This is a genomic window from Streptomyces gardneri (genome assembly GCF_006539185.1).
Lineage (GTDB): Bacteria > Actinomycetota > Actinomycetes > Streptomycetales > Streptomycetaceae > Streptomyces > Streptomyces gardneri.
Genome location: NZ_BJMN01000004.1, coordinates 1 through 57,671 on the forward strand (window position 1 = coordinate 1; position 57,671 = coordinate 57,671).

Below are 57,671 nucleotides of genomic sequence, written 5' to 3' on the forward strand. Positions count from 1 at the left end.
GGGCCGCCATGTCCTCGCCCTCTACCAGGACGAGGGCCTCCTCGCGGCCGCGCGACCCGGAACCCTGTTCATCGACTGCTCCACCATCGACGTCGCCGACGCGCGCGCCGCCCACGACGCTGTTGTGGCCGCCGGGCACCGGGCCTTGGACGCCCCCGTCTCGGGCGGCGTCATGGGCGCCGAGGCCGCCACTCTCACGTTCATGGCGGGAGGCGGAGAGGCGGAGTTCGCCGAGGCCGAACCGCTGCTCGCGGCCATGGGGAAGCGGGCCGTGCACTGCGGAGGAGCGGGCGCAGGCCAAGCCGCCAAGATCTGCAACAACATGATCCTCGGCATCTCGATGATCGCGGTCAGCGAGGCCTTCGTCCTCGGCGAGAGCCTCGGCCTGTCCCACCAGGCGCTGTACGACGTCGCCTCCACCGCGTCCGGCCAGTGCTGGGCGCTCACCACCAACTGCCCCGTCCCCGGCCCCGTTCCGACCAGCCCCGCCAACCGGGACTACCGCCCCGGATTCGCGGCGCCGCTCATGGCCAAGGACCTGGGACTCGCCGCCGCCGCGCTCCGCGCGGGCGGCATCGACACCGGACTCGGCCTGCGCGCAGCCGAGATGTTCGCCGCCTTCGCCGATGGAGCAGGCGCGGCGCAGGACTTCTCCGGCATCGTCCACGTCCTGCGCGACACCGCCGCGCCGGCACCGAAGGGAACGACCACCGCATGACCGCCACCGACTACCGGACGATCACCGTCGAGCGCACGGGCGACCGTACGGCTCTGCTCACACTGAACCGGCCGAAGGCGCTCAACGCCCTGAACCTCCAGGTCATGGACGAGGTCGTCAGCGCCACCGAGGCCCTCGACCGGGACCCGGACATCGGCTGCATCGTCCTCACCGGCTCCACCAAGGCCTTCGCCGCCGGAGCCGACATCAAGGAGATGCAACCGCAGGGGTACATGGACATGTACCTCACCGACTGGTTCACCGCCTGGGACCGGCTCGGCAACCTCCGCACCCCGACCGTCGCCGCCGTCTCCGGCTACGCCCTGGGGGGCGGCTGCGAACTCGCCATGCTCTGCGACATCCTGCTCGCCTCCGACACCGCGGTCTTCGGCCAGCCCGAGATCAAGCTGGGCGTGATCCCGGGCATCGGCGGCTCCCAGCGCCTCACCCGGGCCGTCGGCAAGGCCAAGGCCATGGACCTGTGCCTCACGGGCCGGACGATGGACGCCGTCGAAGCCGAACGAGCGGGCCTGGTCTCCCGTGTCGTCGCGGTCGACGACCTCCTCCCCGAGGCCCTCGCCGTCGCCGAGACCGTCGCGGGGATGTCGAAGCCGGTCGCGATGATGGCCAAGGAGGCCGTCAACCGCGCCTTCGAGACCACCCTCGCGGAAGGCGTCCGCTTCGAACGCCGCCTCTTCCACGCGGTGTTCGCCACAGCCGACCAGAAGGAGGGCATGTCGGCTTTCGCGGACAAGCGGGCCCCGGACTTCACCCACCGCTGACCGCACTCTGCGCTAGAGCGACGGTGCGCGCCGTCCTGCTCCGTACGGGAGCGACGGTGCGCGCCGTCCTGCTCCGTATGTGAGGCATCACTCATAGTCACCCCGGGCCGGAAGTGACAGAGTCGCAGCCGCAAGGCGACGACGGATCGAGGAAGCCGGTGTGAATCCGGCGCGGTCCCGCCACTGTGATCGGGGAGCGACTCCCGCATTGGCCACTGCCCCTGCCCGGGGCGGGAAGGCCGGGCGAAGCGTTGATCCGAGAGCCAGGAGACTCACGTCGTCGCCACCTCACGAACCGGGGCGGATTTCCCCGAGAGGGTGGTGACCCACCATGTCCGGAGTCCTGAGCAGCGTCGTATCACCGGTCGATGCGGACAGCGACGACGCGGCGAGACCTTCCGCCGCGACGAGCCCGATACCCGCCCGGTACCACCGCACTCTCCTCACCATCACGGCCACGTCCGGCGTGGTGACGGTGTGGGCGTCCTGCAGGTGGATGTCCCTCCACCTGCAGGCCGACCCGCTGCTCCACATTGTCGCGCTGTTCGCCCACCTGGCTTCCTTGATCCTGGGCTTCGGCGCCGTCCTGGCGATCGACTACTACGGTCTGCTCTGGCTGCTCGGCCGCCGTAGCCTGCCCGACACCCTCGAGCACGCGGCCCCCTTGCGCGTGCCCGTCTGGCTCGGCGTCGGGGGCCTCCTGCTGACCGGCATGCTGCTCCACCCCGACCCGAATGCGCCCCTGACACAGGTCAAGTTGGTCCTGGTCCTGGTGATCGCGCTGAACGGAGTTCACGCCACGGCACTGCACCATCGCCTGACCGACCTCGGCCACCGGGGCCCGACGACCGGGTTGCTGGTGCGCGGCGGTGCGAGCGCCGTCGTCTCCCAGATGAGCTGGTGGGGAGCGGTCATCATCGGCTTCCTCAACAGTCGGCACTGACGATGCTGTGCCGCCGGGCCGCTGAGAACTCCTCATCGGCGTGCTTCAGTCGCTCTCCGATGCAGTGTCCTGTGTCGCGTCCGAGCCTGCCCGCTTCGCCCGCAGCGCGGCCTTCGCGGCAGCGGCCTCCTGTGTCACCTGCTCCGTCAGCAGACGTATCCGAGCGGCTCGCTCCGCACTGTTCAAGCCGGTGAGGCCCAGCCTGAAGTCACGCTCCTCCTGGGACATGGCGCCCCCTCCTCTCCTTGAACCCGAAGCCGGACTCGACTCACCCGCGCCAGAGGTTGGCGAAGGCCGAGTTCTCGATGGTCCTTCTCTGTCGTACGGCCTCCAGTTCCATCACCGCGTCGTGGACCGCTGCCACCACGGTCGTCACCGCTTCGTCATCGAAACCGGGCTCCTCCTCGGATCGTCCGCCGCCGACGCCCGCCGCCGAGGCGAGGGCGACCAGGACGGGTTCCTTCTCCTCCCAGCGGGCAGCCGCCTCGCGGCGACCGGGCGTGTCGACCGGCTCCACGACGTTCGAGCCGAAGGACAGCAGGCCGCTGCGCTTCCGCGTCAGCGCACCGTCCTCCAGCAGCGCGGTCTGGTAGGCCGCGGAAAGGTCTCGGCCCCGGCGCCACAGCCAGTCCTCGATCCGCTCGTGGGGCGGTTGCCGAATGAGTTGTGCCGCGGCCTCGTCGAGCAGTCGATCGTCGAGCGTCGGTGCTCCGCCCGGCACGATGTGATCGCCGTCCACGGTGACAGCTTCCGCACTGATGAGATCGATCAGCTCGGCTCCCGCGAGTGCGAGCGACAGGTCACCCTGTCCCACGGCTTGTTCGGGCCGCGGGTGGCCCAGGGCGATGATGAACAGGTCTTTCGCCGTGGTCATGAACGGCTCCCTTCGGAGGCATCGACAGAGGTTCATCCTCATCGGCCCGGTCCATACCTGGAGTTGGTGCGGCGGCGGGGCGACTTCCAGGAGCAGTATCGCCTCCGCCCGGGCGGCCCGAAGCCCTGCAGCAGGATCAGAATTCCTGCGGACGACGTCAGCGCGGAGCGCACCTGTGGATCGGACTGAGCAGGCCTCCTCGTAATCAGGAGGCAATCCGGGAGGGGGATGGGGAACACTTCGCCGGGTGATCGTGATGCAGCCCGTCCTGGAGATCTACACCCCTGGCGGCTTCGACCTCTGGCCTGTCGCCGAGATCGAGCCGTTCGGCTTCCTGCCCCTCAGCGGCGAACTCTCACCCGCTGAGGTCGGCACGGCGGTGATGCGCATCGCCGACTGCAACGACATCGACCCCGACGGCGACCGCCCGCCCCGTCCGTCCGACGCGCATGCCTCGTTCCTCCACGGACTGCTGACCTTCGACACACTCTTCGCGGCCGGCGGTCTGCGAGTCACCGACACCTCCACAGGCGTCACCTTCCTGCCGAGCTGCTGCGACGGACTGGAGGACTGGCGCGACTGGCACGCGTTCGTCCACGGCGAGCACCTGATCGGATTCGGCCACGACCCCGTGTCGCCGGTCGCGGAGCGGTCCGGTGACAGCATCCGGCTCACCGTCAACGCCGAGCAGAGCGACAGTCCGGTGATCGAGCTGCCCGCCACCGAACTGGGTCACCTGCTCACCGGAGTCGAGCAGGACCTGACCGACTTCCTCGCCCTGGCGGTCGACTGGGCCTCCCGGCAGCTGCCCGACCACTGCGCACCCGTCGCGGCCGCCCTCGCTCGCGTACTCGACCTTCCCCGGCCGACGGAGTCGTAGGGCGGCGGTACGACGTCGCCGGAGTGCAACGTGGTCGAGCTCGTCAATCCTTCGGGGGCTGATCAAGCCCTCGAAGCGCGCCCCGACGAGCAGGCGCGCGGCTGGACGGCTGTGGTCGTGGCCGGCCATGCCCCGCGGCCCAACAGATCGAGGACGAGTGCGGCGATGTTCCACGCGTCGTCCTCTCCGCGGTGATGGCGTCCTTCGAGCGGCAGTCCGGCCATCTGCAGAGCGTGGCTCATACCGGGTTTCCTGCGCAGCCCGTAAGCCGCGGTGAACACGGCCTTGGCGTTGGTGTGGGTGCGCTCGGTCGGATAGCCGAACGGATAGGCCACCCCGTCAGCCTGACTCTGCCGAGCGAATTGCCGACGGTCGTACTCGCCCCAGCTCGTCCAGGGGCGCTCCCCGGCCTCGTACTCCTCGACGAGGATCCGGCATGCCTCGGCGAAGGAGACGCCCCGTTCCACCTCGGCTTGCGTCAGTCCGGTCAGTTCGGTGCAGAAGTCGCTCACCGCCGACCGGACAGGGCGGACCAGGACACGATGCCGGGACACACGGCGCCCTGCCGACACGTCCACGACGGTGAGACCGATCTCGATGATCTCGTTCACAGAGCCGGGCGGCGGCTGCCCGTCCCAGCAGGTGGCTTCCACATCAATGACGTTCAGCAGGGCGGATTCGTGGCGCATGGGGCCGAGGGTAGGGATGCTCGCCCGGTGCCGGCACCTCAATTTCTTCCGGCGCCGACCCCTAAGCGCAGATGTGTTTGAAGGAGGTGGCGCCCGGGCGGGCACGGAACTTCACCTCGTGCCCGGCATCGTCGGTGAAGACGGCCTCCGTCGGGGACTTCAAGGTCATCCTGCCGCGCTGGTAGGGGTTGTCCCATCCGTCGGGCGGGTTGCCCGAGCCGTCGGAGAGCGGCGTCTCCGCTTCGAAGTACGTCGAGTCGATACGGGCCTCGCTGATTCCGCAGTGCGTATAGAGCTCGAACGGAATCGTCCGGGCCGACGGAGTCGCCGGGTCCGCTGGTTGCGTCCGGGCGGACGGAGTCGCCGGGACCGAGGGTTTCGCCCGGACGGGCTCTGCGCCCTCGTCGGCCTTTGCGCAGCCCGTGAGCACACCGGCGACCAGCGCGAGGGTGATGATCATTTGTCCAGCTCTCTCAGCCATGGCCTTTCGACGTTCGGACAAGGCCGGCGGTTCCGATGTCCGCCATCCGCCGGAGGAACTGACGCCTCGTCGAGAAACGCGCCACGGGGCACCGGCGGAGCCGTACACGCTGCCGCACGCGGGCCCGGCCCGTCGGCCTGACCGGGTGAATCCTGGGAGGCGCCGGCGCCGCCAGGGAAGTCACTCCCTGCGGGCCCCGGCCACGGGGCCATGGGGGACGCGTGCGTCCGCGGGCCGACCCCGGGCGCCGGCTGTGAGGAGCTCCGCTTGATCAAGCCCACCGCACTGACCGGCGGCACGGCGGGTCACGAGGGACCGGGCACCCCGGACTCCGCGACGTCCGGCCGGTTCTCGCTGCCCCAGGGCGGGGGCGCGCTGCGGAGCACGAGCGAGAAGTTCGCCGCCAATCCGGTGACCGGCACCGGCACCTTCGCCGTGCCGCTTCCCGTCAGCCCCGGACGGTCCGGATTCGGACCCGAGCTCTCCCTCACGTACGACTCCTCCAACGGCAACGGCCCCTTCGGCTTCGGCTGGAGCCTCGCCCTCCCGGCGATCACGCGGAAGACCGACCGGGGCCTGCCCCGCTACCTCGACTCCGGCACGCCCACAGACCCCCCGGACGTCTTCCTCATGTCCGGCGCCGAGGACCTGGTCCCCGTCCTGACCCTCCGAGGTCGCCGCTGGGAGCACCTCCCGCTCCCGCGCACCGTGCGCGGCACCGACTACCTCGTCCACGCCTACCGCCCCCGCACCGAGGGGCTGTTCGCCCGGATCGAGCGCTGGGTGCGCACCGCCGACGGCGACACCCACTGGCGCTGTGTCACGGCCGACAACGTCACCACGATCTACGGCGGCGACCCGGACGCCCGGATCTCCGCCCCGCACGACCCCGTCCGCGCCCCCGCCGGACGCGTCTTCAGCTGGCTGATCTCCGAGAGCCACGACGACCGCGGCAACTGGATCCGGTACGGCTACAAGCCCGAGGACGCGACGGGGGTCGACCCGGCCCGGCCGCACGAGTCCGGCCGCACGGTGGCCGACCGCTCCGCCCAGAGGTACCTGAAGACGATCCGCTACGGGAACCGGGCGCCGCGCCCCGACGACGGCGACGACCGGCTCGCCGACTGGATGTTCGAAGTGGTCCTCGACTACGGGGAGCACGATCCGGATGGGCCGCGCCCGGCCGACAGCGGGCCCTGGACATCGCGCCCCGACCCGTTCTCCTCCCGTCGCCCCGGCTTCGAGCTCCGCACCCACCGGCTCTGCCGCCGGGTGCTGATGTTCCACCACTTCCCCGACGAGGCGGGGATCGGCCGCGACTGCCTGGTCCGCTCGATGGACTTCCGGTACGAGGACCGGGACCGGCCGGAGGCGGACGGCCGCCCCGGGCGCCGTCTGCCGTCCTTCCTCGCCGCAGCCACCGAGTGCGGCTACCGGCGCCGCGCCGGGGGATACCTGCGTCGCACGATGCCGCCCGTGGAGTTCGAGTACAGCCGGGCACGGGTCGACGGCCGGGTGCGCGAACCGGACGCGGAGGCCTTGGCGAACCTGCCGGAAGGACTCACCGGCCCGTACCGGCTGGTGGACCTGGACGGCGAGGGCCTGGCCGGCATCCTCACCGAAGAGGGCGGGGGCTCCTTCTACCGGCGCAACCTCGGTGACGGCCGGTTCGGGCCCCTCCGCGAGCTGACGCGCATCCCGTCGGGCGCCGACCCGGGCGGGGGAGCGGTGCCCCTGATCGACCTCGCGGGGGACGGCAGCCTGGACCTCGTCCGGTTCGCGGGTCCCGCTCCCGGCTTCCACGAGCGGGTCACGACACGGTCGGCTACAGGCGTGGGCCAGGGCGCGGGAGCAGGCCCCCTGTCTGGTACGGCGGCGGGCACGAGGTTCGGGCCGGCCTCGGAGGAGGGGGACTGGGACCGCTTCACCGGCTTCCGCTCCCTGCCCGTCATCGACTGGTCGGCGCCCGGCCCCGTCTTCGCCGACCTCAGCGGCGACGGCCATCCCGACGTGCTCGTCCCGGGCGACGACCATGTCGTCTGGTACCCCTCGCTCGGCGAGGACGGGTTCGGGCCGGGGCGGCGCGTCCCCCTGCCGGCGCCCGACGGCGACGGCGGCCCCCGGCTGCTCGACGCGGACCCCCGGCACGCCGTCTTCTTCGCGGACATGACCGGCGACGGCCTGGCCGACCTCGTACGGGTCACCGACGGCGAGGTCCGCTACTGGCCGAGCCTCGGTCACGGCCGCTTCGGCGCCGCCGTGACCATGGACGACGCACCGCGCTTTGCGCAGGCCGGCCACTTCGACCACCAGCGCCTCAGGCTCGCCGACATCGACGGCTCCGGCACCTGCGACCTCGTCTACTTCGGCGGAGATTCCGTCGCGCTCTACTTCAACGAATCCGGCAACGGCTGGAGTCCGCCCCACCTCCTGCCGGGCTTCCCGCGCACCGACACCGCCGTCGCCGTCGACGCCCTTGACCTCCTCGGCAACGGCACCGCCTGCCTGGTGTGGTCGTCCCCGCTGCCCGGCGACTCACGGCGCCCCCTCGCGTACGTGGACCTGATGGGCGGCACCAAACCGCACCTGCTGACCGGGATCCGCACCAACCTCGGTGCCGAGACCCACGTACGGTACGTCCCCTCCACCCGCTGCTACCGCGACAGCGAGCGCGAGGGCAGGCCCTGGGCCACCCGTATCCCGTTCCCCGTCCATGTCGTGGAGCGCGTCGAGGCCCACGACCGCGTCACGGGCCACAGCTTCGTGTCCCGGTATCGCTACCACCACGGCCACTACGACGGCGTGGAGCGCGAGTTCTGCGGTTTCGGCATGGTCGAGCGGTTCGACACCGAGGAACACGGCCCCGCCGGGGAGGCGGAACCCGCCCCCGCGGCACCGGTGGCCGGAGAGCCCCAGCCGGACCCCGCCCCCCACCCGGACCCGGCCACGCTCGCACCTCCGGTGCTCACCCGCACCTGGTTCCACACCGGCGAGTGGAGCGAAGGAAACCGCCTCAGCGCCCGGTACGCGCACGAGTACTACCGCGAGGACCCCGCCGGGGACTCCGACTTGCTCTTGGAGGACACCCGGCTGCCCGACACCGTCCGCCTCCCGGACACGGACACGGACACGGACGCGCCGGACGACGTGCCCGGACCTCCGCCGGCGACCGCCCACCGCGTCCCCTGGTCCCTGACGCCGACGGAGATCCGCGACGCCTGCCGCGCCCTGCGCGGGATGCCGCTGCGGACGGAGACGTACGCCCTGGACGGCCCGGCCCGCGACCTGAGCGACCTCGACGACCCGAACGGTCCCGCCGCGCGTCCGTACCAGGTCAGCGAGCACAGCTACACCGTGGAACTGCTCCAGCCCGCCGGACCCCACCCGCACGCCGTCGTGCTCACGGCCCCCCGGGAGACCCTCACCTGCCAGTACGAGCGCGCCCTGTTCGGACCGCCGGGGGAACGACGCCCCGACCCCCGGGTGACCCACACCGCGGTCCTCGACACCGACTCCTTCGGCCGCGCCGTGCGCGAGGTCACCATCGGCTACGGCCGTCGACTCGACGACCCCGACCCCCTGCTCACCGACGAGGACCGGGCCCGGCAACGACTGACGGTGGTCACGTACGGGGAGAACCGCTGGACCCGCCCCCTCGACGCCGCCACCCACCCGGACGCCCACAGGCTGCCGCTGCCCTGCGAGAGCCACACCTACGAACTGGTCGGCGTCGTCCCCGACGCGAGCCCGCTCGATGCCCACGACCGGCCGCGCACCCCCCTGTTCCGCTTCGACGAGCTGCGTGCGAAGCTCGACGCCGCCGCGGACGGCGGTCACGACCTGCCGTTCGAGGACGTCGAGCACGCCGGCACGAGGGACGAAGGCCCCCACCGCAGGCTCCTTGCCCGCCTCAGGGCCCGCTACCGGGCCGACGACCTGAGCCGACTGCTGCCCCACGGCCGGCACGAGCCGCTGGCCCTGCCCGGAGAGACGCTCGTCCTCGCCCTCACTCCCGGCCTCGTCGACCGGGCGCTCCGCCGCGGCCAGGAGCCGCTGCTCCCCTCCGGGGAGGCCGGCCGAAGCCTCCTTGCCGAGGCGGGATACGTCCAGGCGGAAACGGCGGAAACGGCGGAGGCGGACGAGCCGGGCGAGCCGGGGGAACCCGGTGAGCCCGGTGCGCGTGGCGGCGGGTGGTGGATCCCCTCCGGGCGCGTGTACTACCACCCGCTGCCGTCGGCCACACCCACGGAAGAACTGGCCTTCGCCCGCGAGAACTTCTTCCTCCCGCACCGCTTCACCGACGCCTTCGAGCGCCCCGGCGAGGACGGCCGCCCCGCGCCCGGTCCGCAGCGGGCGACCGTCGTCGGTTACGACCGGATCCACCGGCTGTTCGCGATCGAGAGCCAGGATGCTCTGGGCAGCATCGAGCGGGCCGCATACGACTACGTGGTGCTGCAACCGCACACCGTCACCGACGCCAACGGGAACCGTACGGGGGTCGCGTTCGACGCCCTGGGGCAGGTGACCGCGACCGCCGTGCTCGGCAAGGACGGCGCGGACGGCGGCAGCGAGGGCGACTCCCTCGCCGGCTTCCGCACCGCCGCCGACACCGGCGCGCCGTTCGACGCGCCGACGGCGGACACCCTCACCGACCCGGACACCGCCACCCTTCAGGCCTTCACCGCCGACCCCGTCGGCCAGGCGCCCGCCCTGTTGGCCGGCGCGACCACCCGCACCCTCTACGACCTGCACCGGTTCGCCCGCTGCGGGCAGGCGCCGTACGTCGCGACACTGGTCCGCGAAACCCACGTGGTCGACACCGAGCCCGGCGCGGAGCCCGGCATCCAGCTGGCGTTCTCGTACTCCGACGGTCTCGGCCGGCAACTCCAGACCAAGACCCGGGCGGCCCCCGGCGAGGCGGCCCTGCGCGCCGCCGTCACCACTACCCCCTCCGGGGACGTGCGCCTCGGCCCCCTCATCCTGACCGATGCCGATGCCGATGCCGATGCCGACCCGGACGGCGGCGATGACGCCGACGGCACCGACGGCACCGGCCGCCCGCGCCTGGGGCCGGCGGACCCGCGCTGGATGGGCACCGGCCGGACCGTGTACGACAACAAGGGCCGGCCCGTCCGCCAGTACGAACCCTTCTTCTCCTCCACCCACCTGTGCGAGGAGGAGAAGGAGATGACCGACACCGGAGTGTCGGGAGTGACCTTCTACGACCCTCTCGGCCGCCCCGTCGCAGCGCTCCACCCCGACCACACCTACGTCAAGACGGTCTTCGACCCCTGGCGGCAGCACTCCTGGGACGCCAACGACACGGTCGCCCTCGACCCGCGCACCGACCCCGACGTCGCCGCCCACACACGGGCCCACTTCGCCACCGAACCGCCGACCTGGCGGACCTGGCACGCCCTCCGCGCCGACGGAGACTTCCCCGGCCCCCTGGGGCTCCCCGAGGCCGAGCGGGACGCGGCGACGAAGGCCCTCGCGCACGCCGGCACCCCGACACTGAGCGTGGTCGACTCCCTCGGCCGCGTCTTCCTCACCGCGGCCGACAACGGCGACGGCGAACACCACACGAGCCGCGCGGTGATCGACGTCCAGGGCAACCAGCGCAGCGCGCGGGACGCACGCGGACGCACCGTGATGACCGCCGAGTACGACCTCCTCGGCCGGCACCTGCACACCGGCTGCGCGGACGCCGGCGATCGATGGACACTCCCGGACGTGACCGGCAGACCCGTCCGCACCTGGAACGGGCGCGGCTTCACCCACCGCGTCACCTACGACGCACTGCGCCGCCCCGTCGAGGTGTTCGTCCGTGACCCCGGAGACCAGGCGACCGAACGCCTTGTCGAACGCACGGTCTACGGCGAGGAACGCGGCACCGCCCAGAACCACCGGGGGCGCGTCGCCGAGGTGTACGACGAGGCGGGCCGGCTCACCCATGACGCCTTCGACTTCAAGGGCAACCTGCTGCGCAGCACCCGCAGGCTCCTCAGCGCACACCGCGCCCCCGTCGACTGGCCCCAGGAGCTCGGCGCGGCGGCCGACGCCCTGCTCGCCGACGAGTCCTTCACCGCCGGCACCACGTACGACGCGCTCAACCGCATCGTGCAGAGCAGCTCGGCCCACAGCGATCGCGACGGCGCGACCGTCGACGTGACCCGGCCGCGCCACGACGTCGGCGGACGGCTGACAGGCATCGACGTCTGGCTGCAACGCCCCGGCGAACCCGCCGGACCCCTGCCGCCGGAAACCGCCGACCTGCACGTCGTCACCGGCATCACCTACAACGCACGCGGCGAGCGCACCGCCGTCCGTCACGGCAACGGGACCGAGACCACCTTCACCCGTCATCCGCGCACCTTCCGCCTGATCCGGCAGGAGACGACACGCGGCAACGAGGCCGTCCAGCGCCTGGAGTACACGTACGACCCCGTCGGCAACCTCACGAGCGTGCGGGACACCGCCAACGACCGGGTCTTCCACGACCAGGAATGCGTCGACCCGTCGTCCGGCTACCTCTACGACCCCACCTACCGGCTTGTCGCGGCCTCCGGACGGGAACACCGCGGCGGCGACGCTCAGGTGGACCACGACCGGACACCTCGCACCGTGACCGCGCTGCCGACGGACTGCCAGGCCCTCCGCGGATACGTGGAGACCTACCGCTACGACGAGACCGGCAACCTGCTCGCCGTACGGCACCACCGCGGCGCCGACGTGACCCGCCCGGGCGAGATCGTGTGGCACCGCCGCTACCAGTACGCCACCGCCGGCAACCGGCTCCTCGCCACCAGCCTGCCTGCCGACCCGACCGGATTGCCCGACCACACCGACGCCCCCGGCTACAGCGCCCGCTACTCCTACGACGAGCACGGCAACACGACGGCCATGCCCCACCTGCCCGACCTCGGCTGGGACCACCAGGACCGGCTGCGCGAGGCCGGACTCGGCGGCGGCGGACGGGTGTTCTTCGCCTACGACGGCGCAGGCCGGCGGCTCCGCAAGGTCCGCGAGAAGGGCGCCGGGGTCATCGAGGAACGGATCAGCTTCGGCGGCAGCGAGATCTTCCGCCGCATCGAGGGCGGCCGGGTCACCCTGGAGCGCGAGACGCTGCACATCGAGGACGGCGACCGGCGTGTCGCCCTGATCGAGACCCGTACGCGGCAGCGCGGCGGCCGCGACCGGGCCCCGCGCAGACTCGTCCGCCACCAGTACGGCGACCACATCGGATCCACCGCCCTGGAACTGGACGAGGACGCCCGCGTCATCACGTACGAGGAGTTCCACCCGTACGGCAGCACGGCCTACCAGGCCGCCCGCAGCCGCACCGAGACCCCCAAGCGGTACGGGTACGCAGCCCGCGAACGCGACGAGGAAACCGGGCTGTCCGTCCACGGACTGCGCTACTACGCCACCTGGCTCGGCCGATGGGCCAGCTGCGACCCGGCCGGCCTGATCGACGGGGCGAACCTCTACCGGTACGCGGGCGGCAACCCCGTGGGCCGCGTCGACATCACCGGCACGGAGTGGCAGACCACCCCCATCCTCTCGCCCAACGGCGCGCCCACCAGCCAGGTCTGGGTCGGCGAGGCCGAACCGGAAGCCCCCAAGGACGGCATCCCCCAAGCCAGTCTCACGGGTCCCAGCAAGGTCACGAGCCGGGCCGCCCGCGACGCGGCGGCCGCCCCGTCGGCCGCGCCCCCACCGGTCAAACGCAAACCGGCCCACGCCACCCCGAAACCCGCGCCCCCCGTGATGTCCGACGCCGAGAGCATGCAGAACCTCAAAGCGATGGCCGAACGCTTCCAGCCCACCCTCACCTACGACCCGATGGTCACCCGCTTCATGGGCGTGGTCCAGCTGATCGGCGGCGCCCTGGAGGTCGCCGGAGGTCTCGCGGCCGAGGCGGACAGCGCCGGAGTGTCGACCCTCGTCGTCCTGAACGGGCTCGACACCAGCCAGTCCGCCGCGCGGATGATCGCGACGGGCAAGCCGGCGAACTCGATGAAGTACGAGCTGTCCAGGTCCGCGGCCTCCCGTCTGGGCGCGGACGACCGGCTGGCCAACGCCTTCGGGGTGCTGGGCGACACGTTCGGCAACGCGGCCGGAGCCGGGGCGTCCATGCACATGGCGGGCAAGCCGGCCGGAGCCCCACCGGTACGGGGCTCCATGACGGGTCCGGGGATGGCGGCGGGGGCGCGTCGCAGGCTCTCGCCCGGTACACGGGCCCGGTTGAGGAGGGCGATCAACACCGAGGCCCGGAGGTACTTCACCGACGCGGAGCTCGGAGGCCCCCCGGAAGGCGGCCCCTGGCCGCCGCCGCGTGAGGCCTTCTACGAGCAAGGCGGGCAATTCGGCGGCAACACGGAGGTGAGTGGCGTCTGGATCGAGGGGAACATCCTCGACCGCTGGCCCGATTCTCCTGCGTTCTCCGCCTTCAACCGGGCGCCCCTGCGCACCAGGGTGCGGGCGATCCTCGCCCACGAGTGGATCGAACGCAACGTCGGCAGCCATGAGCTGGCCGTCCAGATCGGCAGGAACCCCGCCGACCCCCGCTACTGGCAGTACCTCCAGCGATTCCCTCAGGACGCCAGGGACCTCCTGATGACCATGCCCTAGCCCGAGAACCCAGGCCGACCGCGGCAGCCGTGCCCACCCCCGGAGAAACCCCCGTGCAGCAGATCCTTCCGCCCGTCACCCCCGCGAGCACCGCCTACGCGGTGCGCAACCTCCAGGACGTCCTCCTGTTCCTCCTCGACCGCGGCGCGTTCGAGATGGGGCCCGAGCAGCAGCGCGGCGTCGTCGCCGGGCTGAGGGCCGAGCACGCGGTGCCGGAGTACGGAGTGACCACCCTGGGCCTCGTACGGCACTTCCAGGAGAAGGGTGAGCTGCAGTCCGTGACCGGTGAGGTCGACACCGTCACGGCCCTGGCGATGAACCAGCAGCTGATCCGGCTCGGAGGTATCACCCCGCAGGGAGTCACTCCCCGGGGCGACACCCCGCAGGGCGTCACTCCTCAGGGCGACACCCCTCAAGGCGCCCCCCAAGGAGTCGCTCCCCAAGGCGTCACCCCCCAGGCCGGCGCCCCCCAAGGAGTCACTCCCCAAGGCGTCGCCCCCCAGGCCGGCGTCCCCCAAGGCGTCGCCGCCCCTCCGACCGTCGTGGCCGCGGTCGGCGAAGCGCCCTGGATCGTCCGGGGTCAGGTGGTCGGACCGGACGGCCCGATCGACCAAGTGTTCGTCAGTGCGTTCGATCGTGACCTGTTCTTCGGACGCGAGGGGGACGAGGACAGCGGACAGCGGCTCGGCAGCACCTTCACCCGCCCCGACACGGAAACCGGCGAGAGCGGCTGGTTCGAGATCCGCTACACGCCCGCACAGTTCGGCGGCGCCACCGCTGCCGGCCAGGACGGGGAGGCCGCACCCGACCTCGTCTTCCTCGTGAACCGCGACGAGGTCGACCAGCACGTCCCCTTCCGCGTCCTGCGCCTGCCCGACGGTGAGCTCTTCTCCGAAGAGCACCCGGTCAGCGAGGACGAGCTGCTCCTCGGCATCACGGCCCGCCGCGTGGAGACCGTGCGCCTGCTCATCGACGGCGCGACCCCGGCCGCCTCGGGACCGTCGGAGTACGAGAACGCCTGGCGCGCGCTGGCGACGCTGATGCCCCACCGCCTGCCGGCCGACGGGGACGACACCGCCCGCGAGGAGGCGGTGTGCACCGCTGCCGCCGGACTCGACCAGGACGGGCACCGCGACGTCACGTTCGCCGCCGGCGAGACCGGCCTCGACGACGGCCTCGTCGAACAGTTCGTCGTCGCCTGCCGCCTGGCCCGGCAACTGCCCGAGCAGCCCGTGCCGACCCCCGTCCTCTACGCCCTGGTGCGAGCCGGTGGCTTCACCGACATGCGCGGCCTCGCCGTGGCGGAGGCCACTTCCCTCACCGCCGCCGTGGACCGGGCGATCGCCCTGGGCTGGATCCCGCGCCTCGAACCGGCCCTGGTGACCTCCTCCGTCGCCACCGTGCAGCGGCTCGCCCCGGTCCAGGTCCTCGAAGAGGCGCCCGCGGGCCGGGCCTCGCTGAGGGAGGTGTTGTCCCTCACGGTCGACGACGAGGACCGTCGTACCGAACTCATGGGCTTCGCGGCCAACTTCACCGGAACGCACACGGACTTCGCCGACGCCCTGCGCACCCATGAGGAGTTCGGCGAGCACCACGAAAGCATCGCCTTCGTCACTCAGCTGGCCTCCCTGACCGGCGACAACATGCCCATGATCAAGGCGTTGTCCGAGGTCCCCGGCGCCACGTCGATGCGCTCCCTCGCCCTCGGCCTCGACTCCGCCACCGTGCGCACCCTCGCCGCCCGGCCCGAGGTCCAGGTGCCCGACGACCTGCCCGCCGAGGACGAGGCGGCCCGCCGCAAGCTCTACGCCGACGGCGTGCTGAGCCTCCTCCGCAACGCCTTCCCCACGGCCGCCGTGGCCCGCAGGGCCGCCGAACTCGCCGACGAGGGCGAGGAGTCCGTGATGTCCCCCCGGACCGCCGCCTTCCTGAAGAAGGCGGTACTGACCCGCGACGACTTCGACCTGGCCACCTCCCCGGTGGCCGAGTTCGCCTCCCTCGCCGCCGGAGACGAGACCGAACGCGCCTCCGTCCTCACCGAAGCCGCCCGTCTCCAGCGTCTCTTCCGCATCAGCACCGGCGAAGCCGCCGTGACGAACCTCCTGCGGAGCGACTTCCGGTCCGCGTACGACATCACCAGCAAACTCACCCTCCGTGGCTTCGTCCGCGCCCATCAGGAGGACCTGGGCGGCAAGTCCGAGGCCGCCCTCACCTACCGGCGGGCCGAGATGGTCACCGCCGCCAACATGCTGCTGGCCCTGAACGCCCACCAACTCGGCACCGACGCCACCCCGCTCGCCGTCCCGGCCGCGATCAAGGAAGTCCCCACCTGGGCGCAGATGTTCCCCGGCTCCGGCGGCTGCGCGTGCGGCCACTGCCGCTCCTGGCTCAGCCCGGCCGCCTACTTCGTGGACCTGCTGCTCTTCCTCGACCGACGCAACGCACTGGACCAGGCCAAGACTCCGCTGGACGTGCTCCTGGGCCGCCGTCCCGACCTCGCACACATCAAACTGTCCTGCGAGAACACCGAGACCACACTGCCCTATCTCGACCTCGTCAACGAGATCCTGGAGAGCGCCACGGTCGAGGACGGCCGGCCCGCCGCCTCCGCCGCACACGACGTGACCGACGAGACCAGCGAGGAGCTGCGCGCCACACCCCGTCATGTACGGAAGGAGGCCTACGACCGACTGGCCAAGGCGGCGTTCCCGCCGTCCCTGCCCTACGACCGCGCGCTCGACACGACCCGCACCTACCTCGGCCACCTGGGCGTCCACCGGGCCGAACTGCTCGAGACCTTCCCGCCGGACGAGCCCGACGCCACCCCTGGGGCAGGCGACACCGACGCCACCCCCGGGGCCGACGGCACCCGCGAATCCGCCCGCCGCGCCCGCCACCGCGAAGCCCTCGCCGAACGGCTCGGCATCTCCGCCCGCGAACACGAGATCATCACGGGCCACGACTTCTCCGGCAAAGCCCGCTTCGTCGAACTGACCGAGCTGTACGGCCCCGCCGACGGCGACGCCGCGGTCGCCATGGAAGTCCCCGCCTTCCTGAACCGCACCGCCCTGAACTTCACCGAACTGATCGCCCTGCTCGGCTGCCGCTTCATCAGCCCCGCGCAACCCCTCTACGACAGGCTCGCCGCGCTCTACGCCGACTTCGGCATCACCAGCTCCGACCTCAGACAGTTCCTGGCCGCCGACCGGGTCGCCGGCCCCGAGCTCACCGCGAAGCTCACGGCGGCCGGAGACCGCACGGCGGAGGAGCTCGCGGCCCGACTCGACGCCGACTTCCCGCCCGAGCGGATCGCCCAGCTGATCGTGGTCCACTCCGACCGCGGCCAGGACTGCGACGTCGACAGCCTGCGCCTCCAGCATCTCGACGGCACCTCGCTGACCGGGGACGAACTGCGCCGCATCGCCGTCTTCGTACGGCTGTGGAGGAAGCTGGGCTGGACGACCGCCGAACTCGACACCGTACTCCTCGCCTTCGGTACCGACCGCGGCGAAGTCACGCCCGAGATGCTCGCGGAGATCGGCCGGATGCTCCGCCTGCGCGCGGAACACGACACCGACGTGACCGCACTGCTGAGCCTGTGGCGTCCGCTGGACACCCAGGGGCCGACCGCGCCCTACCTCCGGCTGTTCCAGAACCCCGCCGTACGGAACCCCCTCGACCCCGACTTCCGACTGCGCCCCGGCGGCGACGAGCTCGCAGCCATGGACGAGCCGGAAGAGACCAGGCTCCGCCTCCAGGAGAAGGTGCCGGCGATCCTCGCCGCCCTGCGGATCACCGAGACCGAGCTCGCCGCCGTCACCGCGGAGGCGGCCAGGCAAGGCGCACTCGACCCGGATCCGGAACGCCGCTGGCTGTCCCTGGCCAACCTGTCCGTCCTGCACCGCCACGTCCTGCTGGCCCGGCTCCTCGACCTGCGCGTCACCGACCTCACCGTCCTGCTGCGGCTCTCCGGCGCGGACCCCTTCGCAGCGCCACAGGCCGCGCTCGACTTCGCGGTGCTCGCCGAGAACTGCGCCAGCTCCGGAGCCACGATCCCGCAACTGGACTACCTCTACGGCGAGCCGCCCCCGGGTCCCGACGCCCTCGCCCCCACGGCGGCGGAGCTCGACGCGCTGGCGGCCGCGCTCGGCGCCGCCTGGACGGAGATCACCAGGGAACACGCCCTGCCCGCCGAGCCGACCGCCGACTGGCTGCGCACCAAGGTCACGCTCCTCGCGGGAGCGGAGGCGGCCACGGCCGCGCTCGATCTCGTCGAGGGCCGTTGCGGTCGCCCGCAGACCGCGGCTCCCGACTCGGGCTCCGGCCCGTACCCGACGGGGCAGTACGCGCAGGGCCAGTACTCACCCGGGCAGTACTCGCCCGCGCAGGAACCCCCGACCTCCGCGGCGCAGAAGCCCGAGCGGTATCCGGCCCAGGGCAAGGGGCAGGGCCCGGACCAGGAGCAGGTCCAGCAGCTGCGTGACGCCCTCGTCGCCGCCCACCCCGACGAACCAGACCTCGCCCGCGCCGCGGCCGCCGCCGTCTTCCCCGATCCCACGCCACTCGGCGACTCCCCGTGGGACGAGGAGGCGAAGGCATATCGTCGGCTCGCGGCCGCCGAAGCGCTGCTGCCGCTCCTGCACCGGAGACTCGCCCGCACCCGCGTGCACCAGACGCTCGGCCAGTCCCTCGGCACGCCCGCGGACGTCCTGCGCACGTTCCTCGACGAGCCGGCCGTGCTGGAGTCCCTCGACCGGCCGGGAGAGAGCGCGATCGGCGACTTCCTGCGCCGCATGACCCCGGCGGCCGCTGCGCCCGATGAACAACCGGGCAAACTCTCCGCCGCCCAGCAGAGCACGGCCCAACAGCCCGTCGAAGAACCTCCGGGCCTCGACATCGTCTACATCCGGCTGCACCGGCTGGCACTGGTCACGCGCACCCTCTCCCTCACCCCCGACGAACTGCGCCGACTGAGCGCCCAGGGCGACGGAAGCGCCGGATTCGACCCCGCCTCCCTCGTGACCGCCCCCAACCCCGAAGGGCTCGCCGCCCACCTGCGGCTGGCGGAGTACGCCGGCCTGCGCGACCGGCTGACACCGGGCCCCGTACACCTGGCCGATGTGTTCGCCGCGCCCCCCGAGGAGCGCGTCAGAGCCCTCGTCGAAGCGTGCGCATGGGACGAGGCGACGGTGACGGAAGCGCTCACCGCCTGCGGACGGACACCCGCGGACCTGACCACGACAGCGCCCCTCCTCGATCTGGAGAAGGCCATCGGGCTCGCCCGCCGGACCGGAGTGCCTCCGACCGTGCTCAAGGCCTGGGTGCGCCCCGACGCCACCAGCGGGGAGCTGCTCCCGCAGGGAGCCGTAGACGCGGTCAAGGCCAAGTACGACCACGAGGCCTGGCTGGAGGTGGCGCGCACCCTCAACAACCCCCTGCGCGAACGGCAGCGCGACGCGCTCGTGGCCCATGTGTCGGCGACTCTCGGCACCCGATCGCCCGGCGAGCTCTTCGAGCACCTCCTGATCGACGTCGAGATGAGCGCCTGCATGCTCACCTCGCGTCTCAAGCAGGCGATCTCCTCCGTCCAGCTCTTCGTCCAGCGCTGTCTGCTCAACCTGGACCCGGACGTCAGGCCCGGGGACATCGACGCGCAGGAGTGGGAGTGGCGCCGGATGTACCGGCTGTGGGAGGCCAACCGGCGGATCTTCCTCTTCCCCGAGAACTGGATCGAACCCGAACTCCGCGACGACAAGAGCCCGTTCTTCAAGGACCTGGAGGCGGAACTCCTCCAGACGGACGTCAGCCCGGACACCGTCCGGCGCGGTCTCCTGGGCTATCTGCGCAAGGCCGAGAGCGTGGCCAACCTGGAGGTGTGCGGATTCCACTCGCACACCCAGGACGAAAAGGCCGTCCTGCACGTCTTCGGGCGCACCCGCACCGGCGTACCCCGCACCTACTACTACCGCCGGCAGATCGACGGCACCGAGTGGACACCTTGGGAACCCGTGCCCGTCGACATCGAAGGCGTGGAGAAGGAGGACGCCGCCGGACTGAGCGGCGTGCACCTGTTGCCCGTCGTGTGGCGGGGCAAACTCTTCCTCTTCTGGCCCCAGTTCGTGAAGAAGACCCGCAAGAGCAAGCTCATCGGCACCACCGTCACGTCCGACAAGATGGAGCTGGCCGAGCCCCTGGTCTACTGGGAGGTCAAGGTCGCCTGGAGCTGCTACGAGAACGGCAATTGGTCACCCAAGCAGGTCACCACGGACCTGATCGAATGGCCCGCGCCCCCGGCGAGACGGGTCAAGCGGATCGGAAGGATCGGGGGGAGGAGCTCCGGCCCGCCACGTCAGCCCACCGTGGACGATGTCGCCGGGCTGCCGATGAACATGCGGCTGCGGTCCCGGATCGACGGCGACGTCCTCAACGTCGAAATGGTCATGCGCGGTAACGACACCGCGAGCTATCCCTTCGACGCACACGGCTTCGACCTCGTCTTCAACGACCCCAGCGCGGCACCCCTCTTCGTCTTCCGCGCATCCACTGCCCGCCGCCCCCTGAACGTCGGCACCGGAAGATTCCAGCGGCAGCACTCGGCCGGGTCGCTGAACGTGGGATCGACCGAACGCAAGCTGATGCCCTTCGTCCGCATCCTCAACCAGGCCCCCTGGTTCAGCGTGACCCCCGCCGCCCAGCACGACCTGCCCCCGCTCGACACGGTGCTCTTCTACCAGGACGACCGGCACGGCTACCTGGTCCACCTGCGAGAGCGGACCGACTCCTCGCTGCTGCGCGTCCCGCCGGTGCGGCTCGACCCCGGCGGAGGCCTGCCCCTCGGCGACCTGCTCCGCCGCCGGGCCAACCGCCCCCGCCCCGTCCTGCCCCGCCCGCCGGCCCTCGTGATCGACTCCTCCCCGTGGCGGACCGCCGACCGTCTGCTGCTCCCCGGCACGGTGCGCAGAGCCGTGTCCGGGCTGGAGCCGGTCGAATCGATCACCACGGTGGCCGCCGTCCGCCCCTTGATGGCCCTCACCGCCCTGCCGGTCGTGGGGGAGGGACTCCTCGCCTCGCTCGCAGACGCGCCGCCCGCCGAGGAAACCTTTCTTTCTGTCGTGGCAACCTTCATGGAAAGCCTGCGCCCCGAAACGCGCGGAGCGCTCGCCGCCGCGGCCATCGGCGACCTGCAGGTGCCGAAGACGGTGGACACCCGCTTCGTCACCTTCTTCCACCCTCACCTGAGCACCTTCGTCGAGCGGCTCGAACGCCTCGGCCCGGCAGGCCTGTTCACCCTCGACACCCAGTCCCTGACCAAGCCCGCGTTCGCCGAGACCTTCCTGCCGGTGGCCGAGCGGGTGCTCGAACCGCACCCCGGTCACGGCGTCGACTTCGACCCGGGAGGCGCCTACTCCGGCTACAACTGGGAACTCTTCCTCCACGTACCGCTGCTGCTCGCCACCCGGCTCAGCCGGCATCAGCGCTTCGCCGAGGCACAGCGCTGGTTCCACTACGTCTTCGACCCCACGGACAACTCGCCCGAGGGAGGGTCCCGCCGCTTCTGGCGCGTCAAGCCACTGCGTGAGACCGGACCCGAATCCCTCGAGGACCTGTTCTCCCGCATCACCCCGGGGGAGCAGAACACCCCCGAGGAGCAGCGAGTCGTCGACCAGCTGCGGGCACTGGCCGAGCACCCCTTCCAGCCCCACCGCGTCGCGCGGCTGCGCCCCACCGCGTACCAGAAGTACGTGGTGATGAAGTATCTGGACAACCTGATCGCCTGGGGCGACCAGCTCTTCACACGCGACACCATCGAGTCGATCAACGAAGCCACCCAGCTGTACGTCCTGGCCGCCCGGCTCCTCGGCAAGCGACCCGAATCCGTCAACCGGACCGCCCGCAGCGCCGCACAGAGCTTCGCGGAGCTGCGGCCCCACCTGGACGAAGCGGGCAACGCCCTCGCCGACCTCGAGAACCGCCTGCCCTTCGCCTCCCTCATCCCCCCACTGCCGGGAACCGCATCGACCGGAGTGTCGGTCCTCCTCGGCATGGGCCGGGCGCTGTACTTCTGCATCCCGCAGAACGAGAGAGTGCTCGGCTACTGGGACGTCGTCGAGGATCGGCTCTTCAAGATCCGCAACTGCATGAACATCAGCGGCGTCGTGCGCCAGCTCCCTCTGTTCGAACCCCCCATCGACCCGGCCCTGCTGGTCCGGGCCGCCGCGGCCGGCGTCGAGATCGCCGACGTCGTCGCCGATCTCGCCGCCCCGGCACCCCGGCACCGATTCCGCGTGCTGCTGCGCAGAGCCATCGAGATGTGCTCCGAGGTCCAGAGCTTCGGCGCGGCGATGCTGGCCGCCCAGGAGAAGAAGGACGGCGAGGCCCTCGCCGTGGTGCGTGCCCGGCACGAACGCTCCGTCGTCGAAGCCATGACGCTGGTGAAGGACTGGCAGGTCGCCGAGGCGGACGCAGCCGTCGGGGCGCTCCGGGCCGCCAGGGACACCGCGATCCACCAGCTCTTCCACTACAGCCGCCTGCTGGGCGAACAGCCCCCGACGGTCGCGGAGGAACCCCCGGCACCCGACACCCCGAAGACCCGCCCGTCCGTCGGCGGAACACCGCTCTACACGCCGACCGGCAGGTTCGAGCTCTCGGACGGCGGCAAGATCTCCGTCGCGGGCGAAGCGGTCGGGGCCGCCGCGGGCCAGCTGGTCGCCGGACCGCTCGGAGCGGCCGTCGGCGCGGCGCTCGGCGCCGCCGCCGGGTCCATCGACGTGGTCTCGCTGCAGAGCGGTGCGAAGATGCTCACCTACGAACAGGACGAGCTGTTCCAGGCCTTCCTCGCTACCACACACGCCATGGCGGGCGCCGTGGCCGAGGGCATCGCGCCCCTGCTGAACCTCATCCCTCAGTTCGAGATCGCCGTCAAGCCGGTCGGCGTGGGCGGCGGCGCCGTGCTCGGCGGTATGGCCCTCGCCGCCGGCGCCACGTCGGTGGCCAAGGTCCTCGACGCCGTCGGGCGCTGGCACGCCTTCAAGTCATCGCTGGCGCAGAAGCTGGCCGGAGTCGTCTGGCGCGAGCAGGACCACGCCTTCCAGCGGAACGCGGCCGTGCACCAGATCGCCCAGACCGACCGGGAGATGATCGCCGCACAGATCCGCAAGGCACTCGGCGAGGCCGACCGCGATGTCCACACCAAGCAGGTCGAGCAGGCCGCCGAAGCCGAGCGCGTCCTGAAGGACAAGTACACCGACGAAGAGCTCTACGGCTGGATGGAACGCGAAAGCGCGGCCCTGTACCTGCGCGCCTTCCAACTCGCCCAGGACCTCGCCAAGCAGGCCGAACGCAGCTACCGCTTCGAGCTGGGCATCACCGACGCCACGGGGCCCCAGTCGCCTCCGTCGCCCATCGCCGAGGCGGGCAGCTGGGACAGCCTGCGCAAGGGCCTCCTCGCCGGAGAACGGCTGCACCTCGCGCTGCGCCGGCTGGAGCGCGCGTACGAGGAGCAGGGCACCCGGGAGCTGGAGCTGACCCGGCACATCTCCCTGCTCCAGCTCGACCCCGAGGCACTACTGCGGCTGCGGGCCACCGGCGCCTGCGAGTTCGAGGTACCGGAAACCCTCTTCGACCTGGACTTCCCCGGCCACTACTTCCGCCGGATCAAGACCGTCTCGATCAGCGTCCCCTGCGTCGTGGGCCCCTACATGGGAGTCTCCGGGACTCTCACCCTGCTGGGAAACCGCGTCCGGACCACGACCACGGGCGGGAGCGCGTACCCCGAGCGCACGGACGAGAACGACGCCCGCTTCGTCCGCGACCTCGTGCCCATCCAGTCGATCGCCACGAGCGGTGGCCAGAACGACAGCGGCATGTTCGAGCTCGACTTCCGCGACGACCGGTACCTCCCCTTCGAGGGAGCCGGTGCGGTCTCCCGTTGGCGCTTCGAACTCCCGCAGGAATTCCGTCAGTTCGACTACGAGAGCGTCTCCGACCTGATCCTGCACCTGCGCTACACCGCCCGTGACGGCGGAGCCCCGCTACGCGCCAAGGCCGTCGACTCGCTGCGTGCGACCTTCTCGGGACAGAGTGCGGAGCCGGGCGCCCCCGCCCCCCTCACCCGCATGATCAGCGTGCGCCACGAGTTCCCGGACGCCTGGCACCGCTTCCTGAACACCCCCACCGGAGCGGACCGCGTCCTGGCCCTGCCCATCTCGAAACGACGTTTCCCCTACTTCGCCTCCCGAGGCGAGGTGCACGTGACCCGCCTCGCCGTCTTCTCCGTCGGCTCCGACACCGCCCTGTCGGAACTACGGCTCTCCGTCAAGGACCCCACGGCCGACGACGGACCGGCCCGGACCACCACCCTCACGCCGAGCGGGGGCCCGACCGCGCCGGGCCTGACCGTCTACCGCCACCAAGGAGACCTGGACGAGGCTGTCACCGACAACGAGGCCACCGTCTGGGAGATCGCCGTACGAGCACCCGCCGACCCCTTCACCCCACCTCAGGACCTGGTACTGCTCTGCGACTACACCTTCACGCTGGCTCCGTAGGCAGCCCGACGAAACGTGCTGAGCTGACACCGTGAGGCCGAAGAGCAGTACCGCACAGAGGACCCGGAAGCCCATGGGCCACCATCCTGTACCTCGGGATTTCAGACTGACCGACCCCGCCCCGTCGCCGCCTACTCGTCGCGGACGAGCCCGAGCGGGAACCGAACTGATCCTTCCCCGGTCAGTGTGAGTGCAGTACTTCGGTCGCTGCGGGGGAGGCAGGCCGGGCCGCTTGCTCGGTCGCTCTGCGGTGCGGTCTTCAGGGGAGGGGCAGGGATGCACGTGTCGAGGGCGGAAGGCGGGGAGTCCGCTGTTGTCGTGGGGATCGGCTGGTATTTGCTGGCTCCCGCCTTGGCCGCCTTCGGCGCGTACGGCGGCACGGTGTGGACCGTTCGGTCGTGGGCGAGTTGTCCCCTCGGGAACGACGCCAGTGGCAACGTAGGGCTGCTGATGACGCTGCCCGTCGTGTGGCTCTGCATGACCCTGTTGCTGCTTCTGATCCAACTCGCTATGCGGAGGTGGCCCCTTCGGGGCGGGCGGGCAGCCGTGTGGCTGGCACCGCTTGCGGCAGCCGTCGCACTGACGCTGCTGTACCGGCTCGGGATGGATTGGCCGTACGACCCGCCCGGTGGCGCATGTATGGAGGGCTATCCGCTCTTCCCGTTCACGGGCAAGACGGGCCCGCACTCCGCCGAGTAGCCGCCTGCGGGTTGACGCTCCTGGTGAAGGTGCAGGTCGGTGCCCGGGCGGCGGTCCGTCTCCGGGCCTAGGACCTGCGCCCCATGCGCACCGTGAACCGGCTGGCTAACGTCGGCGCACATGCAAGCTACGGAGATCATTCGCCGCAACACGGCCGAGCGCAGGCGGGACACCCTGGAACGGCTCGGCTCGGAGCGTGACATATGGGTGTCGACGGCCCACCCCGAACACGGCCCGCATCAGGTGCCACTGTGGTTTCTGTGGGACGGTCGGGCGATGTGGATGTGTACCAGCGCGGACTCCGCGACCGTGCGCAACGTCCGCAAGGAACCCCGTGTACGGCTGGCGCTGCCGGATACCGTTGACGTGGTGCTGCTGCAAGGGGAGGTGAAGTGGTATCCCGCGCGGGAGGTGCCAGAGGATGCCGCAGATGCGTTCGCGGACAAGTTCGGCTGGGACCCGCGGAGGGAAGAGACCCCCTTCGTCTACCTGTGCGTGGAGCCGCGGACAGTGCGCGCCTGGCGCGGAGTCCCGGAACTCGGTGGCAGGGTCGTGATGGGAGTTCGAGGAGAAGCTTCGGACCGGATGGGTGGCGACCACCCTCCCGGAAGGCGCTGAGGCATCCGCGCACGATCTGGCGCACTGGAAGTTCAGCGAGCCGCGGAGTTGGCTCACTCCTGAACTGCTGGTCGCCGAAGTCCGCGACACCATCGACCAGCTGAACAAGCGGCCCGACTCGACCGGCCGTTGCCTGGCCGCCGTCGATGTCTTCCTCGCGGATCGGACAGAGGACAACAGGGCTGCGGCACACACCGCGTTCCTGGCCATCCCGTCCTCACAGCGCCGCTACGCGCTGGGCGACATGGACAGCAAGGACTGGCCGCTGCGGGTTCTGGTGGCAGGGCCCGGAGGCCGGACCTACCTGCCGAGCGACCCGCCGGTCTCGCAGAAGAACTACGACAGGGCCCTCGCGTACTTCGAGGAGCGCGCCCGCTGGAGCGCGGAGCGCGAAAAGCGCGTCCCCGCAGACGGACCGGCGGCCCCGTACGCCCCGGCGGTCCAGCTCTACCACTCGTTTCCGAACAAGCAGGTGGCCGATCCCGGCCGCCTCGGACTGCGCAACGACTACCCCGCCCCGATCACCGTCGGCAAGGTCGTCTACCCCTCCGTCGCCCATGCCTACTGGGCCCTGTCGGTCGCTCAGCCGGAGGCCCGCAGCGAGATCACGGCAGCGGACACCGCTGCCGCAGCACGCAAGCTCGCGGCCGCGACAGCTCGCCGTGAGAGCTGGGAGCACGTCCGCGCCGCCGTCATGACCAGCCTGCTCCGCGCCAAGTACGACCAGCATCCCGAGCTGGCCGAGATCCTGCTGGCGACGGACGACGCCACCGTGATCTACGACGACATGGACTCGGCCTTCTGGGGTGACAACGCCGGCCGCGGCCGCAACTGGACCGGTCGTCTCCTCGAACTTGTCCGCTCCGAACTGCACCTGAGGCGAAACGGCATCCCCGGGCTGTGACCGGGCCGAGCGTGCCACTGTCCCGCCGGCCGGGCCGCCGTCCTCTCGGCGGGCAGTGCCCTCCCCGGGAGCTCGGCCGCGGCTCCGGCGTGACGGGCCGGCGGCTAATTGCCACACGGAACGAGGTCGGCGTCTGGGGCTGACACAACATCGGGCTGCTGTACCAACGACAAGGCCGCTACGACGAGGCCGGGCGCCATCGCCAGCGGGCCGTGGAGCGCAGCCGCTAAGCGGCCGTGACCGGGAGGCTTCATTCGTTCGTGCGGTAGGTCATGAACCAGTGGGTGTCGAAGTAGCGGGCCATCGTGAAGGGATGGTCCTTCTCAAGGAGGATGCGGCAGACGAACTCCGCGGTGGAACAGGCGAAGGGGACGTTCTCGCCGTCGACTGTCTGCATGGTGACGGGCCAGTGGTCAGGGTCTCCGTCGTCGATCTGCCAGCAGTACAGATTCTCGTGCTCGGTGCCTGCCCAGATGAGCAGGCCGTCCTTCTTCAAGTCGGTCCACGGTTCCTGGTTCAGATGGAGGTAGGCGTCGAAGGCGCCCTCCCCGAACGTCTCCACCATGCGCTTGTAGTCGCGGGGAAGACGCGTGCCCATGCGCGCCTCGATCTGCGCCCAGTCGACGTCCGGTCGCTGGGGCGGCAGGACCCAGCCGGTGATGCCGATGAGCCGCTCGACCCAGTCCTCGTCCTGCCCGGCGATCCCCGCGGGCAGCACTTGTACCCGCTGCGGGGTGACCACCAGCATCGGCACGATGTCGCCCTGCGTATCCAGTGCAGTCCCCGCGCCGAGCCACTGCCCTGCATGGGCCCAGGCCACTACCGTCTCGGCACGGCCTTCGAGGAGGTCGAGGAGATCTGCGCCATGAACCTCGCCCACGTCCGGGTCGGTGATGCCGTCCAGGACCAGGGTCCGTGGTTCCCCGTGGCGGGAAGCCAGGTTCTCGACCAGCGCGTGAGGGTCGATGTCCTGCGAGAGGTACAGAACCCCGCTCGGCCGAGGTATCCGGTCCAGCAGGTTGTCGAGCATCGAGTGAGTGAACTCCATGGAGGACAGGAAAGCGCACTCCACTGACAAGAGCCCGAGATCCAGCTTCGATGACCATCGGTCCAAGTAAGCGGTGTCACCGTGCCGTCGAGCTCAGGGGGTGAGCCCTCCGTTCACGGCGCGGAGGTGGAGCCGTTGGTGCCACTCGTCGGCGTCCGGTCCGGGGGCGATGGCCCCGACGCCTTGCCCGCGAGGTCACCGCTTCGCTGGGGCCTGGGTCAGCGCGTGCGTACGCCGTCGATGGCGATCGCGAGCAGGAGCTCGGCCTCGGCCGCGCCGTCGGGGTCCTGTTCGGTGGCCAGTGCGATGGCGCCGACGAGTTTCAGCAGCCGGGTGATGGTGACCTCGGGGCGCACGGCGTCCGCCGCTCGGGCGCGGATGAGGAGGGCGTCTCCGGCGCTGGTGATCATGTCGTGGCAGGTCTCGCCCAGGGACGGGTCCGCGTCACGCATCAGGGACGTCCCCAGCCCCCGGTTGGCCACGGCGTGTGCGCCGACGGCGCGGAGCCAGGTGGACAAGGCCTGGCCCGGATCGGGTTCGGCGAGCAGATCGCCGGCCCTCGCGCACAGAGCCTCCACCCGGTCCTTGAAGACCGCCTCCAGAAGCGCCTGCCGGGAGGGGAAGTGGCGGTGCAGGGTGGCCGACCCGACTCCGGCGCGGCGGGCGACCTCCTCCAGGGAGGCGTCGGCGCCGTGCTCGGCGATCAGCTCTCCCGCGGCGGCCACGATCCTTTCGAGGTTGCGGCGGGCGTCGGCGCGCATAGGCCGGCGCGGCGGGGTGGCGGCGTCCTTGGGCACGGGCACTCCTGACGGCTTGAAAAGTGGGGTGGTCCTCCATATCGTAGCGAAAGAGAAACGGGGGGCCACCCCGCTTATGGGTCACCCCTCTTCCGTACGGACGTGATGGAGAAGTACGACATGAAGCTGACGCGGAAGACCGTCGTCGTTGTCGGAGCGACCGGCTTGCAGGGCAGGGCCGTGACGCGGCATCTGCTCCGCGACGGTTGGCAGGTGCGCGCCTTGACGCGAGATCCGGACGGGACTCAGGCCATCGCGCTGGCGCAGGCCGGGGCGGAGGTCGTGCGGGCGCGGATGGAGGACGTCGACTCCCTGACCGCCGCGGCCGAGGGCGCCTGGGGCCTGTTCAGCGTCCAGCCCACCGTCGGCTCGCCCGGCACCGCGCCGGAGTTCACCGCCGAGGACGAGGTGCGCTGGGGCGTCAACGTCGCCGAGGCCGCGCACGCCGCCGGCATCGGACACCTCGTCTTCACCTCGGTCGCCGAAGCGGACCGGCACCTGGAGGAGAGGCTTCCGGTGAACCTGGTCAGCAAGTGGCGGATCGAGCAGCACATCGCCGCGCTCGGTCTGCCCGCGACGATCCTGCGGCCGGTGTCGTTCATGGAGAACTTCACCGGCGGATACGCGCTGCGGAACGGGACCCTGTCCACAGGGCTCGCGCCGGAGATCCCGCAGCAGATCATGGCCGTCGACGACGTCGGCGCCGTGGCCGCGCTGGCGTTCTCCCGGCCGGAGGAGTGGATCGGCCGGGAGGTCTCCCTGGCGGGGGACGAAATCGCGCCGGTGCGGATCGCCGCGGCCATCGGGAAGGCCCTCGGCATACCGCTGCCCTACGTCCAGGTCCCCATCGAAGCGATCCGTGCCCTGAGCGAGGACTTCGCCTACGCGAACGAGTGGCTCAACACCCGCGGTTACCGCGCCGACATTCCCGCCACCCGCCGGATCCACCCCGGCACGATGGACTTCGACACCTGGCTGGAGCGAACCGGCGCGTCGCAGATCGCAGCGTTCCTGGATTCCGCGCGCACCACGGGGCAGGACGCGTGAGCGCCCGCAGCCGTGACCTCGGACGCGTCGGGATCTGGGCGGGGGACTTCGACCGTCTCTCCGCACCCGAGGTCCGTAAGGCCGCTGCCGTGATCGAGAACCTCGGCTACGGCACCCTGTGGTTCCCGGAGCTCACGGGACGGGAGGCCATGGCGCAGGCCGCGATCCTCCTGTCGGCCACCCGGCACATGACCGTCGCCGCCGGCATGACCGACATCTACGCCCGAGACCCGGTCACGGCCGCCGCCGCGCAGCGCACCCTGGAGGAGGCCTTCCCCGGACGGTTCCTGCTCGGCCTGTGGGACAGCCACCCCAGCCTGGCCGAGGACATCCGAGGCCATCGCTTCGGCCCGCCACTGGCCACCATGCGCTCCTACCTCGACGCGCTGGACACCGCTCCGTTCGGGCCACCCGATACTCCTGCCTCACCGCACCGCGTACTCGCCGCCCTGGGTCCCGACATGCTGGCCCTCGCCGCCGAACGCGCCCGGGGCGCAACGGTGCTGGGCATGCCCGTCGCGTACACCCGTACCGCCAGAGCGATCCTCGGAGACGACGGCCTGCTGGCCATCACCCAGATGTGCGTGCTCGGCCACGACCGCGCGGATACCGCCGACCTGGCCCGCACCACAGCCGCAGCAGCCCTGCCCAACCGCCGCGAACTGCTGCGGGGACTGGGACACGAGAACCCGGAGGCGCTCGACGACCGGCTCGTCGACGCGCTGGTGGCCCACGGCGGTGCTGCAGACATCGCTCACCGTGTCAAGGAGCACTTCGACGCCGGAGCCGACCACGTCAGCCTCCACCTCATGACCTCCACGCCCGACGCGCCGCCCGTGCGGCAGTGGGAGGAACTCGCCTTGCACCTCCCCGTCTGACCGGGTGGCAGCCTCCCACACCACAGGGGTGACAATGACGCCGTGCAGTCAACCGATCAGATCATCGTCGCTCTGGATTTCGACAACCGCCGTGCCGCTGAGGAGTTGGTGGACCGGCTCGGCGAGGAGTGTCGCTTCTACAAGGTCGGGCTGGAGCTGCTCACGGCGGCCGGGCCGGACCTGATCGAACACCTCGTGGCCAAGGGCAAGGAGGTCTTCCTGGACCTGAAGCTCTTCGAGATCCCGAACTCCGTGGCCGGCGCGGTCCGCGCCGCAGGCGCCCTGGGTGTCTCCATGGTGACCGTCCACAGCATGGGCGGCACCGGCATCATGGCCGCCGCTGTCGCCGCGGCCCGCGACTTCCCGCGCCTTCGCGTGCTGGCACTGACCGTCGTCACCAGCATGACGAGTTCCGATCTCGCGGACGTCGGCGTCACCGGCGCTTCGTCGACCGAGGAGCAGGTGATGCGGCTGGCCCGGCTGGCGGAAGGCGCCGGTTGCCATGGCGTGATCGCAGCGCCGCAGGAAGCCGGTCCCCTGCGTGGGCTGCTGGAGGCGAGCGCCCTCATCGTCACGCCGGGAGTCTCGCTTCCCGGCGAGTCCGCGGGTGAGCACGCGCGTTCCGGCACGCCGGGTGGTGCTGTCGCCGCCGGTGCGTCACATGTCGTCGTGGGCCGGACGGTCACCCGTGCCGCAGACCCGGTGGCCGCGTTCCGGATGGTCCGCGCCGACCTGGAGCTGTCAGGCTCCCGGCAGACCTGACCGCGGCCGGGTCACCGGCACAGGGGCGAAGGTTCAGGGAGCGGACGGTTCTCCCATGACGTCCGTGCGTGGTCGACGTCCTGCTCGAAGGCGTCGTCGCAGGAGGCCCGGTTCCGGGCCCGGCGGACGGCGGTGGTGATGCGATCGACGTCGCCGCGTTCCGCGGGGGGCAGGGGAATGCCGACCGCCCTGCGCTCCGCCTCGGCCGTACGGAGCAGCCGGGCGGCTTCCTCGTGGTCACCGGCGAGGGCGTGAGCACCGGCCAGCCCTTCGAAGGCGCGCGCCAGCGCCCGTCGGTCACCGGCGCGCCGGGCGTGGTCCAGCCCTTCCTGATGCAACGTCAACGCCGCGTCGGCGTCGCCCCGCTGCTCGGCGATGAAGCCCAGCTCGGCCAGGATGAACGCCAGTCCGAGGTCGCCTTCCCACCGGCGGCACCAGTCGAGCCATGCGCGCAGATGGCTCTCGGCGTCGTCCAGCCTGCCCTGCCGCCGCGCCACCAGGGCCAGGCCGACCTCGGCGAATTCCTCGCCACGCTGGTAGGAATGCGCGGCCGCGAGCCGCTGGGCGCGCCTGTGGAGCTCCTCGGCGTGATCGAGGTCGCCGGTGAGCAGCGCGGTACGACCCAGACGCGCCAGCATCTTGGACGCCTCGGGCCACAGCTTGAGCTCTTCGGCGAGCCGGAGCCCCTCTCGGCGCAGCCTTCCCGCGACGTCGTAGTCGCCGGTGATCTCGGCCAGGTCGCCGAGCGTGACGGTCGTCTGCAACTCACCCCAGCTGTCGCCGAGTTCCCGGAACAGAGCTCCGGCCCGCTCCGCGTCGGCGCGCGCTCCGAGCGGCTTCCCCCGGTAGAGGGCGACCTCGGCGCGCACGCTGAGTGCGGCGGCCGTTCCCCAGCGGTCTCCCAGGGTCCGGAACTCGGAATGGGCCCGGTCGGCGAGGTCGAACGTCGCCTCCGGGTCGCCGTACCCTGCCTTGCCCAACGCGAGGAACCACCGGGCCCGCGCCCGACCGGCGGGATCGTCCCCCTTGTCGTAGAGCTTGAGTGCGGGTGGGCTCTCGACGTCGGGAGCGTCGAGGAGCAGCAGCGACATGCCGGCCCGCCACGCGCGGGCCGACGTCCTCAGCCTGGGGTCGCCGCCGGTCGACAGCGCGAGGTCGAAGGAGCGTCGGGCCTCGGCGAAGCGGCCGCGCAGGAACCAGAACCAGGCGGTCGCGTTCGCCAGCCGGAGCGCCGTGTCCGCGTGGCCCCTGCGAACGGCGTACGCGAGGGCGGCGCGCAGATTGCCGGCCTCGGCGTCCATGCGCTGGAGCCAGAGCCGCTGCCGGTGGCCCCGCAGCAGGGGATCGGCGTGCTCGGCGAGGCCGAGGTAGCAGGTGAGGTGGCGGTCGCGCACGCTCTGCTCGTCCCCGGACTCGACGAGCCGTTCCAGGCAGTAGGCCGCGACCGACTCGAGCAGTCGGTACCGGCCGTCCCGGTGGACGACCAGGGAACGGTCGACCAGTCGTCCGAGCAGGCCGAGGACGTCCTCGGTCCGCACGGTCTCGCCCGCGCACACCGTCTCGGCCGCCGCCAGAGTGCAGCCGCCCGCGGGCACGGCCAGGCGGCGCAGCGCCACCTGCTCGGTGTCGGTGAGCAGTCCCCAGCTCCAGTCGATCATCGCGCGCAGTGTGCGCTGCCGTGCAGGCACTCCGCGAAGGTCCGCCGCGAGGACCCGGAACCGGTCGTCGAGGCGGTCGGCGAGGTCTCCCACGCGCATGACGCGTACCCGGGCGGCGGCCATCTCCAGGGCGAGCGGGATTCCGTCCAGGCGGCGGCAGATCGCCGTCACGGCTTCCGTGTTGCCGGGGTCCAGGGCGAAGCCGGGGGCGGCGGCCGCGGCGCGGGCCACGAAAAGCCGTACGGCGTCCGACTCTTCCGGCCGATCATCGCCCGGTTCGGGCAGGTCCAGCGGAGGAATGGGCCAGGTGTGTTCACCGGTGACCGTCAGCGGTTCCTGGCTGGTGGCCAGGACGCGCAGGTCAGGTGCGGCGCGCAGTAGCCGCGCGGCCAGTTCGGCGACCGGTTCCACGACGTGCTCGCAGTTGTCGAGGACGAGCAGCATGTGCCGGCCCGCGACGGCGTCGGTGAGCCGGTCGGCCAGCGACCGGGCCGGGGCATGGACGTCGTCCCGTAGCTCCAGTACCGCAGCGACGGCCTCCTGTACGTCGATGCCCGTACGCGCGGCGGAGAGCTCCACCAGCCAGGCGCCCTCCGGGAGGTCCTCGGCCCGGCGCGCGGCCACCTCCAGTGCCAGCCGGGTCTTGCCGACGCCACCGGAGCCGGTCAGGGTCACCAGCCGCTCGGATGCGAGCAGTTCACCGATCCGCCGTACTTCCTCGGTACGGCCGATCAGGTCCGTGAGCGGCGCGGGAAGGTTGCCGCGCGGCCGCCGTGCCGGAGCCCTGCCGGGGGACAGGGCGGCGTCCTGCCGCACGATCGCCTGGTGCAGCTCGGCCAGCTCACGGCCGGGGTCGAGGCCGAGGTCGTCGCGGAGCCGGTCGCGCAGCTCACCGAGGCTCGCCAGCGCCGCATCCTGCCGGCCCGACCGGTACAGGGCGCGGACATGAACGGACCGCAGGCCCTCGTGCAGCGGATGTGCCGCGACCAGTTCGCCCAACTCTCCTGCGAGCGGACCGTGCTCACCCAGCTCGAGGCGCGCCTCGGCAAGCTCTTCGAGGGCGACCAGTCGCTGTTCTTCGAGCCGCCGGGCCTCGGCACGGACGAACGGCTCGTCCGCGAAGTCGGCGAAGGCGGAAGGCCCCCGCCACAGTGCCAGCGCCTCGGTGAGCAGCCCGGCCTTCGCACGCGGGTCGGCGGTGAGCATCCGAGCCCGCGTCAGAAGCCCTTCGAAACGCCCGGCGTCGACCGCGTCGTCGTCCACGCGGAGCAGGTATCCCGGAGGTCTGGACACCACCAGGTCCCGGCCGCCCGGCTCGGCGTCCTCCAGGGTCCGCCGCAACAGCGACACCTTCGACCGCAACGTGCGGACGTCGCCGGCCGGAGGTGCGTCGCCCCACAGGTCGTCGATCAGCCGGTCCACCGAGACGACCTGCCCACGCCGAACCAGCAGAGCGGTGAGCAGCGTACGGATCCTGGATTCGCGCACCCGCACGAGCCGGCCGTCCGCCGTCCACACCTCCAGCGGACCCAGCACCCCTAAACGCATGCGGTCACGGTACCCGCAGCCCGGCCGCAACCTTTCCGGAGACCGACCGGAACCTCCCTCGCGCACAGTCGTCCCATGAACAACGCACCTGCCACCAACACCGCACCTGTCACCAAGAACGCACCCGCTGCCAACACCGCACCTGTCACCGACGACGCACCCGTCACCGTCACCGTCATCGGACTGGGCCTGATGGGCCAGGCCCTCGCCACCGCATTCCTCAAGGCGGGCCACCCGACGACCGTCTGGAACCGCACACCCGCCAAGGCGGAGGACCTGGCGGCCCGAGGAGCCGCCGTCGCTCCCACCGTCGGCGAGGCCGTCCTGGCGAGCTCACTGATCGTGGTCTGCCTCAGCGACTCCGCCGCCGTCCACGACACGGTCGGCCCGCACCGGGCCGAACTGGCCGGCCGCACCCTGGTCAACCTGACCTCCGGCACCTCCGACGAAGCCCGCGAGACCGCCGCGTGGGCGACCGACTTCGCCTACCTGGACGGCGCGATCATGGCCATCCCCGAGGTGATCAGCCGCCCCGAGGCGTTCCTGCTGTTCAGCGGAGCGCCCGAGGCGTTCGAGCGCCACGAGGAGACCCTCAAGACGCTCGGCAACGCGGTCTTCTTCGGGGAGGACCCCGGCCTGGCCTCTCTGTACGACGTGGCACTGCTCGGCGTCATGTGGGGGACGCTGAACGCGTTCCTGCACGGGGCCGCCCTGCTGGGCGCCGCCAAGGTCGACGCGTCCGCCTTCGCGCCGTTCGCCAACCAATGGCTCTCCAGCGTGACCGGGTTCGTCAGCGCCTACGCCGAACAGATCGACCGGGGCGCCTACCCGGCCGAGGACGCCGCCCTCGAAACCCACCTGGCCACGATGAAATACCTGGTACGCGAGAGCGCTGCCGCGGGCATCGACACCGACTGGCCCGCCCGCATCCAGGCCCTGGCCGAGCGCGCCATCGAAGCGGGCCACACCGGCGCCGGTTACGCCGGTCTCATCGAGGTCTTCCGAGGCCAGGCGTAACCACCACTGCCGACGGCCGGCTCGCCGAGGTCAGAGGGCCGGCGTCGCCACGCGTCCCTCGCTCAGAGGGCCGGGCGGCCGTTCCACGGGCGTACCGCCTCGATGGCCGTGGCCACGCGGAACACGGCGGCATCGTCGTAGGTGCGTCCGACGACCTGGACTCCCGTCGGCACGCCGGTCGAGGCGAACCCGGACGGCACGCTCAGGACCGGGCAGCGACTGGCGATGTTGAAGACCGTGGTCATCGCGGCCTCCAGATAGGAGTCCAGCTCGACGCCGCCGATCACGACCTTGGTCGAGAGGTAGTCGTCGTCCGCCCTCAGCGCCGGGATGGCGGTCGTCGGGCAGAGCAGGACGTCGTAGCGGTCGAGCAGTCTGCCGAGCGTCGTCTGCACCGCGGCCTCCAGTTCCAGACCGCGCATGATGCTGCCGGGCTCGCGGACGGCCTCGGCGGTCCGCTCGGCGAAGTCGAGCGCGTACGCGGTGAGGAGGTCGCCGTGCTCCGCGGCGACCGACGTGACGTACGGGCCGAAGACGGAGCCGAAGTGGATCATCGCCGCCTCCATCACGTGCGCCCGCGTGATCGGGACGTCCACTTCCTCGACGACGGCTCCGGCCGCGCGCAGGGCTTCCGCGACGGCGCGGGTGTTGGCCTCGACCTCGGGATCGACCGGCCAGTCCCCGAGGGTGACCGACAGCGCCACCCGCACGCCTTCGACGCCCTCGAAGCGTTCGGGCAGCGTGAACTTGGGTCGCAGGGAGACCGCGTCGAGCGGGTGGGGTCCCGCGATGACGTTCTGCAGGAGGGCGGTGTCACCGACGGTCCGCGCCATCGGACCGTCGTGGCAGTACGTGTCGAGGTTGAACGGTGCCATCGCCGGCACGCGACCGTACGGCGGCTTGTATCCGACCGTGCCCGTGAACGAGGCGGGAATGCGGATGGAGCCGCCGATGTCGGAGCCGGTCGCGAGCGTCGTCTCCCCGGCCGCGAGCGCGGCGCCGGCGCCGCCCGACGAACCGCCCGGGCTGAACTCCAGGTTCCACGGGTTGCGCGTCACACCCCACAGCCGCGACTGCGTGAAGGCCGCGCAGCTGAACTCCGGCGTGGTGGTCCGCGCGTGCACGATGCCGCCCGCGGCCTGGACCCGCTCGACGACCGGGTGCGTCTCGTCGGCGATCTCGTCCCGGAAGGCCAGCGAACCGTCCGTGCTGCGGCGGCCCTTGAGGGGCTGCTCCTCTTTCGTCGCGACCGGGAGCCCCTCCAGCGCACGGGGCGTCGCCCCCTTGCCCCCGTACCGTGCCTCGGCCTCGCGCGCGGCGGCGAGCGCCTGCTCGAAGGTCCGCTCGGCGAGGGCGTTGACCTTGGACTCGACGGCTTCGGCGCGGGCGATGACAGCGGTCATCAGCTCGACCGGTGACAGCGAGCGGTCCCGGAAGCGGCGCAGGGCTTCGGTGGCCGGCAGATAGGCGAGGTCGGTGGGGCTGGTGGGGCCGGTGGGGCCGGTGGGGTCGGTGCGATCGGTGAGGTCGGTCATGGGCGGGGCCCTTCCTGAGGCGACGGAGGCGACGGAGGCGACGGAGGCGACAGAGGCGTCGGGTGGACGGGCGGACGACCGCCTCGATGGCAGCATCGAACCGTCGCCCGCTTTCCGGGTCAACGGTGTTGACGTAAGCGCGGAACGGGGTCCGCCTCCGTCCAGGCGGACGCCAGGGGGCGTGGCGTGCGCTCGCGTCGCCGACACCGCGTCGAGCACGTTTCGCCTCTGATCCCCTTACGCGCAGGAGGGTTTGCCCATAGCCTCTCCACAGCTCGCAAGTTACCCGCCGGTCAATGAAGCGTTGACGGGTGTCCTGGGCCCGGAGGTCGACATGAGTTCCGCGCAGTACCTTCTCGAAAGCCGCCCGCACTCAGTGGCGCACCTCTTCCTCTCACGGGTCGAGGCCACGCCCGACCGGGAGGCCTACCGCCATCCGGTGGCGGCCGACCACAGTGCTCCCGGCGCCGAGGAGTGGCGCTCCCTGACATGGGCCCAGACCGCGGAGCGCGTGAAGGCGATCGCGGCCGGCCTGCTCTCCCTCGGGCTGCGGCCCGAGGAGCGGGTGGCCATCTCCTCCTCGACCCGGATCGAGTGGATCCTCGCCGATCTGGGGGTGATGTGCGCGGGCACCGCCGCGACCGCCGTCTACCCGAGCACCAACGCCGAGGAGACGGCGTACATCCTCGCCGACTCCGGCAGCCGGGCGATCTTCGTCGAGAACGCCGCCCAGCTGGCCAAGGTGACCGCCCACGCGGAGGGCCTGCCCGGGCTCGACCACGCGATCCTCTTCGACGCGGAGACGGACACGCCCCGCGTCAAGGGACTTGAGGTGCTGACCCTCGCCGAGCTGGAGGAGCGCGGCGCCGCGTACCTGCGGGAGCACCCGGACGCGATCGACACGGCGGTCCAGGCCATCGAGCGGGACCAGCTCGCCACCCTGATCTACACCTCAGGCACGACCGGCCGCCCGAAGGGCGTGCGCCTGGTGCACGACTGCTGGTCCTACCAGGCCGTCGCGCAGGAGGTCAGTGGACTGCTGCTCCCCGACGACGTGCAGTTTCTGTGGCTGCCGCTGTCCCATGTCTTCGGCAACGCCCTGATCTCCGGTCAGGTGAGGACCGGAAGCGTGATCGCGGTGGACGGGCGCGTCGACCGCATCGTCACCAACCTGCCCCTCGTCCGGCCCACCGTGATGGCCTCCGCACCGCGGATCTTCGAGAAGGTCTACAACGGCATCGCGGCCAGGGCGAGGGCCGAGGGCGGCGCCAAGTACAAGATCTTCCAGTGGGCGGCGAAGGTCGCCCGCGACTACGCCAGGACCGGGCAGGAGCAGCTGGTGGCGACGGGAAGTCGCAAGGTGCCGCTGTCGCTCACCGTGCAGCACGCCGTCGCCGACAAGCTGGTCTACGGCAAGATCCGCGCCGCCTTCGGGGGCGAACTCCGCGGCAGCGCGTCGGGAAGCGCCGCACTCGCCGCCGACATCGGCTACTTCTTCGCCGGCGCCGGTGTGCCCGTCCTCGAAGGCTACGGGCTGACGGAGACCAGCGCCGCCGTCACGGTCAACCCGGTCGACGACTTCCGGGTGGGCACGGTCGGAAGGCCCCTGCCCGGCACCGAGGTCCGCATCGCCGAGGACGGGGAGATCCTCCTGAAGGGCCCCGGCGTCATGCGCGGCTACCACAACCTTCCGGAGAAGACCGCCGAAGTGCTGGAGAGCGACGGCTGGTTCCACACCGGCGACATCGGCGAGGTCGACAAGGACGGCTTCGTCCGGATCACCGACCGCAAGAAGGACCTGTTCAAGACCTCGGGCGGCAAGTACATAGCACCCACGGAGATCGAGAGCCGCTTCAAGGCCGTCTGCCCGTACGTCAGCAACATCCTGGTCATCGGCAACGGCCGCAACTACTGCACCGCCCTGATCACGCTCGACGAGAGCGCGATCATGCCCTGGGCGGCATCCCACGACCTGGGGGGCCGCAGCTACGCCGAGGTCGTCTCCTCGCCGGAAGTGCACGCGCTGATCGAGGGCTTCGTCCAGCGCGTCAACGGCGACCTGCAGCGGTGGCAGACCATCAAGAAGTTCTCGGTGCTGCCGCGCGACCTCGACGTCGAGCACGGCGAGCTCACCCCGAGCCTCAAGGTCAAGCGGCCCGTCGTGGAGCGCGAGTACGCCGAGGTCATCGAGACGATGTACGAGGGTGCCCGCGAGGCGTGATGCCACCCGCCGGGTACGGGGCGGCAGGTTCCCGGATCCGCATGACGGGGGCGGATCATGGCACATGGCCGGGTCGTGCCTGTCGAGGTGGCGTCGGCCGTGCCGACGGTGGCTTCATGGTGGTGCGCGGTACGTCGTTCACGCTGCCGCGCGTCCCGTACCACCCCGAAGCACGCCGAGGTGATCTCTGATGGTGACAGACCGGTACGGCAACCCCCTGCACGAGTGCACACGGGAGACGGCCGCCCACCTGGACCGCGCGGTCGAGGCCCTGCTCCACTTCAGCCCCGAGGTGGAGCAGGCTGTCGGCGACGCTCTGGACAGTGGGCCGACCTCGCCCGTCGCCCAGTCCTTCGCCGCCTATCTGGGGATGCTGGGGACGGAGCCGGGCGACGCCGTCGCCGCACGGCAGAGGTTCGACCGGTACGCGGCCGGCGTCGACGTCTCGTCCTTGCCCGCGCGTGAGCGCCTGCACGTCGCCGCGGCCGGGGCATGGCTGGCCGGAGATCTGCGGCGTGCCGGCGGACTGTTGGAGGAGTTGTCCCTGGTCTGCCCGACGGATGCGCTCGCCCTGGCCGTCGGGCACCAGCTGGACTTCTTCACCGGTGACGCCGTACGCCTGCGCGACCGCATCGGTGGAGCCCTCTCGGCCTGGGACACCGCCGAACCCCACCGGGGTCTGGTGCTGGGAATGTACGCCTTCGGGCTGGAGGAGTCGGGCCACTACCGGCTGGCCGAGGAGGCGGGGCTCGCCGCCGTGGCGCAGAACCCTCGCGACGTCTGGGCGATCCACGCCGTGGTCCACACGTACGAGATGCAGGGACGTGTGTCCGAGGGCATCGGCTACCTCGACGCCCGCCGTGACGACTGGGCGCGAGGCAACTACCTCGACGTCCACAACTGGTGGCACTACGCCCTGTACGCGCTGGAGGCCGGAGACACCGGCACCGCCCTGAGCGTGTACGACGCCGCCCTGCACAACGACGCGTCGGCCGGGCTGGCCATGGAGCTGCTGGACGCCGCGGCGTTGCTGTGGCGGATCCGCCTCGCTGGGGCGGAGCCCACCGCCCGCTGGGAGGCGCTGGCCGACGCGTGGGCTGCGCGGGCCGATCCTCCCTTCTACGCGTTCAACGACGTCCACGCGGTCATGGCCTACGTCGGCGCCGGGCGGTTCGGGGAGGCGGCGCGGCTCATCGCCGACCGACGGCGATGGCTGGCCCAGGAGGGTTCGGACGCCGTCACCAACCGCCGGATGACCGCGGACATCGGCCTGCCCGTCTGCGAGGCGCTGGTGGCGCACGGGCAAGGGGAGTACGACACCGTCGTGGAGCTGCTGTGGCCGCTGCGCCGCAGGCTGCACGAGTTCGGAGGAAGTCACGCGCAGCGCGACGCCCTCCAGAAGACCCTGCTCGACTCCGCGCTCGGCTCCGGACGGCACGAACTGGCCCGTGCGCTCATCAGCGAGCGGATCGGGCTTCGGCCCGACAGCTCCTACAACTGGTCGTCCCGGGCTCGCCTCGCCGACGGCCTGGGCGACGCCGCCCTGGCCGCCGCCGCTCGCGATCACGCGAGGGACGCGGCGGCGGCGAGCCGTGGCGGAGACCGGAGTCGTCGGGGCGTGGAGACGCTCCCGTGAGGTGAGCCGCGTCTCACCGGGGCGAGCTTGCTATGCAACGAAGTGCATAGCAGGATCGGGCGCATGGCGCTCGACCACGCGATCCTCGTGTCCCTGCTGGAGAAGCCCGGGTCCGGCTACGAGCTGGCCCGGCGCTTCGAGCGGTCCATCGGGTACTTCTGGACCGCCAGCCACCAGCAGATCTACCGCGTGCTCAAGCGCATGGAGGGCGACGGCTGGATCGACGTCCGCGACGTGCCGCAGCAGGGGCGCCCGGACAAGAAGGAGTACTCCGTCGCCGCCGCCGGGCGGGACGCGCTCTCCGCGTGGTTGGGCGAACCGATCGAGCCCGAGAGCGTGCGGCACGACCTGGCGGTGAAGATCCGTGGAGCCGCCTTCGACGACCCGGCGGCCCTGATCGGCGAGGTCCAGCGGCACCGGCAGGCGCACACGGACCGGCTCGCCCACTACCTCGCGGGTGAAGCACGGGACTTCCCGGGGCACGCGACGGCCGGTCCGCTGGACGCCGAGCGGGAGCTCCAGCACGTCGTGCTGCGCGGCGGCATCGCGTACGAGCGGATGATGATCGCCTGGCTCGAGGACGTCCTCGCCACTCTCGGCCGGTTCCAGGCCGGGCACTGACCCAGCCGTACCACCGGCACCTCGCGAACCACGGACCGCGAACCACGGACCGCGAACCACGGACTGTGGACCGCGAGATCACGCACCACGGTCCACGGGCCGCGAACCACGGACCACGGACCACGGACCACGGACCACGGACCACACCACCACCCTCACCTCTAGCCGGAAAGGCGGACGCCATGGCCGACCCGCTGCTGTTCAACCCGCACACCTACGACCCGGCGCACTTCGACCCGGAGACCCGCCGGCTGCTGCGCGCCACCGTCGACTGGTTCGAGGCGCGCGGCAAGCGCCGGATTCTCGAGGACTACCGGACCCGGGCCTGGCTCGGGGACTTCCTCGCCTTCTCCGCCGAGGAAGGACTGTTCGAGACCTTCCTGACGCCGTCCTCCGATGCCGCCGAGGGGCAGGGCGACAAGCGCTGGGACACCGCCCGGATCGCGGCCCTCAACGAGATCCTCGGCTTCTACGGTCTCGACTACTGGTACGCCTGGCAGGTCACCATCCTCGGCCTCGGCCCGGTCTGGCAGAGCGACAACGCCGCCGCCCGCGCCCGCGCCGCCGAACTGCTCTCCCAGGGCGAGGTGTTCGCCTTCGGCCTGTCGGAGAAGACCCACGGCGCCGACATCTACTCGACCGACATGCTCCTCGAGCCCACCGCGGACGGCGGCTTCCGGGCCACCGGATCCAAGTACTACATCGGCAACGGCAACGCGGCCGGGCTCGTCTCCGTCTTCGGCCGCCGCACCGACGTCGAAGGGCCCGACGGCTACGTCTTCTTCGCCGCCGACAGCCGTCACGAGGCGTACCACCTCGTCAAGAACGTCGTCGACTCCTCGAAGTACGTCAGCGAGTTCCGCCTGGAGGACTACCCCGTCGCGGCCGAGGACGTCCTGCACACCGGCCGCGCCGCCTTCGACGCCGCCCTCAACACCGTCAACGTCGGCAAGTTCAACCTGTGCACCGCCTCGATCGGCATCTGCGAGCACGCGATGTACGAGGCCGTCACCCACGCGCAGAACCGCATCCTGTACGGCCGCCCCGTCACCGCCTTCCCGCACGTGCGGCGCGAGTTGACCGACGCGTACGTCCGGCTCGTCGGCATGAAGCTGTTCAGCGACCGTGCCGTCGACTACTTCCGCACCGCGGGCCCCGATGACCGCCGGTACCTCCTCTTCAACCCGATGACGAAGATGAAGGTGACCACGGAAGGCGAGAAGGTCATCGACCTGATGTGGGACGTCATCGCCGCCAAGGGCTTCGAGAAGGACAACTACTTCGCCGAGGCGGCCGTCGAGATCCGGGGCCTGCCGAAGCTGGAGGGCACGGTCCACGTCAACCTGGCGCTGATCCTCAAGTTCATGCGCAACCACCTCCTCGACCCGGTCGCGTACGAGCCCGTCCCGACCCGTCTGGACGCGGCGGACGACACGTTCCTCTTCCGCCAGGGGCCCGCCCGCGGCCTCGGATCGGTCCGCTTCCACGACTGGCGCCCGGCCTACGACACGTACGCCCACGTGTCCAACGTCGCCCGCTTCCGCGAACAGGCCGACGCCCTCTGCGAGTTCGTGCTCAAGGCCGCCCCGGACGAGAAGCAGAGCCGCGACCTCGACCTCCTCCTCGCCGTCGGCCAGCTCTTCGCGCTCGTCGTCCACGGACAGCTGGTCCTGGAGCAGGCCGCCCTGACCGGACTCGACGAGGACGTGCTCGACGAGCTGTTCGCCGTCCTCGTCCGCGACTTCTCCGCGCACGCCGTCGAGCTGCACGGCAAGGACTCCGCGACCGAGCAGCAGCAGCTCTGGGCGCTCGGTGCCGTCCGGCGCCCCGTCGTCGACGAGGCGCGGTCGGAGCGCGTCTGGCAGCGTGTCGAGGCCCTCTCGGGCTCGTACGAGATGGCTCCCTGAGCCCTGACGCATGTCGCTCCCGGTGCCGGCCGACTCCGTCCGCCGCACCGGGACGCCGGCGGGGGTCAGAGCATGCCCTGCGTGAGGGCGGCGGAGTCCGGCACGGTGATCACCTCCGGAACCGTGCGGGGCATGACGCCGAGGATCTGCTGCACGACGTACTGGGCCGACATCATGGCTCCCTCCTGCCAGCCGGGCAGGGGCGAGATCTGGTCGCCGGTCATGTGGAAGGCGTCGCCCTCGGGCTGGAGGAGCTGCCGGTACGCGGCGCGGTGGTCCTCGCGGTCCGGCTTCCAGTCCGCCCAGCCGCCGAGCTGGTAGGGGACCTTGTGCCAGGCGATGGTGACGCCCTTGTCCTGGGGTACGAGCTCGTCGTCCGCGAACTCGGGGTGCAGTTCGACGGCGCCCTCGCGGGCGAGGTCGAGCCGTTCCCGGATGGGCAGGCGGCCGAACCGCTCGGCCTTCTCCGTGAAGTTGTAGGCGCCGGTGAGGGTGCCCTTGTCGGAGAAGTATCCGTGGGACGGGTACCAGAGCTGGGTGATGTCGTGGGACGTCCAGCTGATACCGCCGTAGATGTGTCCGGCACCGCCTGAGGCGTCGGCGGGACCGTCCTCCCAGAAGCGCCGCTCGGCCTGCCAGCCCACCTTGCAGGTCTTCGCGAACTCCACCACGTCGACGGCGGACTCGAACGCCTCGGAGAAGCCGCTCCGCCGGACGCCCTTGAGTACCGGGACGGGGATGCTGCTCACGCAGTAGCGGGCGTCGGCCCGCAGCAGCTGCCCGCCCTTGCGGTAGGACACCCGGACACCCGGCCGGATACCTGGCCGGACGCCGGGCCCGGCCTCGCCGAGCGTGATCCCGGTGACCTCGGCGCCGAGCACGATCCTCGCGCCCGCGAGCTTGGCCCGGTGTGCCAGTGCCTCGACGATCCGGTCCATGCCGCCGACCGGCTGGAACATCGTCGGCTGCCACTCGTGGTCGAGCGGCTGGTAGAAACGGGTCTTCCAGAAGCCCGACTCCACCAGCTCCTCGAAGGTCAGCGGCGGCGCGGGCTCCGGGAACGGATCCCCGGCCGACGGGTCGTGGAGGTAGCCGGACCGCGGGGCCACGGTGTACTTCCCGTCGACGTCGAGTGCCCCGAACATCCGCAGGAGATCGCGCACCTCGTCGGTGAAGGCGTCGTCCGCCTCCAGGGCCTCGGTGAGCTTCGCCGCGATGTGGCCCCGGGTGTCGTTGGCCACCCGGCGGTTGGGCAGGGCGGCGGCGCGGTTCGGCGGACGGACGAGGTTCGCCGTGGTCTCCATGACGTACGGCTCCAGCGCCACCCCGAACGCCCGGCAGTACGAGAGCACCCGCCGGTGGTGGTGGGGGATCCGGCCCGGCCCGAGGTTGACGTACAGCCCCTCGTCGAACCGGCAGGTGTGGGTGCGGACGGCCGCTCCGGTCCCGTCGTCGACCTCGTAGAGCTCGTCGCCCCCGCGCGCCGTGCGGTTCCGCCCGCCGACCCGCTCCTGGGCCTCCAGGACGGTGCAGTCGTAGCCGAGCACACTCAGCTCGTACGCCGCGGTCAGACCGGCGACTCCGGCACCCAGGATCAGCACGCTCTCACCCTGTCGTGCGGGCCGGGGGAGCCGCGGCGGGCCGGTCCATCCGGTCGCCGCCGGCCCCGCGGCCCCGATCATGGCGTCGTACAGCGCCCGTGCCGAGACCTCCTCCGGGGCGACCGTCGGCGGCCCCTCCCTGTCCGTACGGTTCTGCTGGTCCTTCCGGTGCTTCTGGTTCCTCTGGTTCCTCTGGTTCCTCTGGTTCCTCTGGTTCCTCTGGTTCGCCTGGTTCTTCTGGTACTTCGAAGAGGTCATGTCACTGCCTCATCTCGTGACGTGCGACGGGCACTCTCGTGCTCATGACGGACGCAGCTCCAGCGTGCAGCACTTCACGCTGCCGCCCGCCTTCAGGAGCTCGGACAGATCGACCCCGATCGGCTCGAAGCCGCGCGCCGCGACCGCCCGGGCCAGCCGGCCCGCGGCCGACGGCAGCAGCACATGCCTGCCGTCCGACAGCGCGTTGAGCCCGAAGGCCGCGGCGTCCTCGGGCTCCGCCAGGATCGCCCCGGGGAAGAGCATCTCCAGGACCGCGCGGCTCCCCTCCGAGAACGCCCCCGGGTAGTACATGATCTCGGTGTCGGAGAGCACGCTCAGGGCCGTGTCGAGGTGGTAGTACGCCGGGTCGACCAGGGTGAGGGTGACCACCGGCAGGCCGAAGAACTCCTCGGCCTCCTCGTGCGCCCGGGGCTCCGTGCGAAAGCCCGTACCGGCCAGGATCGTCCGGCCCGCGAGCAGGTAGTCGCCCTCGCCCTCGTTGATGAAGCGCGGCGCACGGGTCGTCGCGTAGCCGTGGTCCGCGAACCAGGACAGGTACGCCGGCCCCTCCGCGGCCCGCTCCGGATGGCGGAAGCGGGCGCCCAGCACCCGGCCGTCGATGACCGTCGCACCGTTGGCGGCGAAGACCATGTCCGGCAGGCGCGGGTCGGGAGGTATCTCCTCCACGGTGTGACCGAGTCGGCGGTACAGATCGCGCAGCGCGGCCCACTGCCGCAGTGCGCGCGCCCGGTCCGCTCCCTCCTCCGGCCGCATCCACGGGTTGATGGCGTACGTGACGTCGAAGTGCGTGGGCCTGCACATCAGGAACCTGCGCGTGGTCGCCGTCCGCTGCGGCCTCCGGCTCGCCGGGACACGTTCGGCGAGCGTGCGGCCCGCGGGCCGGGTGCCCGTCACCGGTGCGTGGTTCATGTCCATGACGCGCCTCCTCGGCGCAGGCCCGCCACACGGGCGGGCATCGACCAGATGTACGAGAATCCTTCGCCCGCTCGCTGGTCGAACTCGTTCTCCGCCTCGTAGGAGGCGTAGTCCGGGTGGTAGAGCGAGTGCGGGGAGGAGCGGCTGACCGTCGTGACCGAGCCCTTGAAGAGCTTCACCGTCACCGTGCCGCCGACCCGTTCCTGGACGTCCGTGAAGAACGCGTCCAGGGAGGTGCGCAGCCCGGTGAACCACTTGGCGTCATAGATGAGTTGGGCGTACCGACGGCCCATCTCCGCCTTGTACTGGAACAGTTCGCGCTCCAGGACCAGGTTCTCCAGTTCGCGGTGGGCCTCGTAGAGGACCGTGGCCGCGGGGCTCTCGTACACCCCGCGCACCTTCAGGCCGACGAGACGGTTCTCCATGATGTCGATACGGCCGACGCCGTGCCGTCCGGCGCGCTCGGCGAGCCGTTCCACCAGCTCCACCGGGCCCAGGGCCTCTCCGTCGAGATGGGTGGGCACGCCCCGCTCGAAGGTGAGGCGCACGAGCTCCGGGTCTTCGGGGGCGGACTCGGGCGACACGGTCGCCGTGTACACCTCCTCCGGCGGGGCGAGCAGGATGTCGTCCAGCGGGCCGCATTCGACGCTGCTGCCCCACAGGTTGGTGTCGCGGCTGTACGGGCTGGACTTGAAGGCCGGGGTCTGCACCCCGTGGGTACGGGCGTACGCGATCTGAGCGGCCCGGGTGTGCAGGTCCCATTCGAGGACCGGGGAGATGATGCGCATCCCCGGGTCGAGGGCGGTGATGCCCGCGTAGAATCGGACCTGGTCGTTGCCCTTGCCGGTGGCACCGTGGGCGACGGCCTGCGCCCCCTCCTCACGGGCGATCTCCACGAGCCGCTTCGCGATCAGCGGCCGGCTCAAGGAGGCCGCCATGAAGTACTTTCCCTCGTAGACGGCGTCGGCGCGCAGCGCCCGGAAGGCGTACCGGGCGAGGAACTCGTGCCGCAGGTCCTCCACGTACACCTTGGCGGCGCCGTTCCGCTCGGCGCGGGACCGGGCCTCGGCGAGGTCCTCGCTCTGTCCCAGGTCCGCGCAGAAGGCGATGACCTCCGCGTCGTAGGTCCGCTGGAGCCAGGAGAGGGCCAGCGAGGTGTCGAGGCCGCCCGAATAGGCGAGGACGATCTTCATCACAGCCTCCCTGCAGCCGTGTCGGGGGTCGTGCGGAGCCGCTGGAGCATGGCCCGCGTGTAGAGCCGCTCGCCCCACTGCTCGTCGGAGACGGGGAGCTCCCGTCCTTGCGCGATCATTCCGATCACCTCGTAGAAGAGCACCAGACAGTGCGCCGCCGTACGGGCGCTGAGCGAGGCCGCGCTCTCGCCGGGGACGATCGGGAAGCGGGTGACCTTCACGATCGGTCCGGCGTCGATCCGCGGAACGATGTGGTGGCTGGTGGAGCCGAACTCCGCGCCGCCTTCCCGGAGGACGAAGTCGTAACCTCCGACGCCGCGGAACTGGGGTGTCGCCGGGTGGAAGTTGAGGGCGCTGACGGCGGCCCGCGCGAGCGTCCGGGGCTTCAGGAGCAGATCCGCCTTGAAGCAGAAGATGTGGTCGCCGTGCCAGCTCTCGTGGGCCCGGGGCGGAGGGTCGCCGTAGTCCCAGAGGATGACGGAGACGTGGTCGAAGACGTCCCGGAGGTGGGCGGCGGCGAGCCGGCTCCAGTGGGAGGTGTCCCCGATGAAGAGCACCTTCCTAGCCCTCGTGCTTGTCGTGCGCATCGCGAAGCTTCCTTCCTATGAAGATGAACCGGACGGCGAGCAGGACCGCCGCCACGGCGAGCACGGTCAGGACGCTGACCCGCTCGGAGAGGATCCAGGCGCCGAGCAGCACGGCCACGGCCGGAGTGACCAGGGTGTAGCTGGTGGCGATGGAGGTACGGACCGTGGTCAGCAGGTACATGTACGCGCTGTAGGCGAGGAGCGAGCCGAAGACGACGAGGTAGCCCCAGGCCCACAGCGCCGCCGCGTCCGGTGTCCGGTCGAGGCTCTCCCCGGCGAGCAGTCCGACGAGGGTGACCAGCGTGCCGCCCGCGAGCATCTCTCCGGCGTAGGCCATCGGTCCCTTGGGCAGGTCCAGGTGCTGGCTGAGCACCGAGCCGAGCGACCAGCTGATCGCGGCGACGATGATCACGACCGAGCCCTTCGTCCCGCCGCCGAGTCCTCCGTCGACGGCGAGCAGGACGACACCGACGAGGCCGAGACCGATGCCGTACACCTCCAGGCGGTTCGGCCAGCGGCGGGTCGCGAGGCCGGCCATCAGGACCGTCCACACGGGGACGGTCGCGATGCCGACGGAGGCCAGTCCGCTGGAGATGTACCGCTCGGCGATGGCGATGCCGCCGACGCAGCCGCCCTGCATGAGTCCGCCGACGACGGCGCAGTGGAACCACTGCCGGCGGGTCGGCAGCACGTGTCCCCGGGCCAGCAGGAACACGGCGAGGACGATGCCGCCCGCGAGGAAGCGGGTGCCCGTCATGAGCAGCGGCGGCATGGTGTCGAGGGTGTAGTCGATCGCGAGGTACGTGGATCCCCAGACGACGTAGACGGAGACGAGGCAGAGGACCACGGTCGAGGTGAGGGTGGAGGTGGGTTCGCGGGTGTGCGTGGTAGTCATGTCCAGGGCTCCTGTCAGTCGCTCGCGCGGAGTCCGGGCGAGCAGGTGAAACCGAGGATGAGGATGTCCCGCGTGGCCGGCCGGCCGGGGTCCACCGGAGCGGTGGGCGTGACGGAGTGGAGCACGTCGCGATCGGCCCAGAACATCGTGTCGAGGGGGTCTTCGAGCCGGAACTCGGCGAGCACGTCGCCGGATTCGCTGTGGACCCGTGAGTCGCCGCCGCGGGTGTTCGCCCGCTCCATCAGGTGGATGGCGCCGAAGTCGATCTCGTCCCGGTGGATGCCCTCGGGAGTGGGCTCGCCCGCCTCCCGTGCGGTCGCCCGGGTGCGGAACTGATGACAGTCGACCTCCCAAGGGTGATCGAGGCTGTCCTCGTCGACGGGGAACTGGGAGAAGTCGAAGCGGATCAGCTCGTTGAGGAGGGCGTTGGCGACGGAGCCACGGGTGAGGGGGGCCACCTCGCGATGGATGCCGCCGGCGTAGCGGTTGGCCTCGGGCGACTGGAAGTACGGCCGGTGTGCGAGGAGTTGGACGGCGCGGGTGCGCGGCAGGTACCGGAACCGGTCGTACCGGCGCTCCCTGAACGAGGCACCGTTCTTGAGGTAGCGGTCGGGCTCCAGCCGGTTCCATTCGTCGGCCAGCGCCCCCTGGGCGTCGCGCGCGGCCGGGTCGACGTCGAGGTCGGCGCCGCGGACGAGTGCGTAGCCTCGGTCGCGCAGCCCGCCGTGGGGCTTGTGCGACCAGGTGATCCTTGGCATGTCGGTTCTCCAGACGTGAGGGTGGGGGGTCGTGCTCTGTCATCGACTCTCCGGCGCCCGGCGCCCCAGGGGCATGAGCGAGTGGTCCTGTCCCGGCCCCTGTCCCGCTCCCTGTCCCAGTCCCGGGGTACGCCCTGCGGGGGCGGGAGCGAACGCTTCGAGGGCGGCACGCAGGACATCGACCCCGACGGGGGTGACGGCCCGGCCGCGCTCCAGGTGCGGGGTGCCCAGGCCGTCCAGCAGCACCATGCCCACCCGGTCGGTCCCCGCGCGGGCGGCCCGCCGGCGCGGCAGCCGGCGCCCGGTAGGGCCGTGTACCAGCTCTGCCAGGACGTTCTCGGCGTCGGCCCCGAGGAGCAGTGCGGACGGCCCGCCCGCCCGTTCCACGAGCTCGGTGTGCGCCTGTTCGCCGGCCGCGTCCAGGAGCCCCGACAGACGTGCGACGCGCGCCGCGACCCGAAGCCCGAGCAGCGCGGCGTCGCCGTGGGGCGGGGCACCCGGGCGCGTGCTCGCGCGGAGGGCGCGAGCGAGGGCCCGCCCGTAGTGCAGGACCATCGCCGGGCCCGTTTCGAGGGGGTCGTAGCGCAGGAGCGCGGAGCGGACCTCCACGCACAGCGAGAGGAAGGAGACGAGGGTGCCCGGGTCGTAGTGGCCGTCGCGCCGGAGCCGGGCGGCCACCTGGTCGTACGACCCGGGGACGACCGCGAGCACGTCGCGTACGAGGGCGCACACCCCGGCCCGCAGCGCCCAGGCGTCCAGGGTCTCCAGGAAGTCGAGCTGATCCCGGACCAGGATCGTCCCGGGGCCCGCGCCCGCGACGCCGCCCCGGCCCGCGACGGAGAGCGCCGCGTCCGCCATGGCGCGCAGAGTGGTCGGCAGGCGGAGCAGCGGGGGAGGTGTCCCGTCGGCGTGGACGAGACGGTCGGCCGCCTCGACGATCCGTGTGCCACCGAGGGCCACGAGAGCCGAGCCGTCCGGCACGGCGCGGAGGCCCTCGGCGGGCAGCCGCGTGCCGGCCGTCAGCCATCGCACCTCGGTGGGCGCCGCGCTGTCGAGGGAGGCCAGCACGCGGGCGAGGAGAGCGGTCGGCAGCGAGGGGTCCGTGAGGACGACGAGCCGGTCGGCTCCCATCTGCCGCAGGGTCGAGGTCACTTCGTCCGGCCACCCCGCCCCGCGGCAGACCTGGACGGGAACGTGCACGGGCCCGGCCTGGACGGACCGGTCGAGGGTGAGCGCCGACGTGGTGGGGCACATGACGGATCCACATCCGTGAGTCGGGCGGGTTGCCCCTTCACGATCGGCGGCCGGTGCTCCCAAGGGCATGAGACGGTCGCCCCCTTCGCGCCCCGCCCGTACGCGGGAACACGATCCACTACCGTGCGTAACCGAATGTTACTGATAGTGTCGATTTGTGCGCGAAGAAGACCGCTCCGTTCCCCGCGTCCTGATCGTCGATGACCATCCACTGTTCCGCGAGGGGTTGAAAGCCGCCCTGGAGAGCACCGGCGGCGCACTGGTCGTCGCCGAGGCCACGACAGGCGGAGAAGTGCCGGAGGCCGTCGCGCAACACCAGCCCGACGTGGTCGTCATGGACCTCTCCCTGCCCGACGTCTCGGGCATCGAGGCCACCCGGCGGCTCGCCGAGGAGCACCCGGGGCTGCCGGTCCTCATGCTCACGATGTCCGACGACGACGCCAGCCTCCTCGCCGCGCTCCAGGCCGGTGCCCGCGGCTATGTGGTCAAGGGCGCGGGTTCGGACGAGGTCCTGCACGCGCTGCACACCGTGGCCGGCGGGGGCGCTGTCATCGGCTCCGACATCGCCGCCCGGCTCTCCCAGCTGCTCTCCGGCAACCGGCAGCGCGACGCGGAACAGCTCTTCCCCGCACTGACCTCCCGCGAGGTCGAGGTCCTCGGACTGATCGCCCGGGGGTACGACAACCGACGCATCGCCCGTGAACTCGTCCTGTCGGAGAAGACCGTGCGCAACCACATCACGCACGTCTTCGACAAGCTCCAGGTGACCTCCCGCGCCGAGGCCGTCGCCCGCGCCCGCGACGCGGGCCTCGGGGAGGACACCTCCGGGCACTGAGACGGGGCCGGGCCGGGACACGCGTCTCATGCGCCCGGGACCACGGGCGTACGACGCTGGGAACCACCGCCGAACCGGCGAGGAGGCCGAAATGCGCGCAGGCCGCGGAGAAGCGCGGGACGCCCCCCTGTTGAGACCGGACATGGTGCCCGCCTACGCGGTGTGCGTCCTCACCATGGTCGCCGGTGTCGTCTGGGCGGGCGTCACCCTCACCCGCCTGGACGACCCGGCCCTCCAGGGCGTCAGGCTCCATCTGGCCGCCGACCACACCCTGCTGGGACTCGGCCTCGCCCTGACCGGCATGGTCTTCGCCGCCCGTCGCTCCGCACACGCCCTGGGCCTGCTGCTGCTCGCCGCCGGCTGCGCCCTGACCCTGGCTCAGACGCTCTCCCTGGTGGCCGTGACCGCCCGGGTCGGCCCGGGCGCCTTCGCCGCCGTGCTGCTCTTCGCCCTGTTCGCCTACACGCTGCTCGGCGTCGTCATCTATCCGCTGCCCCTGTGGCTGCCGAGCGGCCGCCTGCCCGCGCTCTGGGGCCGCCCTTACGTGGCGGTCATCGCGGTGTGGAGCGCCCTGCAGCAGTTCTACGCCTTCGCGAACCCGGAGTTCACGTACTACGGGCGGCCCACCCCCCTGACGGGCGGCGCCTGGACGTGGCTGGAGGACCTGCTCACCCCGTGGATGGACACCGCGGTCCTCTGGGTGCCGCCGGTCATCGTCGCCCTGGCCGTGCTCCTCATGGCGGCACGCTGGAGCCGGACACCCAAGCAGGAGCGGACGTACGCCATCCTCACGGTCCCGTACGGACTGTGGATCACGATGCTGTACGTGCACCGGTTCACGGCCGCCCCCGAAGGTCTCACTGTCATCGCCTTCTACATCGCCGCGGCCGCCTGGCCCGCGACGCTCGGCTACATCCACGTCAGGGAGCGGACCTGGGCCCTCGACCGGGCCGGGCGGCGGATCCTGACCAGCTTCGTCCTCACCTTCGTGCTGTTCATGGCCTACGTGGGCGGCGGCTTCGTCCTCTCGTACTTCGCACCGGGCTCCACGACCCCGAAGTCCGCGCTGATCGCCTCCGCCGCCCTGCTCGTGGGCGTCCTGCTGCGCCCCACCTCGCGCTGGGCCGCGCGCCTCGTCGACCGCTACTACTACGGCGAGCGCGCCCAGCCGTACCAGGCCGTACGCCAGCTCGCCGACCGGCTCGGGCACGCCCTCGACCCCGGCGACATGCCGCGGCTGCTCTGCGACACCGTGGTCCACACCCTCAGGCTGCCCGGCGCCCGCCTCGTCATCAGCACCCGGCACGGACAGCGTGAGCTGGCCCGCAGGGGCGACCCGGGCCGTGGGCAGGAGCGGTTCCCGCTCGTCTACCAGGGCGACGTCATCGGCCACCTCCTGGTCCCGCCCCGCCACGGAGAGCTCGCGCTCGACCACCAGGACCGTGAGGCCGTACGCCTCCTGGCCGACCACAGTGCCCCCGCCATCGCCTCCCTGCGGCTCTACGAGGAGTTGCAGACCAGTCGCGAACAGATCGTCCTGGCCCGGGAGGAGGAACGGCGCCGCCTCCGGCACGACCTCCATGACGGACTCGGTCCGGCCCTGTCCGGACTCCGGCTCCAGGTCGACGCCGTCAGGTCGGTCATACCGACCGAACCCAAGGCACTGCGGTCGCTGACCGCCGTCTCCGAGGGCATCGGCCGGGCCATCGACGAACTGCGCCGGATCACCGGCGGCCTGGCCCCGGCCGCCCTCGACAGCGCCGATCTGCCGCGTGCGCTGCAACGGCTCGCCGAGCAGCTCGGCCGTACGGTGCGGATCACGGTGGGCCTGTGCCCCGAGCCGTTCCCCAAGCTTCCGGCCGCGGTGGAGGTCGCCGTCTACCGGATCGCGGCGGAGGCGCTGAACAACGCGGTCCGCCACGCGCACGCCGACCGGGCCGAGGCCACCGTGGTCCTGACCGGCGAGGCGGTCTCCATCGAGGTCCGCGACAACGGGGACGGCATTCCTGCGGAGCGCGACGAAGGGGTCGGCCTCCACTCGATGGCCGAGCGGGCCGAGGAGCTCGGCGGCACGTTCGAGCTGGTCAACACGGGTACCGGCACGCTCGTGCGGGCAGTCATGCCGTGCGGGCAAGGTGGGACACGTGTGGGACCTGAGGATCAGGCGCCTGGGACAAGGATCTGGCGAGACTGAGGTGGTCAGAACGGCCCGCCCGGCCAACCCGACCACCTCGATTCCCCTGGAGGAACCGACATGCCCCAGGCCAAGTCCCCTCTCCGTACGACGCTGAAGGTCCTGGCCGTGCCGGCCGTGGCCGCGGCCGCCCTCGCGGCCCTCCGGAAGTTCCCGGGCGGTGGCACCCCGACGGCCTCCTCCGCCCGGCGCTTCCCGGGTGGCGGCACCCCGGCCGTCAGCGACGAGCAGCGCAGGTTCCCGGCCGACGGAACGCCGTAACCTCCGCCCCTTCTCGCCCTTCGCCCCGGCCACACGACGGCCGGGGCGTCGTCGTTTTTCGTGCTGATTCATTTCACGGGAAGGCGTTATGTGTACGGCGTATGAAATTGCCACACGCTTTCGCGCATACCGATATCAGGGCCGTTGACAGCCCTTCTCCGGGCTGCCTAGCTTGCGTCGCGGAAAACGACATCAGCGGTCGACCCGCCGGGCCTGCCGGTGACCCACTCCGGAATCCCCGCCCCGCGGACCGCGCCATGGACGGAGAGCCCCGCCGCATGACCACGAACGCAGGTCCGAGCACGAGCACGAGTACGAGTCCGAGCACGATTGCGAGTCCGAGTACGCGCCTGGGTACCGTCGTGTCCCCGCACGTCCTGGACAATCCGGCCTGGGCCGCGTTGTCCGGCCCGCACGCCGCCTTCGCCGAGCGGGCGGCCCGCCCCGAGACCGGCCTCTTCCCCTCCCGGGCCGCCCGCTATCCGTCGGACGTCTCGCCGTTCGCCGCCCTCGCGGACCCGGCCGACCCGGACTCCTGGGCCGACCTGCACAGGCTGATCGGCAACGGTGGGATCGCCACGCTCTCCGGCGTCCCGGCCCCGCCCGACGGATGGGAGGCCGTCGGTACGGTCCTCGGCGTCCAGCTGGTCGACACCTCGCTGCGCGTCGAACCCGCCCCCGAGGCGGTGCGGCTCGGACCCGACGACGTACCCGAGATCCTCGATCTGATCGGGCTCACGAAGCCCGGGCCGTTCCTGCCCCGCACCGTCGAGCTGGGCACGTACCTCGGCATCCGGCATCAGGGCAGGCTGATCGCGATGGCGGGGGAGCGGCTGCGGCCGCCCGGCTGGACCGAGATCAGCGCGGTGTGCACCCATCCCGAACACCGGGGCAGGGGGCTGGCGACACGGCTGGTCCGCGCCGTCGCCGCGGGCATCCGGGAGCGCGGCGACGTCCCGTTCCTCCACACCTCCGCGAGCAACACGACGGCGATCCGACTGTACGAGTCGATCGGCTTCACCCTGCGTCGCCGCCCGTCCTTCACGGCGGTCCGCGCGCCCGGCAACACTTCTGCCAAGTCCTCTTAATATTCCGGTCATTGTATGGCGCTGCTCTCGGGCGTAGCGTTTCGAAAAGATACTGGTGAAGGGCGCCTTTTCCCGCTCTCTCGTACGCCCTCACATTCGCGACGCGCATCGGCCTCCTTTTCGTGCGGCCGATCAGGAAGGCGTAATTCGACATGTCCGCATCCCCGCCCGAATCCGCACGCGCATCGGCGTCTTCCGAACCGCTGCACCTCGCCGTCGCGCTCGACGGCGCGGGCTGGCATCCTGCCGCCTGGCGCGAGCCGGGTGCCCGGCCCGGCGAGCTCTTCACGGCCCGCTACTGGTCCGACGTCGTGACCGAGGCCGAGGCCGGACTGCTCGACTTCGTCACCTTCGAGGACGCCCTCGCCCTCCAGTCGTCCTCGGCGGACGGGCCCGACGGGCGCACGGACCAGGTCCGCGGGCGGCTGGACGCGGTACTCACCGCCGCCCGCGTCGCCCCGCTGACCCGGCACATCGGCCTGGTCCCGACCGTGACCGCCACCCACACCGAGCCGTTCCACATATCCAAGGCGATCGCCACCCTGGACCACGTCAGCCGAGGACGTGCCGGTCTGAGCATCCAGGTCTCACAACTGGACCACGAGGCCCGGCACTTCGGACGCAGGGCGGTCTCGCTCCCCGACGCGGAGGCCTACGAGGAGGCCGCCGACCACGTCGAGGCGGTCCGCCGACTGTGGGACAGCTGGGACGACGACGCCGAGATCCGGGACGTGGCCACCGGCCGGTTCGTCGACCGCGACAAGCTGCACTACGTCGACTTCCAGGGCCGCCACTTCAGCGTCAGAGGGCCGTCGATCACTCCCCGCCCGCCGCAGGGGCAACCCGTTGTCAGCGCGGCCAGCGCTGCCGGCACCGACACGGCGTACGGCCTCATCGCCCGGTCCACGGACGTCGGGTACCTCGGCGTGCGCGACGCCGCCGGGGCCCGGGCCGCGGTCGCGGAGATCCGGCAGGCCAGGGAGTCCGCCGGGCTCTCGGCGCAGCCGCTGCACCTCTTCGCGGACCTCACCGTGTTCCTGGACGAGGACGCCCGGGCGGCCGACGCGCGCCGCAGTCGCCTCGACGCGCTCGCGGACGCCCCGTACAGCAGCGACACGGCGGTCTTCACCGGGACGCCCGCGGAGCTGGCGGACCTGCTCCAGGACTGGCGGTCGGCCGGTCTGTCGGGATTCCGGCTGCGACCGGGCGTGGTCGCCCACGACCTGCCCGCGATCACCCAGGGCCTGGTACCGGAGCTCCAGCGGCGCGGGGTCTTCCGCCGCAGCTACGAGGCGGACACCCTGCGCGGGCTGCTGGGCCTGGAGCGCCCGGTCGGCCGCTATGCCGCCCACCCCGCCGCCTGATCCCGGACCCGGAAGGACCCACCATGAGCAGCAAGCCACTCAAGCGCATCCATCTCGCGGCCCACTTCCCCGGAGTCAACAACACCACCGTGTGGAGCGACCCGGCGGCCGGCAGCCACATCGACTTCGACTCGTTCATCCACTTCGCGCAGACCGCCGAGCGAGCCAAGTTCGACTTCCTCTTCCTCGCCGAGGGGCTTCGGCTGCGCGAACAGGGCGGGAAGATCTACGACTTGGACGTCGTCGGACGCCCCGACACCTTCACGGTGCTCGCCGCCCTGGCGGCCGTCACCGAGCGGCTCGGGCTGACCGGCACCATCAACTCCACCTTCAACGAGCCCTACGAGGTGGCCCGCCAGTTCGCCTCACTGGACCACCTCTCCGAAGGCCGGGCCGCATGGAACGTCGTCACCTCCTGGGACGCCTTCACCGGCGAGAACTTCCGGCGCGGCGGCTACCTGCCGCGTGAGGAGCGCTACTCCCGCGCGAAGGAGTTCCTGGCGACCGCGACGGAGCTGTTCGACTCCTGGGACGGCTCGGAGGTCGTCGCCGACCCCGCGTCGGGCACCTTCCTGAGGGACGCGAAGGCCGGGGCCTTCACCCACCACGGACAGCATGTCGACATCGAGGGCCACTTCAACGTGCCGCGCAGCCCGCAGGGCCGGCCGGTGATCTTCCAGGCGGGCGACTCCGACGAGGGCCGGGAGTTCGCCGCTTCCCAGGCCGACGCGATCTTCGGCCGGCACGCGACGCTCGACGAGGGCCGGGAGTTCTACGCCGACGTCAAGGGCCGCCTTCCCCGGTACGGCCGCTCAGCGGACGAGCTGAAGATCCTGCCGGCGGCCACCTTCGTCCTCGGCGACACCGACGCCGAGGCGCACGAGATCGCCCATGAGGTCCGCCGCCTCCAGGTCAGCGGCCAGACCGCGATCAAATACCTGGAACACGTCTGGAACCGGGACCTGTCCGCCTACGACCCGGACGGCCCGCTGCCCGACATCGA

Annotated in this window: 37 protein-coding genes, 1 pseudogene and 1 riboswitch (1 of these 39 running past the window's edge); of the genes and pseudogenes, 23 read left to right on the forward strand and 15 right to left on the reverse strand. The window is 71.4% G+C overall.

The genetic code is table 11. The features are described 5' to 3' along the window. The 3 genes from mmsB to SGA01_RS02180 all read left to right on the forward strand — a co-directional run. A partial coding sequence (gene mmsB / locus SGA01_RS02170; RefSeq protein ID WP_141292738.1) for a 3-hydroxyisobutyrate dehydrogenase occupies positions 1–718 on the forward strand: 718 nt, incomplete at its 5' end. After that, positions 715–1,500, forward strand: a complete 786-nt coding sequence (locus tag SGA01_RS02175) for an enoyl-CoA hydratase (protein WP_141292740.1) — start codon at positions 715–717, stop codon at positions 1,498–1,500. The genes mmsB and SGA01_RS02175, both read left to right, overlap by 4 nt. A gap of 148 nt (positions 1,501–1,648) precedes the next feature. Continuing rightward, positions 1,649–1,774: riboswitch (cobalamin riboswitch) on the forward strand. 57 nt (positions 1,775–1,831) lie between these two features. Continuing rightward, positions 1,832–2,443, forward strand: coding sequence for a hypothetical protein (locus tag SGA01_RS02180; protein WP_141292742.1), 612 nt, complete (start codon positions 1,832–1,834; stop codon positions 2,441–2,443). A 45-nt stretch (positions 2,444–2,488) separates the two neighbouring features. Here SGA01_RS02180 and SGA01_RS02185 read toward each other — a convergent pair whose 3' ends face one another. Then, positions 2,489–2,671 carry a hypothetical protein gene (locus tag SGA01_RS02185; RefSeq protein ID WP_141292744.1) on the reverse strand — a complete coding sequence of 61 codons (183 nt, stop codon included), beginning with the start codon at positions 2,669–2,671 and terminating at the stop codon, positions 2,489–2,491. Positions 2,672–2,711: 40 nt separating this feature from the next. Then, positions 2,712–3,317: a GOLPH3/VPS74 family protein gene (locus SGA01_RS02190; protein ID WP_141292746.1), complete on the reverse strand. Its 606-nt coding sequence runs from the start codon at positions 3,315–3,317 to the stop codon at positions 2,712–2,714. 256 nt (positions 3,318–3,573) lie between these two features. On the opposite strand from SGA01_RS02190, the gene SGA01_RS02195 reads away from it, so the two are divergent. Continuing rightward, on the forward strand, positions 3,574–4,197 hold the full coding sequence (locus SGA01_RS02195) for a hypothetical protein (RefSeq protein WP_218037801.1): 624 nt from the start codon (positions 3,574–3,576) through the stop codon (positions 4,195–4,197). Positions 4,198–4,259: 62 nt separating this feature from the next. Here the strand turns inward: SGA01_RS02195 and SGA01_RS02200 are convergent, their stop codons facing one another. Together SGA01_RS02200 and SGA01_RS02205 are read right to left on the reverse strand one after the other, a co-directional pair. After that, positions 4,260–4,886, reverse strand: a complete 627-nt coding sequence (locus tag SGA01_RS02200) for a 3'-5' exonuclease (protein WP_141292750.1) — start codon at positions 4,884–4,886, stop codon at positions 4,260–4,262. A 61-nt stretch (positions 4,887–4,947) separates the two neighbouring features. Continuing rightward, positions 4,948–5,346 carry a hypothetical protein gene (locus tag SGA01_RS02205; RefSeq protein WP_229917727.1) on the reverse strand — a complete coding sequence of 133 codons (399 nt, stop codon included), beginning with the start codon at positions 5,344–5,346 and terminating at the stop codon, positions 4,948–4,950. 288 nt (positions 5,347–5,634) lie between these two features. On the opposite strand from SGA01_RS02205, the gene SGA01_RS02210 reads away from it, so the two are divergent. The 5 genes and pseudogenes from SGA01_RS02210 to SGA01_RS02230 all read left to right on the forward strand — a co-directional run. Beyond that, entirely contained in the window at positions 5,635–14,001 is an 8,367-nt protein-coding gene (locus tag SGA01_RS02210) for a SpvB/TcaC N-terminal domain-containing protein (RefSeq protein ID WP_167533981.1), read from the forward strand. Between the two features lie 53 nt (positions 14,002–14,054). Beyond that, positions 14,055–24,548, forward strand: coding sequence for a Tc toxin subunit A-related protein (locus SGA01_RS02215; protein WP_141292756.1), 10,494 nt, complete (start codon positions 14,055–14,057; stop codon positions 24,546–24,548). Between the two features lie 318 nt (positions 24,549–24,866). Beyond that, complete coding sequence (locus SGA01_RS02220) at positions 24,867–25,247, forward strand: hypothetical protein (protein ID WP_141292758.1); 381 nt, start codon at positions 24,867–24,869, stop codon at positions 25,245–25,247. 120 nt (positions 25,248–25,367) lie between these two features. Beyond that, on the forward strand, positions 25,368–25,865 hold the full coding sequence (locus SGA01_RS02225) for a pyridoxamine 5'-phosphate oxidase family protein (RefSeq protein WP_141292760.1): 498 nt from the start codon (positions 25,368–25,370) through the stop codon (positions 25,863–25,865). After that, positions 25,807–26,769 (forward strand): annotated as a pseudogene (locus SGA01_RS02230) (NADAR family protein); the annotation flags it as partial. The gene SGA01_RS02225 and the pseudogene SGA01_RS02230, both read left to right, overlap by 59 nt. Positions 26,770–27,019: 250 nt before the next feature. Here the strand turns inward: SGA01_RS02230 and SGA01_RS02235 are convergent. Beyond that, positions 27,020–27,817, reverse strand: a complete 798-nt coding sequence (locus tag SGA01_RS02235; RefSeq protein WP_229917728.1) for an SMI1/KNR4 family protein — start codon at positions 27,815–27,817, stop codon at positions 27,020–27,022. 218 nt (positions 27,818–28,035) lie between these two features. Continuing rightward, a complete protein-coding gene (locus SGA01_RS02240; RefSeq protein WP_167533982.1) occupies positions 28,036–28,614 on the reverse strand; it encodes a TetR/AcrR family transcriptional regulator in 579 nt (192 codons plus the stop codon). A 120-nt stretch (positions 28,615–28,734) separates the two neighbouring features. Between SGA01_RS02240 and SGA01_RS02245 the strand changes: the two genes are divergently transcribed. Genes SGA01_RS02245 through pyrF form a run of 3 tightly spaced genes read left to right on the forward strand, consistent with a single transcriptional unit; the run spans position 28,735 to position 31,301 of the window. After that, a complete protein-coding gene (locus SGA01_RS02245) occupies positions 28,735–29,661 on the forward strand; it encodes an NmrA/HSCARG family protein (protein ID WP_141292763.1) in 927 nt (308 codons plus the stop codon). After that, a complete protein-coding gene (locus tag SGA01_RS02250; RefSeq protein WP_141292765.1) occupies positions 29,658–30,539 on the forward strand; it encodes a TIGR03620 family F420-dependent LLM class oxidoreductase in 882 nt (293 codons plus the stop codon). Before SGA01_RS02245 ends, SGA01_RS02250 begins: the two co-directional genes overlap by 4 nt. A 42-nt stretch (positions 30,540–30,581) precedes the next feature. Then, the gene (gene pyrF / locus SGA01_RS02255; protein ID WP_141292767.1) at positions 30,582–31,301 is read left to right on the forward strand and encodes an orotidine-5'-phosphate decarboxylase; all 720 of its coding nucleotides are present in this window, start codon (positions 30,582–30,584) and stop codon (positions 31,299–31,301) included. A gap of 11 nt (positions 31,302–31,312) precedes the next feature. On the opposite strand, the gene SGA01_RS02260 is transcribed toward pyrF, so the two are convergent. Next, the gene (locus SGA01_RS02260; RefSeq protein WP_141292769.1) at positions 31,313–34,507 is read right to left on the reverse strand and encodes an AfsR/SARP family transcriptional regulator; all 3,195 of its coding nucleotides are present in this window, start codon (positions 34,505–34,507) and stop codon (positions 31,313–31,315) included. 75 nt (positions 34,508–34,582) lie between these two features. On the opposite strand from SGA01_RS02260, the gene SGA01_RS02265 reads away from it, so the two are divergent. Next, positions 34,583–35,524 (forward strand): NAD(P)-dependent oxidoreductase, encoded by a 942-nt coding sequence (locus SGA01_RS02265; RefSeq protein ID WP_141292771.1) that lies wholly within the window; start codon positions 34,583–34,585, stop codon positions 35,522–35,524. 62 nt (positions 35,525–35,586) lie between these two features. On the opposite strand, the gene SGA01_RS02270 is transcribed toward SGA01_RS02265, so the two are convergent. Then, on the reverse strand, positions 35,587–37,059 hold the full coding sequence (locus SGA01_RS02270) for an amidase (RefSeq protein WP_141292773.1): 1,473 nt from the start codon (positions 37,057–37,059) through the stop codon (positions 35,587–35,589). A gap of 334 nt (positions 37,060–37,393) precedes the next feature. On the opposite strand from SGA01_RS02270, the gene SGA01_RS02275 reads away from it, so the two are divergent. From SGA01_RS02275 to SGA01_RS02290, 4 genes are all read left to right on the forward strand, one after another. Beyond that, positions 37,394–39,280, forward strand: a complete 1,887-nt coding sequence (locus SGA01_RS02275; protein ID WP_141292775.1) for an AMP-dependent synthetase/ligase — start codon at positions 37,394–37,396, stop codon at positions 39,278–39,280. A 190-nt stretch (positions 39,281–39,470) separates the two neighbouring features. Further along, entirely contained in the window at positions 39,471–40,916 is a 1,446-nt protein-coding gene (locus SGA01_RS02280) for a tetratricopeptide repeat protein (RefSeq protein ID WP_141292777.1), read from the forward strand. Positions 40,917–40,979: 63 nt separating this feature from the next. Beyond that, positions 40,980–41,537, forward strand: a complete 558-nt coding sequence (locus SGA01_RS02285; RefSeq protein WP_141292779.1) for a PadR family transcriptional regulator — start codon at positions 40,980–40,982, stop codon at positions 41,535–41,537. A gap of 182 nt (positions 41,538–41,719) precedes the next feature. Beyond that, positions 41,720–43,444 (forward strand): acyl-CoA dehydrogenase family protein, encoded by a 1,725-nt coding sequence (locus tag SGA01_RS02290; protein ID WP_141292781.1) that lies wholly within the window; start codon positions 41,720–41,722, stop codon positions 43,442–43,444. A 65-nt stretch (positions 43,445–43,509) separates the two neighbouring features. Here SGA01_RS02290 and SGA01_RS02295 read toward each other — a convergent pair whose 3' ends face one another. The 7 genes from SGA01_RS02295 to SGA01_RS02330 are packed head-to-tail and all read right to left on the reverse strand — an operon-like array spanning position 43,510 to position 50,926. Next, positions 43,510–45,303, reverse strand: a complete 1,794-nt coding sequence (locus SGA01_RS02295; protein ID WP_218037800.1) for a flavin monoamine oxidase family protein — start codon at positions 45,301–45,303, stop codon at positions 43,510–43,512. Between the two features lie 42 nt (positions 45,304–45,345). Continuing rightward, positions 45,346–46,233, reverse strand: a complete 888-nt coding sequence (gene ddaH, locus SGA01_RS02305) for a dimethylargininase (RefSeq protein ID WP_141292854.1) — start codon at positions 46,231–46,233, stop codon at positions 45,346–45,348. Next, a complete protein-coding gene (locus SGA01_RS02310) occupies positions 46,230–47,432 on the reverse strand; it encodes an argininosuccinate synthase (RefSeq protein ID WP_141292787.1) in 1,203 nt (400 codons plus the stop codon). Before SGA01_RS02310 ends, ddaH begins: the two co-directional genes overlap by 4 nt. After that, positions 47,432–48,019 carry a formyltransferase family protein gene (locus SGA01_RS02315; RefSeq protein WP_141292789.1) on the reverse strand — a complete coding sequence of 196 codons (588 nt, stop codon included), beginning with the start codon at positions 48,017–48,019 and terminating at the stop codon, positions 47,432–47,434. Before SGA01_RS02315 ends, SGA01_RS02310 begins: the two co-directional genes overlap by 1 nt. Then, positions 47,994–48,914 carry a drug/metabolite exporter YedA gene (gene yedA / locus SGA01_RS02320; RefSeq protein WP_141292791.1) on the reverse strand — a complete coding sequence of 307 codons (921 nt, stop codon included), beginning with the start codon at positions 48,912–48,914 and terminating at the stop codon, positions 47,994–47,996. Before yedA ends, SGA01_RS02315 begins: the two co-directional genes overlap by 26 nt. Positions 48,915–48,928: 14 nt before the next feature. Continuing rightward, positions 48,929–49,672, reverse strand: coding sequence for a 2OG-Fe dioxygenase family protein (locus SGA01_RS02325; RefSeq protein ID WP_141292793.1), 744 nt, complete (start codon positions 49,670–49,672; stop codon positions 48,929–48,931). A 39-nt stretch (positions 49,673–49,711) separates the two neighbouring features. Beyond that, the gene (locus tag SGA01_RS02330) at positions 49,712–50,926 is read right to left on the reverse strand and encodes a 3-dehydroquinate synthase family protein (RefSeq protein ID WP_167533983.1); all 1,215 of its coding nucleotides are present in this window, start codon (positions 50,924–50,926) and stop codon (positions 49,712–49,714) included. 157 nt (positions 50,927–51,083) lie between these two features. Between SGA01_RS02330 and SGA01_RS02335 the strand changes: the two genes are divergently transcribed. The 6 genes from SGA01_RS02335 to SGA01_RS02360 form a co-directional block, all read left to right on the forward strand. Next, entirely contained in the window at positions 51,084–51,761 is a 678-nt protein-coding gene (locus tag SGA01_RS02335) for a response regulator (protein ID WP_141292797.1), read from the forward strand. Positions 51,762–51,852: 91 nt separating this feature from the next. Next, positions 51,853–53,955, forward strand: a complete 2,103-nt coding sequence (locus SGA01_RS02340; protein WP_141292800.1) for a sensor histidine kinase — start codon at positions 51,853–51,855, stop codon at positions 53,953–53,955. Positions 53,956–54,015: 60 nt separating this feature from the next. Then, positions 54,016–54,216, forward strand: coding sequence for a hypothetical protein (locus tag SGA01_RS02345; protein ID WP_141292802.1), 201 nt, complete (start codon positions 54,016–54,018; stop codon positions 54,214–54,216). Positions 54,217–54,494: 278 nt separating this feature from the next. Then, positions 54,495–55,304, forward strand: coding sequence for a GNAT family N-acetyltransferase (locus tag SGA01_RS02350; RefSeq protein WP_141292804.1), 810 nt, complete (start codon positions 54,495–54,497; stop codon positions 55,302–55,304). Between the two features lie 152 nt (positions 55,305–55,456). Beyond that, positions 55,457–56,668, forward strand: coding sequence for an LLM class flavin-dependent oxidoreductase (locus SGA01_RS02355; protein WP_141292806.1), 1,212 nt, complete (start codon positions 55,457–55,459; stop codon positions 56,666–56,668). Positions 56,669–56,691: 23 nt separating this feature from the next. Continuing rightward, a protein-coding gene (locus SGA01_RS02360; protein WP_141292808.1) for an NtaA/DmoA family FMN-dependent monooxygenase crosses the window boundary here: on the forward strand, positions 56,692–57,671 show its 5' portion. The gene runs 379 nt beyond the window's last position; only the first 980 of its 1,359 coding nucleotides appear in the window; its start codon is at positions 56,692–56,694; its stop codon lies off the right edge, out of view.

Coding starts and splice junctions, on each gene's coding strand:
- SGA01_RS02190 (WP_141292746.1), bottom strand. CDS start 3,317: ATGACCACGGCGAAAGACCTGTTCATCATCGCCCTGGGCCACCCGCGG.
- SGA01_RS02180 (WP_141292742.1), top strand. CDS start 1,832: ATGTCCGGAGTCCTGAGCAGCGTCGTATCACCGGTCGATGCGGACAGC.
- SGA01_RS02195 (WP_218037801.1), top strand. CDS start 3,574: ATGCAGCCCGTCCTGGAGATCTACACCCCTGGCGGCTTCGACCTCTGG.
- SGA01_RS02225 (WP_141292760.1), top strand. CDS start 25,368: ATGCAAGCTACGGAGATCATTCGCCGCAACACGGCCGAGCGCAGGCGG.
- SGA01_RS02205 (WP_229917727.1), bottom strand. CDS start 5,346: ATGATCATCACCCTCGCGCTGGTCGCCGGTGTGCTCACGGGCTGCGCA.
- SGA01_RS02175 (WP_141292740.1), top strand. CDS start 715: ATGACCGCCACCGACTACCGGACGATCACCGTCGAGCGCACGGGCGAC.
- SGA01_RS02315 (WP_141292789.1), bottom strand. CDS start 48,019: ATGCGCACGACAAGCACGAGGGCTAGGAAGGTGCTCTTCATCGGGGAC.
- SGA01_RS02290 (WP_141292781.1), top strand. CDS start 41,720: ATGGCCGACCCGCTGCTGTTCAACCCGCACACCTACGACCCGGCGCAC.
- SGA01_RS02355 (WP_141292806.1), top strand. CDS start 55,457: ATGTCCGCATCCCCGCCCGAATCCGCACGCGCATCGGCGTCTTCCGAA.
- ddaH (WP_141292854.1), bottom strand. CDS start 46,233: ATGAACCACGCACCGGTGACGGGCACCCGGCCCGCGGGCCGCACGCTC.
- SGA01_RS02270 (WP_141292773.1), bottom strand. CDS start 37,059: ATGACCGACCTCACCGATCGCACCGACCCCACCGGCCCCACCGGCCCC.
- SGA01_RS02275 (WP_141292775.1), top strand. CDS start 37,394: ATGAGTTCCGCGCAGTACCTTCTCGAAAGCCGCCCGCACTCAGTGGCG.
- SGA01_RS02345 (WP_141292802.1), top strand. CDS start 54,016: ATGCCCCAGGCCAAGTCCCCTCTCCGTACGACGCTGAAGGTCCTGGCC.
- SGA01_RS02185 (WP_141292744.1), bottom strand. CDS start 2,671: ATGTCCCAGGAGGAGCGTGACTTCAGGCTGGGCCTCACCGGCTTGAAC.
- SGA01_RS02350 (WP_141292804.1), top strand. CDS start 54,495: ATGACCACGAACGCAGGTCCGAGCACGAGCACGAGTACGAGTCCGAGC.
- SGA01_RS02245 (WP_141292763.1), top strand. CDS start 28,735: ATGAAGCTGACGCGGAAGACCGTCGTCGTTGTCGGAGCGACCGGCTTG.
- SGA01_RS02235 (WP_229917728.1), bottom strand. CDS start 27,817: ATGGAGTTCACTCACTCGATGCTCGACAACCTGCTGGACCGGATACCT.
- SGA01_RS02285 (WP_141292779.1), top strand. CDS start 40,980: ATGGCGCTCGACCACGCGATCCTCGTGTCCCTGCTGGAGAAGCCCGGG.
- SGA01_RS02295 (WP_218037800.1), bottom strand. CDS start 45,303: ATGACCTCTTCGAAGTACCAGAAGAACCAGGCGAACCAGAGGAACCAG.
- SGA01_RS02200 (WP_141292750.1), bottom strand. CDS start 4,886: ATGCGCCACGAATCCGCCCTGCTGAACGTCATTGATGTGGAAGCCACC.
- SGA01_RS02325 (WP_141292793.1), bottom strand. CDS start 49,672: ATGCCAAGGATCACCTGGTCGCACAAGCCCCACGGCGGGCTGCGCGAC.
- SGA01_RS02330 (WP_167533983.1), bottom strand. CDS start 50,926: ATGTGCCCCACCACGTCGGCGCTCACCCTCGACCGGTCCGTCCAGGCC.
- SGA01_RS02340 (WP_141292800.1), top strand. CDS start 51,853: ATGCGCGCAGGCCGCGGAGAAGCGCGGGACGCCCCCCTGTTGAGACCG.
- SGA01_RS02265 (WP_141292771.1), top strand. CDS start 34,583: ATGAACAACGCACCTGCCACCAACACCGCACCTGTCACCAAGAACGCA.
- SGA01_RS02310 (WP_141292787.1), bottom strand. CDS start 47,432: ATGAAGATCGTCCTCGCCTATTCGGGCGGCCTCGACACCTCGCTGGCC.
- SGA01_RS02280 (WP_141292777.1), top strand. CDS start 39,471: ATGGTGACAGACCGGTACGGCAACCCCCTGCACGAGTGCACACGGGAG.
- SGA01_RS02260 (WP_141292769.1), bottom strand. CDS start 34,507: ATGCGTTTAGGGGTGCTGGGTCCGCTGGAGGTGTGGACGGCGGACGGC.
- yedA (WP_141292791.1), bottom strand. CDS start 48,914: ATGACTACCACGCACACCCGCGAACCCACCTCCACCCTCACCTCGACC.